At 63.4% G+C, this 57671-nt stretch carries 33 protein-coding genes, 2 tRNA genes and 1 pseudogene (2 of these 36 running past the window's edge); 20 read left to right on the top strand and 16 right to left on the bottom strand.

What is annotated here, in order from left to right; translation table 11 throughout:
* From LOY34_RS17600 to LOY34_RS17565, 8 genes are all read left to right on the top strand, one after another.
* On the top strand, positions 1-1058 hold the 3' portion of the coding sequence (locus LOY34_RS17600; RefSeq protein WP_195884612.1) for a non-ribosomal peptide synthetase. 8209 nt of this gene lie to the left of the window's left edge; 1058 of the gene's 9267 nt are visible here — the last part of the coding sequence; its start codon lies off the left edge, out of view; its stop codon occupies positions 1056-1058.
* A gap of 69 nt (positions 1059-1127) precedes the next feature.
* Entirely contained in the window at positions 1128-2186 is a 1059-nt protein-coding gene (locus LOY34_RS17595) for a TauD/TfdA family dioxygenase (RefSeq protein WP_045194609.1), read from the top strand.
* Positions 2187-2195: 9 nt separating this feature from the next.
* Entirely contained in the window at positions 2196-5300 is a 3105-nt protein-coding gene (locus LOY34_RS17590) for an amino acid adenylation domain-containing protein (RefSeq protein WP_195884611.1), read from the top strand.
* Between the two features lie 2 nt (positions 5301-5302).
* Positions 5303-17674: a non-ribosomal peptide synthase/polyketide synthase gene (locus LOY34_RS17585; RefSeq protein ID WP_195884610.1), complete on the top strand. Its 12372-nt coding sequence runs from the start codon at positions 5303-5305 to the stop codon at positions 17672-17674.
* Positions 17674-21087, top strand: a complete 3414-nt coding sequence (locus tag LOY34_RS17580) for a non-ribosomal peptide synthetase (protein ID WP_195884609.1) — start codon at positions 17674-17676, stop codon at positions 21085-21087. The genes LOY34_RS17585 and LOY34_RS17580 overlap by 1 nt, the downstream gene beginning before the upstream one ends.
* Before the next feature lie 13 nt (positions 21088-21100).
* On the top strand, positions 21101-24565 hold the full coding sequence (locus LOY34_RS17575) for an amino acid adenylation domain-containing protein (RefSeq protein ID WP_408980887.1): 3465 nt from the start codon (positions 21101-21103) through the stop codon (positions 24563-24565).
* The gene (locus LOY34_RS17570; RefSeq protein WP_258663763.1) at positions 24499-30267 is read left to right on the top strand and encodes a non-ribosomal peptide synthetase; all 5769 of its coding nucleotides are present in this window, start codon (positions 24499-24501) and stop codon (positions 30265-30267) included. The genes LOY34_RS17575 and LOY34_RS17570 overlap by 67 nt, the downstream gene beginning before the upstream one ends.
* A gap of 65 nt (positions 30268-30332) precedes the next feature.
* Entirely contained in the window at positions 30333-31292 is a 960-nt protein-coding gene (locus LOY34_RS17565; protein ID WP_195884608.1) for an alpha/beta hydrolase, read from the top strand.
* Between the two features lie 75 nt (positions 31293-31367).
* On the opposite strand, the gene LOY34_RS17560 is transcribed toward LOY34_RS17565, so the two are convergent.
* The 6 genes from LOY34_RS17560 to pvdM all read right to left on the bottom strand — a co-directional run bounded on the left by LOY34_RS17560 (position 31368) and on the right by pvdM (position 40558).
* Positions 31368-33827 carry a TonB-dependent siderophore receptor gene (locus LOY34_RS17560; protein WP_052676483.1) on the bottom strand — a complete coding sequence of 820 codons (2460 nt, stop codon included), beginning with the start codon at positions 33825-33827 and terminating at the stop codon, positions 31368-31370.
* A 93-nt stretch (positions 33828-33920) separates the two neighbouring features.
* Positions 33921-35570 (bottom strand): cyclic peptide export ABC transporter, encoded by a 1650-nt coding sequence (locus LOY34_RS17555; RefSeq protein ID WP_123565538.1) that lies wholly within the window; start codon positions 35568-35570, stop codon positions 33921-33923.
* A gap of 14 nt (positions 35571-35584) precedes the next feature.
* Positions 35585-36931, bottom strand: coding sequence for a lysine N(6)-hydroxylase/L-ornithine N(5)-oxygenase family protein (locus LOY34_RS17550; RefSeq protein ID WP_045194596.1), 1347 nt, complete (start codon positions 36929-36931; stop codon positions 35585-35587).
* Between the two features lie 112 nt (positions 36932-37043).
* Complete coding sequence (locus LOY34_RS17545; RefSeq protein WP_195884607.1) at positions 37044-37907, bottom strand: formylglycine-generating enzyme family protein; 864 nt, start codon at positions 37905-37907, stop codon at positions 37044-37046.
* 12 nt (positions 37908-37919) lie between these two features.
* The gene (locus LOY34_RS17540; protein ID WP_195884606.1) at positions 37920-39191 is read right to left on the bottom strand and encodes an aminotransferase class V-fold PLP-dependent enzyme; all 1272 of its coding nucleotides are present in this window, start codon (positions 39189-39191) and stop codon (positions 37920-37922) included.
* A 17-nt stretch (positions 39192-39208) separates the two neighbouring features.
* Positions 39209-40558, bottom strand: coding sequence for a pyoverdine-tailoring dipeptidase-like protein PvdM (pvdM, locus tag LOY34_RS17535; RefSeq protein ID WP_195884605.1), 1350 nt, complete (start codon positions 40556-40558; stop codon positions 39209-39211).
* 186 nt (positions 40559-40744) lie between these two features.
* On the opposite strand from pvdM, the gene LOY34_RS17530 reads away from it, so the two are divergent.
* On the top strand, positions 40745-41194 hold the full coding sequence (locus LOY34_RS17530) for a hypothetical protein (protein ID WP_195884604.1): 450 nt from the start codon (positions 40745-40747) through the stop codon (positions 41192-41194).
* 39 nt (positions 41195-41233) lie between these two features.
* Here the strand turns inward: LOY34_RS17530 and pbpG are convergent, their stop codons facing one another.
* Positions 41234-42157: a D-alanyl-D-alanine endopeptidase gene (gene pbpG / locus LOY34_RS17525; protein ID WP_082075415.1), complete on the bottom strand. Its 924-nt coding sequence runs from the start codon at positions 42155-42157 to the stop codon at positions 41234-41236.
* Between the two features lie 228 nt (positions 42158-42385).
* Entirely contained in the window at positions 42386-42568 is a 183-nt protein-coding gene (locus tag LOY34_RS17520) for a hypothetical protein (protein WP_093381111.1), read from the bottom strand.
* 256 nt (positions 42569-42824) lie between these two features.
* Here LOY34_RS17520 and LOY34_RS17515 point away from each other — a divergent pair, with 256 nt between their 5' ends.
* Positions 42825-43643 (top strand): shikimate 5-dehydrogenase, encoded by an 819-nt coding sequence (locus LOY34_RS17515; protein ID WP_045194586.1) that lies wholly within the window; start codon positions 42825-42827, stop codon positions 43641-43643.
* A gap of 85 nt (positions 43644-43728) precedes the next feature.
* Here the strand turns inward: LOY34_RS17515 and LOY34_RS17510 are convergent, their stop codons facing one another.
* From LOY34_RS17510 to nhaR, 3 genes are all read right to left on the bottom strand, one after another.
* Positions 43729-44373, bottom strand: coding sequence for a YceH family protein (locus LOY34_RS17510; RefSeq protein ID WP_045194583.1), 645 nt, complete (start codon positions 44371-44373; stop codon positions 43729-43731).
* A 96-nt stretch (positions 44374-44469) separates the two neighbouring features.
* The gene (sstT, locus tag LOY34_RS17505) at positions 44470-45681 is read right to left on the bottom strand and encodes a serine/threonine transporter SstT (protein ID WP_195884603.1); all 1212 of its coding nucleotides are present in this window, start codon (positions 45679-45681) and stop codon (positions 44470-44472) included.
* 197 nt (positions 45682-45878) lie between these two features.
* Positions 45879-46775, bottom strand: coding sequence for a transcriptional activator NhaR (gene nhaR, locus LOY34_RS17500; RefSeq protein ID WP_045194578.1), 897 nt, complete (start codon positions 46773-46775; stop codon positions 45879-45881).
* 137 nt (positions 46776-46912) lie between these two features.
* Between nhaR and LOY34_RS17495 the strand changes: the two genes are divergently transcribed.
* Both LOY34_RS17495 and LOY34_RS17490 read left to right on the top strand, forming a co-directional pair.
* Positions 46913-47155, top strand: coding sequence for a hypothetical protein (locus LOY34_RS17495; protein WP_045194576.1), 243 nt, complete (start codon positions 46913-46915; stop codon positions 47153-47155).
* Between the two features lie 32 nt (positions 47156-47187).
* On the top strand, positions 47188-47937 hold the full coding sequence (locus LOY34_RS17490) for a TerC family protein (RefSeq protein WP_045194575.1): 750 nt from the start codon (positions 47188-47190) through the stop codon (positions 47935-47937).
* Between the two features lie 77 nt (positions 47938-48014).
* On the opposite strand, the gene LOY34_RS17485 is transcribed toward LOY34_RS17490, so the two are convergent.
* Positions 48015-48191 (bottom strand): hypothetical protein, encoded by a 177-nt coding sequence (locus tag LOY34_RS17485; RefSeq protein ID WP_177329140.1) that lies wholly within the window; start codon positions 48189-48191, stop codon positions 48015-48017.
* Positions 48192-48352: 161 nt separating this feature from the next.
* Between LOY34_RS17485 and LOY34_RS17480 the strand changes: the two are divergent.
* Positions 48353-49091 (top strand): annotated as a pseudogene (locus LOY34_RS17480) (peptidase C39 family protein).
* 22 nt (positions 49092-49113) lie between these two features.
* Here the strand turns inward: LOY34_RS17480 and LOY34_RS17475 are convergent.
* Positions 49114-50397, bottom strand: a complete 1284-nt coding sequence (locus LOY34_RS17475) for an FAD-binding oxidoreductase (RefSeq protein WP_045194571.1) — start codon at positions 50395-50397, stop codon at positions 49114-49116.
* Between the two features lie 186 nt (positions 50398-50583).
* Here LOY34_RS17475 and LOY34_RS17470 point away from each other — a divergent pair.
* From LOY34_RS17470 to LOY34_RS17455, 4 genes are all read left to right on the top strand, one after another.
* A tRNA-Val gene (locus LOY34_RS17470) sits at positions 50584-50660 on the top strand.
* A gap of 159 nt (positions 50661-50819) precedes the next feature.
* Positions 50820-50896, top strand: a tRNA-Val gene (locus LOY34_RS17465).
* Positions 50897-51051: 155 nt separating this feature from the next.
* Positions 51052-51624: an SPOR domain-containing protein gene (locus tag LOY34_RS17460; RefSeq protein WP_195884602.1), complete on the top strand. Its 573-nt coding sequence runs from the start codon at positions 51052-51054 to the stop codon at positions 51622-51624.
* A gap of 135 nt (positions 51625-51759) precedes the next feature.
* Positions 51760-52185, top strand: a complete 426-nt coding sequence (locus LOY34_RS17455) for an HD domain-containing protein (RefSeq protein ID WP_093381127.1) — start codon at positions 51760-51762, stop codon at positions 52183-52185.
* Between the two features lie 3 nt (positions 52186-52188).
* Here the strand turns inward: LOY34_RS17455 and LOY34_RS17450 are convergent, their stop codons facing one another.
* The 3 genes from LOY34_RS17450 to LOY34_RS17440 all read right to left on the bottom strand — a co-directional run bounded on the left by LOY34_RS17450 (position 52189) and on the right by LOY34_RS17440 (position 54411).
* Positions 52189-52881 carry an endonuclease gene (locus tag LOY34_RS17450; RefSeq protein ID WP_045194565.1) on the bottom strand — a complete coding sequence of 231 codons (693 nt, stop codon included), beginning with the start codon at positions 52879-52881 and terminating at the stop codon, positions 52189-52191.
* A gap of 6 nt (positions 52882-52887) precedes the next feature.
* A complete protein-coding gene (locus tag LOY34_RS17445; RefSeq protein WP_045194563.1) occupies positions 52888-53157 on the bottom strand; it encodes a DUF1654 domain-containing protein in 270 nt (89 codons plus the stop codon).
* A 165-nt stretch (positions 53158-53322) separates the two neighbouring features.
* Positions 53323-54411 carry an asparaginase gene (locus tag LOY34_RS17440; protein ID WP_045194561.1) on the bottom strand — a complete coding sequence of 363 codons (1089 nt, stop codon included), beginning with the start codon at positions 54409-54411 and terminating at the stop codon, positions 53323-53325.
* Positions 54412-54747: 336 nt separating this feature from the next.
* Here LOY34_RS17440 and LOY34_RS17435 point away from each other — a divergent pair, with 336 nt between their 5' ends.
* The 3 genes in view from LOY34_RS17435 to LOY34_RS17425 are tightly spaced (at most 47 nt apart) and all read left to right on the top strand, a layout consistent with a single transcriptional unit that may run on beyond the window.
* Positions 54748-55707: a sugar ABC transporter substrate-binding protein gene (locus tag LOY34_RS17435; RefSeq protein ID WP_195884601.1), complete on the top strand. Its 960-nt coding sequence runs from the start codon at positions 54748-54750 to the stop codon at positions 55705-55707.
* Between the two features lie 47 nt (positions 55708-55754).
* Complete coding sequence (locus LOY34_RS17430) at positions 55755-57305, top strand: sugar ABC transporter ATP-binding protein (RefSeq protein ID WP_258663759.1); 1551 nt, start codon at positions 55755-55757, stop codon at positions 57303-57305.
* Positions 57302-57671, top strand: the start of a protein-coding gene (locus LOY34_RS17425; RefSeq protein WP_045194554.1) for an ABC transporter permease. Its footprint extends 623 nt past the window's final position; the window shows 370 of its 993 coding nt (coding positions 1-370); the start codon lies at positions 57302-57304; its stop codon lies beyond the right edge, outside the window. Before LOY34_RS17430 ends, LOY34_RS17425 begins: the two co-directional genes overlap by 4 nt.

The following is a 57671-nucleotide window of genomic DNA, read 5'->3' as shown; positions in this document are numbered from 1 at the left end:
ACGTGCTGCTGGTGACGCTGCATCACATCGTCGCCGACCACTGGTCGTTTGCCATTTTGATCCGCGAGTTCAGCGCGCTCTACCAGGCATTTGCCACCGGTGTGGCGCCTGGCTTGAGCGCGCCAGGCCTGCAGTACCTCGATTTTGCGGTGTGGCAGCGCCAATGGCTGGCGGCTGGGGAGCATGACCGGCAGTTGCAGTACTGGCAGCAGCAACTGGGCAGCGAGCATTTCTTCACCACCTTGCCGGCCAGTGGCAGCGGCGCATCCGCCGATCAGCAGCAAGACTGCGAGGTGTACGAGTTTGCCCTTGAGCAGGGCTTGAGCGAGCGCTTGCGTCAGTTTGCCAAGGCACAGGGCCTGACCCTGTACATGCTCCTGCTGGCCGGCTTTGCCCTGGTCGTCAGCCAGCGCTGTGGCGCTGCCCGGGTCCGCCTGGGGACGGATGTCGCCAACCGAAATCACGCCGGCGTTGAAGAAATGGTCGGCTTCTTCGTCAATCAATTGGTACTGCAACTCTCGGTGGATCAACAACAGACGATCGGCAGTTTCCTGGCGTCCTGCCGCACCACGGTCATCGGTGCTTCGGACCATCAGGACCTGCCGTTCGATCGCCTGGTGGAGGCACTGCGGTTGCCGCGTCGTTCAGGCAAGTCGCCGTTGTTCGCGATCAAATTCATCTACCAGGAACAAGGGGCGCAGCCGGTGGCTATCGATGGGCTGCAGATCAGGCCCTGGGCCGCGGGGCAGGCGGCGGCGGAGCTGGACCTGATCGCCGAGTTCGTCAACTCGTCGACGACCATCGGGGTTGGCTTCAAATGCATTGCCGGGCTGTACGAAAGCAATGACATGGCCTGTCTGTTTGCGCAGACGGCCTTGGTACTCGAACAGATGATTCAGGCGCCAGAGCAACCGCTCCAGGCTCTGCTCGACGCCTCGCGGGCCGTGCAGGAGCAGGCCGGCAAGGATCAGGCGCTAGCGCGCAGAACGCAATTGCTGCAGCAGCACCCGATTCGCCGGCGCTCGCCGCAGCGCGCAGGCAGTAACCAGGTGAATTGAAGCAGCGCCCGGACGGATCTATCGATTGGCTTTGCCGCCAATGTCGAATCAGCGAATGGAAGGTGTTAAATGTCGGATTTCCAGTCTCACGTCATACCGGCACTGGCCAAAGGCAGAAGAAAGAGCCTTGGTGCCAGCGCCCAGCAGTTGGTGGCGTTTTCGCCGCTGCTGGAAGGCGGCTCTATGCCCTTGCTGTGTCGCCCGACCGTACCCGGCGTGGGCCTGGTGCAATGGGCCAGCGAAAACCGCGAACTGATCGAGCAACAGCTGGACAAGCACGCGGCGATTCTTTTTCGTGGTTTCGATGTACAGGACATTGAAACCTTCAACCGCTGTGTCGATGTGATCTCCGGCGGCGCGCTCGAATATTTGTTCCGGGCTTCGCCACGTACCCAGATTACCCGCAAGTTGAATGTCTACAGCTCCACAGACTACCCGGCGGTGGAGAAGATCTTCCCGCACAACGAGCACTCCTATTCGCCGGTCTTTCCCTTGCACCTGTATTTCTACTGTGACCTGGCGTCACAGACCGGGGGCGAGACGCCCTTGGGTGATACACGGCTGATTCTCGATCGGATCGATCCTCAGGTGCGTGAAGCGTTTGCCCGCAAAGGCGTGCTGTATGTGCGCAACTATGGGGATGGCATGGGCTTGCCGTGGCAGACCGTGTTCCAGACCGAAGACCGCGAGGCGGTTGAAGCCTACTGCCGCAAGATCGGCGTCGAGCCGCAGTGGAAGCCCGGTAACCGGCTGCGCACGCGCCAGCGCGGTCCGGCCATGGTCCGTCATCCGCGTACGGGCGAGACGGTCTGGTTCAATCACGCGACCTTTTTCAATGCGCTGACGCTGCCAGACAGTATCCGCACCAGCCTGCTGGCCGAGTTCGCGCCGATGGACCTGCCGCAGAACACCTTCTTCGGTGACGGCTCGGCAATCCCCGAGCACTACATCACCCACCTGCAACAAATCTATCGAGAGGTCATGGTCGAGTTCCCCTGGCAGCAGGGCGACGTGGTGATTCTCGACAACATTCTTACGGTTCACGCGCGCAACGAATACACCGGGCCGCGAAAAATACTCACTGCAATGGCTATCGCGCTGAACAGCGTCGATGTGGCAATTGGTTAAGGATTCCCCATGAACGCTCCAGTCGACCCTTCCGAAGTTTTCCAGGTTTCCGCCCAGCAAGCGTCCATTCTCGATGCCCAGCAAGCCCGTGGTACGGTCCTCGGCGCCCAGCTGATCATGACGTTCGATGCCCCCATCGATCGCCAGCGGCTCGAGCAGGCGGCGATTGACCTGAGTGAACGGCACGAGATCCTGCGCACCGAGTACCGAAACATGCCGGGGATGAAACGTCCGGTTCAGGTGATTCATGCCCAGCCGCGCCTGTGTCTGCTGTCGGTGGCGCCGGGCACCTTCGAACAGGCGGGTCCAGCGTGCCTGGCGCAGTTGGCAAGCCACAGCCTGGTGCTGGGCCTGGGCAGTGGCGAGGATGCACACCGCTTACGAGTCGCTGCGCCCCTGGCGAGCCTGGATGAGGTTGCCCTGGGTTTGCTGGAGGCGCAATTGCGCGCACTCTACCAGGGGCAGTCGCTGGCCCCCTTCGACGGGTTGCAATACGCCGACTACGCCGATTGGCAGGCTGGCCTTGCGCAGGAGGACATCGGCCGCAAGGGGGGCGAGTTCTGGCGCAATCTGTACCGCGACATGCAGGTCGACTCGCGTCTGCCTTATGAACGGCTCACCCCGTTCATGGGGGCATTGCAGCAACACGAGCAGCATTTGCCAGCGGTTGTGCCGGGGCTGCGCACCCTGCGCCAGCAATGGCGACTGGACTCGGACGCAGCATCACTGCTGTTGCTCTGGGGGCTGTTCGTCGGTCGCCTGAGTGGCCGCGAGCATTGGCTGGTGGCCTGCGCAATAAGCGGGCGCAACGAGCAGTTGCACTCTACCCTGGGGCATCTGGCCTGGCGTTTGCCGGTTGCCTTCAGTCGCCAGGCTGATCTGTCCGTGGACGGCTACGCCGAGCACTTTGCCGTGCAGCTGCAGTTGAGCCAGTCCTGGCAGGACTGCTTCAACGAACTGGACATGCTCGGTGGCCAGGGCGCGGGGCTGGACTTCGGTTTTTCCTGGGCTGATCAGCCGCTTGAGGGGGCCCGGCTGGATCGCCCCAGCCTGGAAAAACTCCACCTGCAGGTAGCTCCCAGCGGTGATGATCTGCTGTTGCGCCTGCTGTCGCCGGCCGGCTCGTTCAGCGCCGAACTGGGCCGCGCCTGGCTGGCTCAGTTTGCTGAGTTCGTCACTCAAGCCGTGGCTGACCCCCGGCAAGCAGCACAAAAGGTTGCCCTGGTGGATGCCGCCCAGGCCCGACCGTTGCAGCAGGCACTGGACCGCAGCCAGTCGCTGGGCGAGAGCGCCAGCCGCCAGTTGCACCAGTTGTTCGAGCGCCACGCGCAGCAGCATCCCGAACGGACAGCGATCCAGATCGGCGAGCAGCAGGTCAGTTATGCCCAGCTTGAGCGCCGTGCCAACCAGCTGGCCCGCGTCCTGAACCAGCGCGCAATCGGCCGTGAGGCGATTGTTGGCGTCTACGGCGCACGTTCGGTGGAGATCGTCGTGGCGTTGCTGGCTATCCTCAAGGCGGGGGCGGCGTACCTGCCGCTGGACCCGCAGTATCCGGCGCAGCGCCTGTCCTTCATGCTCGAGGACGCTGGGGTAGAGTGCCTGATTGCCTTGCAGGCGCTTGATCCGGCTATCGCCATGCCGGCGACGACAACCCTGCTCAGCCTGGATGACGAGGCGCTCGATCAGGTCGATGACAGCCCGCTGGCCAGTTGCGGCGAGGCGGATGACCTGGCGTACGTGATCTACACCTCAGGCTCCACCGGCACACCCAAGGGGGTGATGGTCAGCCACGCCAATGCGCTGGCCTCGACCCAGGCGCGGGTGCAGTTCTATCAGCAGCCGGTGCAACGCTTCCTGATGCTCTCGTCGTTCTCGTTCGACAGCTCCGTGGCGGGGATTTTCTGGTCCCTGGGGCAGGGCGGCAGCCTGTGCCTGCCGCTTGAGCAGGCGCACAAGGACCCTCAAGCCATTGCCCAACTGATAGAGCGCCAGGCCATCTCGCACTTTCTCGCCCTGCCGTCGCTGCACGCCCAGGTGCTTGAGCATCTGCAGGCGGCGCCCGCGTTGCGTTGCGCCATTGTTGCCGGCGAGGTCTGTCCTCCCGAGCTGCTGCGCCGCCACCGCCTGGCACTGCCGGGGGTAACGCTGGTCAACGAATACGGGCCCTCGGAGAGCACTGTCTGGTGCTGCGCTTACCAGGTGGCGCCAGAGGATCGCGGTGATTCTGAACTGCGCGTCGCCATCGGCGAGCCCATTGCCGGCACTCGCCTGTATGTTCTTGATGATCAACAGCGCTGGGCGGGGGTTGCCCAGGAGGGTGAGTTGTACGTTGCCGGTGCCGGGCTTAGCCGGGGATATCTCAACAGGCCCGGGCTGACGGCCAGTCGCTTCGTTCCGGATCCGTTCGCCAGCGAGCCGGGCCAGCGCTGTTATCGCACCGGCGACCTTGCCTGTGTGCGCGCCGACGGCCTGGTCGATTACCTCGGTCGGCTGGATCATCAATTGAAAATTCGTGGCCACCGCATCGAGCTGGGTGAGATCGAAGCGCTGCTGGGTTCGCAGGAGGGCGTGCGCGAGGCCGTGGCCATCGCCCGCGACACCGCCGCCGGCAAGCAACTGGTGGCTTATGTGGTGTTGGCCGCCATGGCCGATGCGCAGCCGCGGACCGTGCAATTGCTGGGACTGTTGCGAGAGCAGTTGCCTGAGTACATGGTGCCCTCGACGTTGCAGGCGGTGCAAAGCCTGCCCCGTACCCCCAATGGCAAGCTTGACCGGACCGCCCTGGCTGCGCGGGCATTGGACGGTGTTGCCTACGTCGCGCCGGGCAATGAGCTCGAGCAATTGTTGGCCGAGGTCTGGCAGGAGGCTTTGCAACTGGAGCGGGTGGGTATCAACGACAACTTCTTTGCCCTGGGCGGGCATTCGTTGCTGGCCACGCGGATTCGTTCCCAGGTTCAGGCGCGGCTCAATGTCACCTTGCCGCTCAAGGTGTTCTTCGAGGGCGAAACCGTGGAGCTGCTGGCCCGGCAGATCGAGATGCACCGTGACGAGGCGGTCAGCGAAGACAAGGTCCAGGCGCTCGAAGCGCTGTTTGCCGAGGCTCAGGAGCAATGAGCATGCTTGAGCAACGAATGCTGGCGCTGGCTGAGCGCTTCACCCGTTTTTCCGCTGCTGAACGGCGCGCCTTGCAGGCGCGCATGCTTGAGCAAGGCCTGTCGCTGGAAAGCCTGCCGATTCCCCGGCGCGAAGACCCCAGCGAGGCGACGCCCGCCTCGCATGCCCAGCAACGGATGTGGTTTCTCTGGCAACTGGAGCCGGACTCCACCGCCTATAACCAACTGGCCGTGCTGCGCTTGCGCGGACAGTTGAATGTCGAAAGCCTGCGGCAAAGCTTCGAGGCGCTGGTGACCCGCCATGAAGTCCTGCGCACCCGTTTTGTGCTGCAGGACAGCCAGGTGTTGCAGCAGGTCGAGGCCGTTGCGCGCTTTGAACTGCAACTGCTCGACTTTAGCGGCGAGAACGGCCAGGCACTGGCGGATCAGGAGATTGAACGCCAGGCCCGGCAAGCCTTCGACCTGGAGCAGGGGCCGTTGCTGCGGGCCACGCTGCTCAGGCTGGATGCCGAGCAACATGTGCTGTTGTTCTGCACCCATCACATCGTTTGTGATGCCTGGTCCCTGCCGATTCTGGTCGAAGAAGTGACCCACGGCTATGCGCGCCTGGTCGCGGACGCCGAGCAGGCCGTACCCGCGCCGCTGGCCGTGCAATATGCCGACCATGCACGTTGGCAGCGCCTGTGGCTGGACGCCGGTGAAGCGCAACGGCAACTGGCGTACTGGAAAGCCAACCTTGGAGAGGAGGCGGTCAACCTCGAGCTGCCCCTCGATTACCCACGCCCGGCGTCGCGCAGTGCACGTGGCGCACGGGTGCCGATTGCCTTGTCCGAGAGCCTTGCGCAAGCGGTGCGCGCATTCGCCGCGAGCATGGGCGCGACGCCGTTCATGGTGCTGCTGGCATCGTTTCAGGCGGTGCTGCATCGCTACAGCGGCGCATCGGATATCCGCATTGGCACGCCGATCGCCAATAGGACACGGGCCGAGGTCGAGCCGCTGATCGGTTTTTTCGTCAATACCCAGGTACTGCGGGCACAGGTCGATGGGCAGATGTCGTTCGTCGAGCTGGTGCAGCAGGCCAAGCAGCGCGTGCTCGAGGCCCAGGCCCATCAGGACCTGCCGTTCGAGCACCTGGTCGATGCCTTGCAGCCGCAGCGCAGCCTGAACCAGAGCCCGCTGTTCCAGGTGATGTTCAACCACCAGGTGGCGCAACCGGCGGTTGACCAGTGGCGCCTGCCGGGATTGACCGTCGAGGCGCTCGATCGGGGCAGCGACACGGTGCGTTTCGATCTGACCCTCAACACCGAGGACCAGGGCGGGGTACTCAAGGCGTCGCTGGCCTATGCCTGTGACCTGTTCGAGCCAGCCACCATCGAGCGGCTCGGCGAACACTGGCGTTACCTGCTTGAGCGCTGCCTTGCCGAGCCGCACCAGCGCCTGGCGGAACAGTCGCTGTTCGACGATGCCCAGACTCGTCAGTTGCTCGACGCCTGCAATGACCCGCAAGCCAGCGTCCCGGCTTGCCTGCTGAGCCTGATCGCCGAGCAGGTCGCAACCCGGCCCCAGGCAACCGCGCTGGTGTTTGCCGAGGCGACCTTGAGTTATGCGCAGCTCGACGCCCAGGCCAACCGGCTGGCCCAGCGCCTGCGGGCGTCGGGGGTTGGGCCGGAGGTTCTGGTGGGCATCGCCGTCGAGCGTTCGATGGCGTTGGTCGTGGCCGTGCTTGCCGTGCTCAAGGCCGGTGGCGCCTATGTACCGCTGGACCCTGAGTATCCGCGCGAGCGCCTGGCCTACATGATCGAGGACAGCGGTATTGCCCTGCTGCTGAGCCAGGCGTCGGTGCTCTCGCGCCTGCCCGGCGACCTGCCGTTGCCTGTGCAGTTGCTTGACGATCCGTCCCTGGAGCAGTGCAGCGACCAGCCTTTGCCGATTGTGCAGCAGGCCGAGAACCTCGCCTACCTGATCTATACCTCCGGTTCCACCGGCCGGCCGAAAGCGGCGGGTAATCGCTATGGGGCCTTGAGCGGGCGCTTGCAATGGATGCGCGATACCTATGCCATGAGCCCCGCAGACGCGGTGCTGCAGAAAACCTCAAGCAGTTTTGATGTCTCGGTCTGGGAGCTGTTGCTGCCGTTGACCTGTGGTGCGCCGGTGGTGCTGGCGCAACCGGGCGACCAGCGAGACCCGGAGCGTCTGCTGGCGCTGATCCAGGCTCATCAGGTCAGTACCTTGCACTTTGTTCCCTCGATGCTCCAGGCGTTCATTGAAACCCCTGGGCTTGAAGGCTGTACGTCGTTGCGCAATCTGTTCAGTGGGGGCGAGGCGTTGTCCCGCGAGCTGCAGCACAAGGTGCTGCAACGCCTGCCCCACGTAGCCTTGTACAACCGTTACGGGCCCGTGGAGGCGACCATCAATGCCAGCCACAGCCAACGCGCAACCGCCGGCGATACACGGGTAGGCATTGGCCGGCCGCTGGTTGATACCGCCTTGTATGTGCTCGGTGGCGGTCTTGAGGTGCTGGCCCCGGCGGCCATCGGTGAGCTGTACATCGGCGGCGCGGCGCTGGCGCGTGGTTATCACCGCCGCCCTGGGCTGACGGCCGAGCGCTTTGTCCCCGATCCGTTCGGCCGCCGCCCGGGCGCACGCCTGTACCGCAGCGGTGACCTGGTGCGGCGGGGGGCTGACGGCGAATTGCAGTTTGTTACCCGTATCGATCACCAGGTGAAGATCCGCGGCATGCGTGTCGAACTGGGGGAAATCGAGTCGCAGTTGCTGGCCCTGGTACCGGTGCGCGAAGCGGTGGTGCTGGCCGTTGACGCCAGCCTTGGCAAACAGCTGGTTGCCTACGTGGTCGCCGACGCTGGCACCCCGCCAAGCCAGCTGCGCGAGCAATTGCAGGCAGTGCTGCCGGACTACATGGTGCCCGCGCACGTGGTGCTGCTTGACCAACTGCCCGTGACGGCCAATGGCAAGCTCGACCGCATGGCCTTGCCGCAGCCCGGCCTGGAGCGCGCGCAGGAAGATTATCAGGCACCGGCCAATGAGCTGGAACAGCGCATTGCAACGATCTGGGAGGCGGTGCTCAAGCGCCAGGCCATTGGTCGTCAGGACAACTTCTTCGAGCTCGGTGGCGACTCGATCATCTCCATTCAGGTGGTGAGCCGCGCACGCCAGGCCGGCATTCATTTCACCCCGCGCGATCTGTTCCAGCAGCAGACTGTCCAGGGCCTGGCCAGTGTCGCCCGGTTGGGTGGCGTGCAGCGCTTCGAACAAGCGCCGGTGGTCGGTGAGGTGCCATTGCTGCCGATTGCCCAGGCGTTTTTCGAGCAGTCACTGCATGCCCCTGGGCACTGGAACCAATCGGTCCTGCTGCAACCGCGAGCGCCCTTGCAAGCCGAGCTGCTGGAGCAGGTGCTGCAAGCGCTGGTGGTGCATCACGATGCGCTGCGCTTGAACTTCCAGCGCCAGGCCGACGGTAGCTGGCAGGCCACCTACGGTGCGTTGACGCGCCTGCCAGCGGCATTGCTGTGGCAGGCTGACGTGGCGGATGAGCAGGCCCTGACCGCGCGCTGCAACGAGGTTCAGCGCAGTCTGGACTTGCAGCACGGGCCGCTGCTGCGCGGGTTGCTGGCAACCTTGGCCGATGGCTCGCAGCGGCTGCTGCTGGTGGTTCACCACCTGGCGGTCGATGGTGTGTCGTGGCGCCTGTTGCTCGAGGATATCCAGCAGGCATACCAGCAGCTGATGGCTGGCCAAGCGCTGCGCTTGCAGGACAAGACCAGTTCGCTCAAGGCCTGGAGCGAGCGTTTGCAGGTGCGAGCCCGCGAGCGGCGCATGGACACCGAGCTGGCTTACTGGCGTGAGCAGTTGAGCTGCGCCAACGACTTGCCATGCCGTGACCCGCAGGCGAGCCTGTTGGCCAGTCACGCCCGCAGCGTCCAGACCCGGCTCGACAGCACCGCGACGCGCCAGTTGCTGCAACAGGCGCCTGCTGCCTACCGTACGCAGATCAACGACTTGCTGCTGACGGCCCTGGCCCGTGTCATCAGCCGTTGGACCGGCGACCGGCATACCTTGATCCGCCTCGAAGGCCACGGCCGTGAAGCGCTGTTTGACGATATCGATCTGAGCCGGACCCTGGGCTGGTTTACCAGCGTGTTTGCGCTGCGTCTGACGGCTTGCGACGACCTTGGGCAATCGATCAAGCAGATCAAGGAGCAACTGCGCCAGGTGCCTGACAAGGGCATCGGCTACGGTCTTCTGCGCTATCTGGCCGATGAGCCGACGCGCCTGCAGTTGCGTGGCCTGGCGCAACCGCGGATCACCTTCAACTACCTGGGGCAGTTCGATGCCAGTTTTGCCGATGGGCAAGGCCTGTTTGTCCCCAGTACCGAGGACAAGGGCGAGGAGCGCAGCCCGCAGGCACTGTTGAGCAACTGGCTGACCTTGAACGGCCAGGTCTACGCGGGCGAGCTCAGCCTGGAATGGACTTTCAGCGAGCAGATGTTCGACCGCGCGCAGATGCAGGCGCTGGCCGATGAGTATGCCGACGAGCTGCGCAGCCTGATCAGCCATTGCTGTGATCCACGCCACCGTGGGGTTACCCCGTCCGACTTCGCGCTGGCGCGCTTGAGCCAGGCGCAACTGGACCGGCTGGCGTGCAATGGCGCGGATATCGAGGACCTCTATCCACTGTCGCCGATGCAGCAGGGCATGTTTTTCCACTCCCTCTATGAGCAGGGGTCGGGTGACTATATCAATCAGTTGCGCGTGGATATCCGCGGGCTGGATCTGCAGCGCTTCCGCGATGCCTGGCAGGCGTGCCTGCAGGCCCATGAAGTGCTGCGCAGTGGTTTTATCTGGCCTGACGATGCCGACACGCCTGTGCAAGTGGTGCTCAAACAGGTCGAGCTGCCGTTTGAGGTCCTTGACTGGCGCGGGCGGCCGGGCAGTGCCCAGGACCTGCAGGAACTGGCGGACACTGAGCGCGCACGGGGTTTCGAGCTGAGCTGCGGGCCATTGCTGCGTTTGCTGCTGGTGCGTAGCGGCGAGCATGACTATCACCTGATCCACACCAGTCATCACATCCTGATGGACGGCTGGAGCAGCTCGTTGCTGATGGGCGAAGTGCTCCAGCGTTACCGAGGGCACGCCGTGCCAGCGCGGCCTGGGCGTTATGCCGATTACATCGGCTGGTTGCAGGCGCAGGATGATGCGCGCAGCCGCGTGTTCTGGGAGGCGCAGTTGTCTGACCTCGCCGCGCCGACCCTGCTGGCACCAGCCCTGGCTGGCGCGCACGGGCAGGCCGCTAGCGGTCAGGGCCAGTACCAGGCGAGCCTGACGCCGGCGCAAAGCGCTCGCTTGAGCGAGTTTGCCCGGCAACAGAAAGTCACCCTCAATACCCTGGTACAGGCAGCCTGGCTGGTATTGCTGCAGCGCTATACCGGCCAGACTTCCGTGGCATTGGGTGCCACGGTGGCGGGGCGGCCGGCGGAGCTTGCCGGCATCGAACAGCAGGTTGGCCTGTTCATCAACACCCTGCCGGTCATTGCCAGCCCGGCTGCAGAGCTGAGCGTCGGGCACTGGCTGCAACAGGTCCAGGCGCAGAACGTGGCGCTGCGTGAACATGAGCAGGTGCCGCTGGCCGATATTCAGCGGTGGGCTGGACGGGCGGGCGAGCCGCTGTTCGACAGCATCCTGGTGTTCGAGAACTATCCTATTGCCGATGCGCTGCAACAAGGTGCGCCTGAAGGGCTGCAGTTCGGCGAGGTGCAGATGCAGGAGCAGACGCACTTTGCGCTGACCCTTGCGGTGGGGCTCGGCGAGGTGCTGACCTTGCAGTTCAGCTACGACCGGGCGCTGTGCGATGACACTGCGGTGACGAACCTGTGCGGCCATCTGACCCAACTGCTGCAAGGCTTTGTCGAGCAGGTCGATCAGCCGCTTGGCCAGTTGCCGATGCTGGGTGAACGCGCGCAACGCCAGGTTATCGACGGCTGGAACCATACCGCGCAGCACTATGCCGACTCGCGCTGCGTGCACCAGGTGATTGCCGACCAGGCCCAGCGCACGCCCGCGGCCACTGCCCTGGTCTTCGCCGGTCAGGCCATGTCCTACGCGGCGCTGGAGCTGCAGGCCAACCAATGGGCCCAGCGCCTGGTTGGCGCAGGCGTGGGCCCGGAGGTGCTGGTCGGCATCGCTGCCGAACGCAGCCTGGAAATGGTCGTCGGCTTGCTGGCGGTGCTCAAGGCCGGCGGCGCTTATGTGCCGCTGGACCCCGATTACCCCGCCGAACGCCTGAGCTACATGATCGAGGACAGCGGTATCGGGCTGTTGCTGACCCAGTCGGCACTGCTCGAGCGCTTGAGCCTGCCGGGCAGTCTGCAGACCTTGCTGCTGGACCGGCCCGAGGCACTGACGCCCGCCCAGGGCATGGCGCCAGTGCCGTGCACGCCTGATGCGCAGAACCTGGCCTACGTGATCTATACCTCAGGCTCGACCGGCAAGCCCAAGGGCGCCGGTAACCGCCATGTGGCCCTGAGCAACCGCCTTAACTGGATGCAACAGGCTTACGGCCTGACACCTGACGATGTTGTGCTGCAGAAGACCCCGTTCAGTTTCGACGTCTCGGTCTGGGAGTTCTTCTGGCCGCTGATGTTCGGTGCCCGCCTGGTCATCGCCGAGCCCGGCGATCATCGGGATCCTGCAAGGCTGGTCGCTCTGATCCGCAACCAGGGCGTCAGCACCCTGCATTTTGTGCCGTCCATGTTGCAGGCGTTCATGCAGGACGAGGCGGTGGCCTGTTGTACCTCGCTCAAGCGGATAGTCTGCAGTGGCGAAGCACTGCCGGTGGATGCCCAGGCGCAAGTTTTTGCCCTGTTGCCCGGTGCGGCGCTTTACAACCTGTATGGGCCGACTGAAGCGGCCATCGACGTCACCCACTGGACCTGCCGGGAAGAGCCGGGGGACAGCGTGCCGATCGGTGAGCCGATCGCCAACCTGCAAACCTGGATTCTCGATGCGAGCCTGCAATTGCTGCCGGCGGGGGTGATAGGCGAGCTGTACCTTGGCGGCGAAGGCCTGGCCAGGGGATATCATTTGCGTCCAGGACTGACCGCCGAGCGTTTCGTCGCCAGCCCGTTCGACGCTGCTCAGCGCCTTTACCGCACCGGTGACCTGGCGCGCTACCGTGCCGATGGGGTGATCGAATATGCCGGTCGCATCGACCACCAGGTAAAAATTCGCGGGCTGCGTATCGAGCTGGGCGAAATCGAGGCACGCCTTGTCGAACACGCGTCGGTTCGCGAGGCCGCGGTGCTGGCGGTGGGCGACAACACCGCCCAGCGCCTGGTGGCCTATGTGGTACCGAGCGCGGACTTTGCCAGCGCCCAGGCCGAGCAAGGCGCCTGGCGCCAGGCGCTGGACCAGCACTTGAAGGCAAACCTGCCCGACTACATGGTGCCCGCTCGCATCCAGTTGATCGAGCGGATGCCACTCAGCCCCAACGGCAAACTGGAGCGCAAGGCCCTGCCTGCACCTGACCTGGAACCAAGCCAGCAATACGTGGCACCGGTGGCGGAGCTGGAGCGGCAGATTGCCCAGATCTGGCAAAGCGTGCTCAAGTGCGAGCGCGTCGGTTTGACCGACAACTTTTTCGAACTGGGCGGTGACTCGATCATTTCCATCCAGGTGGTCAGCCGCGCGCGTCAGGCGGGTATCCATTTCACCCCCAAACAGCTGTTCCAGCATCAGACCGTGCAAAGCCTGGCGGCGGTTGCGGCAACCGGCGCCGCGGCCCTTGAGATCGATCAGGGGCCAGCCAGCGGGCGGGTGCAGTTGCTGCCGATCCAGGCGCAGTTCTTCGAACAAGACATGCAGACACGCCAGCACTGGAACCAGTCGGTGCTGCTCAAGCCCGCCGAACGCCTGCAGGCGCCAGCACTGGAGCAGGCCCTGCAAGCGCTGGTGCAGCATCATGACGCGTTGCGCCTGAACTTCAGCGCGGCAGACGGGCAATGGCGGGCCGATTACCGCAGCCTGCAACAACAGGCGCAGCACTGGCGGCACGAAGGGCTGCTGTGGCAGGCAAGCGTGCACGACCAAAGCGAACTGGCCGCAGCCTGTGAACGGGCCCAGTGCAGCCTCGACCTTGCACAGGGGCCGCTGCTCAGAGCGTTGCTGCTCGAGCTGCCTGACCAGCAGCAGCGCTTGCTGCTGGTCATCCACCACCTGGTGGTGGACGGGGTTTCCTGGCGCATCCTCTTTGAGGACCTGCAGGCAGCCTACGCCAGTGCCCTGGCCGGCACTCCCGGCAACCTGCCGGCCAAGACCAGTTCGGTACAGGCCTGGGCGGCACGCTTGCAGCGCTATGCCCAAAGCGAGGCCGTGCGCGGGCAGGTCGACTACTGGCAGGCGCAATTGGCGGTGGCGGGCAGTGCGCTACCCTGCGACGATCCGCACGCCAGCCTGCATAGCCGTTACGCCCACAGCGTGGTCACTCGCCTGGATGCCGGGCTCACCCGGCAATTGCTGCAAGTGGCGCCGAATGCTTACCGCACGCAGGTCAACGATGTGCTCCTGGCGGCGCTGGCGCGGGTCCTCGCGCGCTGGAGCGGGCAGGCCGATACGCTGATCCAGCTGGAAGGGCATGGCCGCGAAGACCTCTTCGATGATATTGACCTGACCCGGTCGGTTGGCTGGTTCACCAGCCTGTTCCCGGTGCGCCTGAGTGCCCGTGATGACCTGGGTGCGACCCTGAAAACCGTCAAGGAGCAGTTGCGCGCGATCCCCGACAAGGGGCTGGGCTATGGCGTGCTCGGCCATTTTGCTGAACCAGGCGATCGCGCCCGGCTCACAGGGCTGGCGGTGCCGCGTATCACGTTCAACTACCTGGGCCAGTTCGACAGCAGTTTCACCGACGACGCGGCACTGTTCACTCCGACTGGTGAGGCGCGGGGGGCCGAGCAGGGCGCCGATGTTCCACTGGCCAACTGGTTGATGCTCAATGGCCGGGTGTTTGATGGCGAGCTGAGTATCGGCTGGACGTTCAGCACGCAAATGTTCGCTGCCTCGACGGTGCAGCGCCTGGCCGATGACTATGAGCAGGAACTGGCAGCGCTGGTCGCCCATTGCTGTGATCCACGCAGCCAGGGCGCCACGCCGTCGGACTTTGCCCTGGCGCAACTGACTCAGGCACAGCTCGATCAGTTGGACCTGAGCGCAGTCGAAGACCTCTATCCGCTGTCACCGATGCAGCAGGGCATGTTGTTCCATGCCCTCGATGGTCGCGAGCAGGGCAGTTACGTCAACCAGATGAGCGTCGAGGTTTTCGGCCTCGATGTAGAGGCTTTTGCCGCCGCCTGGCAGGCCACTGTGCAGGCCCACGACATCCTGCGAACCCGTTTCATCTGGCAGGGCGTTGGCGCACGCCCCTTGCAGGCAGTGCAAGCATCGGTGGAGGTGCCCTTTACCGTTCTTGACTGGCGTCAGCGTGCCGACCTGGACGAGGCGCTGGGCGCGCTGGCGGCCAGTGAGCGCAAGCGCGGTTTCGACCTGGGCTGCGCGCCGTTGCTGCGCCTGCATGTGGTGCACTGCGACGGGCAACGCTACCAGCTGATCTACACCAGCCACCATATCCTTATGGACGGTTGGAGCAATTCACAACTGATGGGGGAGGTGCTGCAACGCTATCGTGGCGAGCAACCGGCTGCGCTGCACGGCCGTTACCGTGACTATATCCAGTGGCTGCAGGCTCAGGACGAGCAGGCCAGTGAAGCGTTCTGGAAAGCGCAACTGCAGGACCTGGCCGGCCCCACCCGGCTGGCCGCAAGCACGGCACATGACGCTGGCAACCGCCATCAGCGCGAGTACCGGCACGTGCTGGAAGGCTCGCGCAGCCAACGCTTGCATGGGTTTGCCCGCGAGCAGAAGGTGACCTTCAACACCCTGGTTCAGGCCGCCTGGGCACTGTTGCTGCAGAGTTATAGCGGCCAGCAAACGGTCGTGTTCGGTGCCACGGTAGCCGGACGTCCGGTCGAACTGCCTGATGCCGAACGCCAGATGGGGTTGTTCATCAATACCCTGCCGGTTGCCACCACGCCGCGCCCGGAGCAAAGCGTCGGCAGCTTCCTGCAGGCGCTGCAGGCGAAAAACCTGAGCCTGCGCGAGCATGAACATACCCCGCTGTTCGACATTCAACGCTGGGCCGGGCACAGCGCTGAATCGCTGTTCGACAACATTCTGGTGTTCGAGAACTACCCGGTGTCGCAGGCCCTGGAGCAGGGCGCAACTCAGGACTTGCGTTTCGGCCGGCTCAACAGCCACGAGCAAACGCACTACCCGCTGACCTTGCTGGTTTCGACGGGCGAGGAACTGGTGCTGCAGTTCAACTATGCCTGTGCGTTGTTCAGCGATGCCCAGATCGAGCGTATCGCCACCCACCTGGACAACCTGCTCGAGCAACTCTGCCAGGCGCCGCAGCGGGCCCTCGGCGAGTTGGATATGCTAACCGGCAACGAGCGCGGGCTGCTGCTCGAAACCTGCAACAGCAATACCCTGGCCTTTGCTCACCAGCGCTGTATCCATCAGCATATCGAAGCGCAGGCCGCGCGCAGGGCTGACGCAACGGCATTGATCGACGGTCAGGCGCACATCAGTTATGCCCAGTTGAACCAGCGGGCCAATCTTCTGGCCTGTGCCTTGATCGAGCTTGGCGTGGGCCCCGAGGTGCGGGTCGGCGTGGCGATGCCGCGCTCGAGTGAAATGCTGGTGGCCTTGCTGGCGGTGCTCAAGGCAGGTGGTGCGTATGTGCCGCTGGACCCCGACTACCCGGCCGAGCGTGTGGCCTACATGCTTGAAGACAGTCGCGCCCGTGTCCTGCTGAGCCAGCAGCAGGTGCTGGAGCACCTCAGCGTGCCCGCCAGCGTTCAGGTCGTGCCGGTGGAGTGTGGCTATGGCGAGCAGGCGGCGACCACGCCTGGCAACCCGCAGACAGCGGTCTCGGCGCAGAACCTGGCGTATGTCATCTATACCTCCGGCTCCACCGGCAAACCCAAGGGCGTGGCGATTACCCATCGCAACGTCGGCGCACTGATTCAGTGGTCGCAGCAGGTTTACAGCCAGGAAGATATCCAGGGTGTGCTGGCGTCGACGTCGATCTGCTTCGACCTGTCGGTGTGGGAGCTGTTCGTCACCCTGGCCAATGGCGGTCAGGTGATCATGGCGCGCAATGCCCTGGAGCTGCCGACGCTGGCGGCCCGCGAGCGGGTACGTTTGCTCAACAGTGTGCCCTCGGCAGTCGCGGCCCTGCAGCGTGCCGGGCAGATTCCGCCGGGCGTGCGCATTGTCAACCTGGCCGGCGAGCCGCTCAGGCAGGCGCTGGTGGAGCAGCTGTATGCCAGCGGCACCATCGAGCACGTCTACGACCTGTACGGACCGTCGGAAGACACCACCTACTCGACCTGGACGCGCCGTCACCCTGGCGGCACACCGAGTATCGGCCGGCCGTTGGCCAACACCCGCGCCTACGTCGTCGATGGCCGCTTGCAGCCGACCGCCCTTGGGGTGGCCGGTGAGTTGCTGCTGGCCGGCGACGGGGTTACCCGTGGCTACCTGCTGCGCCCGGGTCTTACCGCCGAGAAATTCGTGCCGGATCCCTTCGGCGTGCCCGGCGCCCGCCTGTACCGCAGCGGTGACCTGGTGCGCTACCGCGACGACGGCGAGCTTGAGTACATCGGCCGCCTGGATCATCAGGTCAAGATCCGCGGGTTCCGCATCGAGCTGGGCGAAGTCGAAGCACGCCTGCAGGCCCTGGCCCAGGTGCGCGAGGCCGCGGTACTGGCGCTGCAGGGGGCGCGGGGCGCACACCTGGTGGCCTACCTGGTGGTGGATGGCGACCTCGCGCCAAGCGCCTACGCCCAGGCCGGCGAAGCCATCAGGCACGCGCTGCGAGCCGACCTGCCCGACTACATGATTCCAGCCCACGTGCTGTTCCTTGAACAGTTGCCGCTGACCCCCAACGGCAAACTTGACCGCAAGGCGCTGCCGGCAGTCGACAGCCAGGTTGGCAGCAGCGAATTCATTGCGCCAGGCACTGAGCTGGCCTGCCAGGTGGCGCAGATCTGGCAGCAGGTGCTGCAGGTCGAGCGGATTGGCATGAACGATAACTTCTTCGAGATGGGCGGTCACTCCTTGCTGGTGGTGAGCGTCGTGTCGCGAATTCAACTTGAGCTTGGTATGAAACTGACAGCGCAAACGGTTTTTCAATTCCCGGTCCTCGGCGCCTTGGTCGCCGAGCTGGAACAGAGCGGGTCTTCGCTGAACAGTGACAAACTCAGCAGGCTCGATGCGTTGCTCGACGAAATGGAGGCCATCTGATGGATCAGCAGGTCGCCTTGAAGATTGCTCAGCGTTTCATTCTTCTGCCGCTGGAAAAACGCCGGCTGTACCTGGAAAAAATGCAGGCAGAGGGCATCTCGCCCGCCAACCTGCCGATACCGCGGGTGAGCGACGAGTTCGAACAACTGCCACTGTCTTTTGCCCAGGAGCGCCAGTGGTTTCTCTGGCAACTGGACCCTGACAGCGCCGCCTACCACATCCCCACCGCGCTGCGTCTACGTGGCCCGCTGGACATCGCCAGCCTGCAGCAGGCCTTCGACCTGCTGGGCGCGCGGCATGCCACATTGCGCACGCGGTTTATCCAGAACGCCCAAGGTGGCACTTGCCAGGTCATTGATGCCCAGGCCAATTTGCGCATTGCGGTGCAGCCGTTGAATGTGCCGCCGGGGCAGTCGGCCGAGCAGGCGCTCAGGCAGTTCATCCGCGCCGAAACCGCGCAGCTGTTTGACTTGCGCCAGGGGCCCTTGTTGCGGATCAAGCTGCTGACCCTGGGCAACGACGATCACGTGCTGGTGTTGACCCAGCATCACATCGTCTCGGATGCGCGCTCCATGCAGGTCATGGTCGAGGAGCTGGTGGCCCTGTACAGCGCCCGCTTGCAAGGACAGCCTTGCAGCCTGCCGGCAGTGGCGCTGCAGTACAGTGACTATGCGATCTGGCAGCGCCACTGGATGCAAGCGGGTGAGCGCGAACGCCAACTGGCCTACTGGCTTGAACAACTGGGCGATCAGCAACCGGTGCTGGCGCTGCCCACCGACCGGCCGCGCCCGGCCAGCAGGAGCTTTCGCGGTGCACGTGTGGAGATACAGCTGGACAGCGACCTGAGCCAGGCACTGCAAGGGCTGGCGCGGCAACAGGGTGCAACGCTGTTCATGCTGTTACTGGCGTCGTTCCAGGCGCTGCTGGCGCGCTATAGCGGCGAGCGGGATATTCGCGTCGGAGTACCTGTGGCCAACCGCAACCGCCCGGAAACCGAGCGCTTGATCGGCTTTTTCGTCAATACCCAGGTGCTGCGTGCCGAGGTTGACGGGCACCTGCGTTTCAGTGAGCTACTCGCCCAGGTTCGCGAGCGGGCGCTGGGCGCCCAGGCGCACCAGGACCTGCCCTTCGAACAACTGGTTGAAGCCCTGCACCCGGAGCGCAGCCTGAGCCATAGCCCGTTGTTCCAGGTGATGTTCAATCACCGCAGCGACACCCCGGGCGCAGCGCCTCAGGCCGCGCTGGCCCTGCAGGTCGAGGCGGTTGGCCAGGACAGCCAGGATGCACAGTTCGACCTCACCCTGACCACCCATGAATCCGCGCAAGGCATTGGCGCCAGCCTCAACTACGCTACGGACCTGTTCGACGCGGCCACCATCGAGCGGATGCTCGGGCATTGGCAAGCGTTGCTGCGGGCGGTGGCCGCTGACCCGCAGGCACGTCTGGGCCAGCTGGCGTTGCTCGACCCGGCGCAACAGCAGTCAACGCTGCGCTGCTGGAACCCGGCGCCGCAACAGTTCCCTGTGCGCCACTGCATCCATGAACTGTTCGAAGCCCAGGTCGAACGCAACCCGGATGCGCTGGCGGTGTCGCGCGGTGAGCAGTGCTTGAGTTACGGCCAGCTCAACAACAGCGCCAACCAGCTAGCCCATCGGCTGATTGCCATGGGGGTGGGGGCCGATGTCCGGGTGGGCCTGGCGGCGACCCGCGACCTGCCGATGATCGTCGGCCTGCTGGCCATCCTCAAGGCCGGTGGCGCCTATGTTCCGCTCGACCCCAACTACCCGCAGGACCGCCTGGCCTACATGATGCAGGACAGCGGCATGTCGATGTTGCTGGCGCAGGAGCAATTGCTGGCGCAGCTGCCGGTGCCGGAAGACGTACCAACCCTGCTGCTGGAGGTGGCGGATGACGGTGATTGCAGCAACCCGCAGCTCACGCTCGACCCGGACAACCTGGCCTATGTGATCTACACCTCGGGCTCGACCGGGCTACCGAAGGGCACCTTGCTGGCGCATGCCAACGTCGTGCGTCTGTTCGCGGCCACCGAGCAGTGGTTCGCCTTCAACAGTGCCGATGTGTGGAGCCTGTTTCACTCATTCGCCTTCGATTTCTCGGTGTGGGAAATCTTTGGTGCCTTGCTGCACGGCGGCCGGCTGGCCATGGTCGACCAGGACACTGCCCGCTCGCCCGAGGCGTTCCTGGCGCTGCTGCAGCGCGAGCGGGTCACGGTGCTCAACCAGACCCCCTCGGCGTTCAAGGTGCTGGCCCAGGTTGCCTGCGCCGCGCCCGCCGGGACGCTGGACCTGGCCTTGCGCTATGTGGTGTTTGGCGGCGAGAACCTCGAGGTCAGCAGCCTGGCGCCGTGGTTCGAGCGCTTTGGTGACGAGGCACCGCGCCTGATCAACATGTATGGCATCACCGAGACCACGGTGCACGTGACCTATCGGCCGTTGTCCAGGGCTGATCTGGGCAGTGCCCAGGGCAGCCCCATTGGCGAACCGATTGGCGACTTGTCCTGGTACGTGCTCGATGGCGACCTCAACCCGGTACCTCACGGCTGTGTGGGTGAGTTGTATGTCGGGCGCGCGGGGCTGGCCCGTGGCTATTTGAATCGCGGTGGTTTGAGTGCCAGCCGCTTTGTTCCCGATCCGTTCGGCAACCCCGGCGGGCGTCTCTATCGCACTGGAGACCTGGCGCGCTTCACCGCCAGCGGCACGGTCGAGTATGCCGGGCGTGCCGACCACCAGGTGAAGATCCGTGGTTTTCGCATTGAGCTGGGGGAGGTCCAGGAGCGTTTGCAAACCCTGGCAGAGGTCGACCAGGCCCTGGTGCTGGCGCACCAGGGCGTGGCCGGGCAACAACTGGTGGCCTACCTGATCGCTTCGCGCGCGGACATCGCCCTGGCCAGCGCCGAGGATCAAGCTCAGGCTGTGGAGCGTTTGCGCGGCTTGTTGTTGCAGGCGCTGCCCGAGTACATGGTGCCGACCCACATGGTCTTCCTCGCGGCGTGGCCGTTGACCGCCAACGGCAAGCTTGATCGCAAGGCCCTGCCGACGCCGGGCCAATTGCAGGGATCACGCCGCTATCGCGCCCCGCAGAGCGCGCTCGAGTTGCAACTGGCAGCGGTCTGGCAAGAGGTACTGCAGGTGCCCCAGGTTGGCCTCGACGATGACTTCTTCAGCCTTGGCGGGCACTCGCTGCTGGCCACCCAGGTGATTGTCCGCATCCGTGAGCAGGTGAACCTCGAAGTGCCGTTGCGTGAATTGTTTCAGGCCCGCGACTTCAAGGCTTTCTGTGCGCTGGTGGCAACGCTTCAGGCGCAGAGCTCGCCGCTGGAAGACGAATTGGCTAAATCTCTGCAGGCCCTCAAACGTTTAACTGGAGATGAACTTGAAAAGCTAATTTCCTAATGAGGGTCTGGGTGTGCAAGAGCTGATCGGGGCAGTTGGAGCGCTTTCGTCGAAGGAACGCAAAGCCTTGGCGATACTGCTGAAGCAAAAAGGGATCAACCTCTTCAATGTCGCGCCGATTTTCAAGCGCAAAGCCGACGAGCCCTTGTTGTTGTCCTATGCGCAGGAGCGCCAGTGGTTTCTCTGGCAGATGGAGCCAGACAGCGCCAACTACCATATTCCACTCGCGTTGCGCCTGCGCGGCGAGCTCGACCTTGGCGCCTTGCAGCGCAGTGTCGAGGCGTTGCATCTGCGCCATGAAGCGTTGCGCACCACCTTTGTCGACGACGACCTGCAGGCCCTGCAGGTCGTCCACCCGTCCATGACTGCGGACTTCACCTGCCTGGACTGGTCGAACGAGCCAGCGTCGGCGCGTTCTGAGGCGCGGCTGAAGGCCTTCGTCGAGGAGCAGGTCGGCCAGCTGTTCGATTTACGCCAGGGGCCGCTGTTGCGCGTCTGCCTGTTGCGCCTTGAAGCCAATGAACACGTACTGCTGCTCATCCAGCACCATATTGTCTCTGACGGTTGGTCCATGGAGATCCTGCTGCGCGAGATCATCGAGTACTACAGCGCGTTCACCCAGGGCCGGGCCCCGGACCTTGCGCCGCTACCGATCCAGTACGCCGACTACGCCCTCTGGCAGCGCCAGTGGATGGAGGCAGGTGAACGTGAACGGCAACTGGCCTATTGGACTGCGCAGCTGGGTAGCGAGCATCCCTTGCTTGAACTGCCCACTGACCGACCGCGTCCGGCTGAGCAGAGTTATCGCGGTGCGCGGCTGGCGCTGAGCCTGCCCGATGGCCTGGCCGATGCGCTCAAGCGTTTCGCCGGGCAGGAGAATGTCACCCTGTTTACCCTGCTGCTGAGCAGCTTTGAGCTGTTGCTGCACCGCTACAGTGGCCAGGCCGAAATTCGTGTCGGGGTACCCTCGGCCAACCGCAACCGGGTGGAGACCGAAGGGCTGATCGGTTTTTTCGTCAACACCCAGGTGATCAAGGCCTGCTTTGACGATCAGTTGACCTTCCGCCAGTTGCTGCAGGCCGTGCACCAGACAGTGCTCGATGCCCAGACTCATCAGGATCTGCCGTTCGAACAACTGGTCGAGGCGTTGCGCCCGGAGCGCAGCCTCAGCCACAGCCCGCTGTTCCAGGTCATGTACAACCACCAGAGCGACGCGCGCAAGCGTCACCAGCTGGCGGGGCAGGGCGGGCCCCTGACGATCGAGGCGCTGGCGTGGGAAAAGCACACCGCTCAATTCGACCTGATGCTCGATACCCATGACAGCCCGAGCGGGCTTGCCGCCGGCCTGACCTACGCCAGCGACCTGTTTGAACGCGCGACCGTCGAGCGCATGGCTGCGCACTGGCTGGGCCTGTTGCAGGCGATCGTGCAACAGCCCGATCAGCGCGTCGCGGCCATGCCCCTGCTCGACAGCGATCAGTGGCAGCAACAGGTCGTGCGCTGGAACGACACGGCGATGGACTACCCCTTGGCGTGCTGCGTGCATCAGTTGATCGAACAACAGGCGCAGGCCACACCCGACCGCGTAGCCCTGGTTCTGGGTGCTGCGCAGCTCAGTTACCGCCAGCTCAATGAAGTCGCCAACCAGTGGGCACACCGCTTGCTGGGCGCAGGTGTCGGGCCCGATGTGCTGGTGGGTATTGCCGCCGAACGCAGCCTGGAAATGGTTATCGGCCTGCTGGCGGTGCTCAAGGCTGGCGGCGCTTATGTACCGCTGGACCCGGATTATCCCGCGGAGCGCCTGGCCTACATGATGCAGGACAGCGGCATGCGCCTGCTGCTGACCCAACAATCGGTACGTGAGCGCTTGCCGGTACCGGCCGATGTCGAATGCCTGCTGCTCGATCAACCTCAGGATGGCTGGCCTGTCAGCAACCCGGCGTGCTACCCGCACCCGCAGAACCTGGCCTATGTCATCTACACCTCCGGCTCCACGGGCAAGCCAAAAGGCGCGGCCAACCGCCACCTGGCCCTGACCAACCGGCTGTGCTGGATGCAACAGGCCTATGGCCTGGGCGAACAGGACCGGGTCTTGCAGAAGACGCCGTTCAGCTTCGACGTTTCGGTGTGGGAGTTTTTCTGGCCGCTGATGACGGGGGCACGCCTGGTGCTGGCGGCGCCGGGTGATCACAAGGATCCTGCGCGGCTGATCGAGGTCATCCGCCGTGAACAGATAACCACCTTGCACTTTGTGCCCTCGATGCTGCAGGTGTTCATGCTCGATGACCAGGCGGGTCTGTGCACCTCGCTGAGCCGAGTGATTTGCAGTGGCGAGGCGTTGCCGGCGGATGCCCAGCAACAGGTTCTGAGCCGCTTGCCGCAAGCCAGCTTGTACAACTTGTATGGACCGACCGAAGCGGCAATCGATGTTACCCACTGGACCTGTCGCGACGAAGGCCGCGACAGCGTGCCGATTGGCCAGCCGATTGCCAACCTTGGCACCTATGTGCTGGACGACGAGCTGACGCCGGTGCCCGTGGGGGTAACGGGTGAGCTGTACCTGGCCGGTATCGGGCTTGCGCGCGGCTATCATCGCCGTCCGGGCCTGAGCGCCGAACGGTTTGTCGTCAGCCCGTTCGCCAGCGGCGAGCGTATGTACCGCACCGGCGACCTGGCGCGTCAGCGCAGTGACGGGGTGATCGAGTACCGCGGGCGGATCGACCATCAGGTAAAAATCCGTGGACTGCGCATTGAGCTGGGCGAGATCGAGGCACGCTTGCTGGAACAGGATGAAATCCACGAGGCGGTTGTTCTGGCCGTTGCCACTGGCAATGGCCAGCAACTGGTGGCGTATCTGGTGCCGGCCCGGCGCGACTGGCCTGGCGACGACCGCCAGCGCCAGGCGCAGGCGCGCGAGCTGCTGCGGTCGCGCTTGCTGGCGGCCTTGCCCGACTACATGGTGCCCAGCCAACTGATGTTCCTCGACAGCCTGCCGTTGAGCCCTAACGGCAAGCTGGAACGCCGGGCACTGCCGGTGCCTGATGCAGAGCAGATGCAGCAGGCCTATGTGGCCCCGGGCAGTGCCGTGGAAGTGGCGCTGGCGGCGCTTTGGCAAGAGGTGCTCAAGGTTGAACGGGTGGGTCTGAACGACAACTTTTTCGAACTCGGCGGCGACTCCATCGTGTCCATTCAACTGGTCAGCCGCGCGCGGCGCCAGGGCATCGTGTTCACCCCCAAAGAGCTGTTCCAGCACCAGACGGTGCAGAGCCTGGCGGCTGTCGCCCGGTCTCGCGAGGTCGGCGAAGGCGATGCAGTGGACCAGGGCCTGGTCAGTGGCGCGGCGTTGCTGCTGCCGATCCACCAGGCGTTTTTTGCCAGTGACATCCCCAGCGTCACCAGTGGAACCAGTCGGTGCTGCTCAAGCCATCGCAGCCGCTGCAGGCCGACCTGCTGGAGCGTGCGCTGCAAGCGTTGGTGATGCACCACGATGTCTTGCGTTCGTGCTTCAGCGCCGAACAGGTGTGCTATCTGCAGCCCGAGCGCCTGCTTGCGCACTGGGCGCAGGCCCCGCTGCTGTGGCAAACCGCGCCAGTCGACCTGGCCGCGCTTTCAGTCGACTGCGACGAGGCCCAGCGCAGCCTGCAGCCGGCACAAGGGCAGTTGCTGCGGGCGCTGTTGGCGACCCTGGCCGACGGTCAGCAACGGCTGTTGCTGGTGGTCCACCACCTGGCCGTGGATGGTGTGTCCTGGCGCATCCTGTTCGAAGACCTGCAACAGGCCTACACACAGTTGGCGGCAGGCCAGCCTGTGGCCTTGCCGGCCAAGACCACTTCGGTCAAAGCCTGGGCCGAACGTCTGCAAACCTATGCGCGGGGCGACAACCTGCAGGCGCAGCTCGGCTACTGGCAGCAGCAGTTGCAGGGCGCATGCGCCGAGCTGCCCCAGGATCACGCCGACGGTACGCTGCGCAGTCGCGATGCGCTGACGCTGTACAGCCAGTTGAGCCCGCAGCTGACGCGCAAGCTGTTGCAGCAGGCTCCCGCGGCTTACCGCACGCAGATCAACGACCTGCTGCTGGCAGCCCTGGCCAGGGTGTTGCAGCGCTGGACCGGCGCCGACCATTGCCTGATCCAGCTTGAAGGCCATGGCCGTGAAGAGCTGTTCGATGAGGTCGACCTGACCCGCACCCTGGGTTGGTTCACCAGCATGTTTGCGCTCAAGTTGCAGGCCTTCGAGCAGTGGAGCGACACCCTCAAGGGGATCAAGGAGCAACTGCGGGCGGTGCCGGACAAAGGCATCGGCTACGGGGTGCTGCGTTACCTGGGTGATCAGCAGGCGCGTGAAAGCCTGGCGCAATTGCCGGTGCCGCGGGTGACCTTCAACTACCTTGGGCAGTTCGACGCCAGTTTCAGCAGCGATCAGGCACTGTTCGTTCCCGCCGCTGAAAACCGAGGGCTTGAGCGCAGCCTGGACGCGCCGCTGGGCAACTGGTTGAGCCTCAATGGCCAGGTGTATGACTCGGCCTTGAGCATAGGCTGGACCTTCAGCCGCAGCATGTTCGATGAGGCGACGATCGCGCACCTGGCCGCGCAGTACAGCGAGGAGCTCGAGCGTCTGATCGAGCATTGCTGCGATCAGGGCGTTGGCGCGGTGACCCCCTCGGACTTCCCGCTGGCGCAGGTTTCGCAGGCCTGGCTTGACCAACTGCCGATTGCCGCCAGCGAAATCGAAGACATCTACCCGCTCTCGCCGATGCAGCAGGGCATGCTCCTGCACACCCTGGAAGACAACGAGTCGGCGCTTTACATCAACCAGGTGCAGTTGCCGGTGCAGGGCCTGGATGTCGAGCGATTCTGCCAGGCCTGGCAGGCGGCAATCGACCGCCACGAGGCCCTGCGTACCAGCTTTCATTGGCCCGATCGGCAGACGCCGGCGCTGCAAGTCGTGCAGCGCCGGGTCAAGCTGCACGTACAGACCCTCGACTGGCAGGATCAACCCTGGGATGAACAGCGCGTCGCGCAATGTGCCAGCGCCGAACGGGCCCGCGGATTTGATATCGGCGCCGCGCCGTTGCTGCGCCTGTTGCTGATTGGTACCGGCCCCGGGCAATACCGGATGATCTGGACCAGCCATCACATCCTGATGGATGGCTGGAGCAATTCACGTCTGCTCGCAGAAGTGCTGCAGCACTACTGTGGCGCGCAGGTTGCGGCGCCAGGCGGGCGCTTTCGCGACTTCATCGGCTGGCTGCAGGGGCAGGACGCCAAGGGCCTCGAACAGTTCTGGAAGCAGCGCCTGCAGGCCTTGGTCGAGCCGACTTCGCTGAGCCAGGCGGTGCATCCGCGGCACAGCAGCAGCGAGCCCGGTCACCGGGCGCTGTACACCCGCTGGGATGCAGCGCGCACTGCACGGTTGCAACAGGTGTGCCGTGACTTGCGTATCACCCCCAACACCCTGATTCAGGGCGCCTGGCTGCTCTTGCTGCAACGCTACACGCGCCAGGACACCGTGGTGTTCGGCGCTACGGTTGCCGGGCGACCGGAGGGCCTGGCCAATGCCGACACCCTGCTGGGCCTGTTTATCAATACCTTGCCAGTCATTCACCGCATCAGGCCGGAACAAGCGCTGGATGCCTGGTTGCGCGACCTGCAAGCCTACAACCTGGACGTGCGCGATCATTCCCATGTGCCGCTGGCGGATATCCAGCGTTGGGCAGGCATGGGCGGACAGGCGTTGTTCGACAGCATCATCGTGTTCGAGAACTACCCGATCGATGAGCGGCTTGGCGAGGCCCGGGACAGCGGCCTGCACTTTGGCGAGTCACGCAATCACGATGTCACCAACTTCCCGATGGACCTGGCCGTCCACCTCAACGACAGCCTGTCGATCGAATACCTGCATTTGCGCAGTGCCTTCAGTGAGCAGGCCGTCGAGGGCATCCGTCACGCCATGGAGGGGCTACTGACGGCCATGCTCGAGACACCGCTGCAGCGGGTGGGTAACCTGCAACGCCTGGATACCGCGCAGTGGCAGCAACTGCAGGCCTGGGGGGCACAGCCGGCGCGGCAGTACCGTCCGCTGTCGGTGGTCGAGCTGATTGACGAACAGGCCCGGCGTCAGCCCGGGGCGATTGCGCTGGAATGTGCGGGGCAGCGCCTGGACTATGCCGCCCTGCAGCGCCAGAGCAATGCTCTGGCCGCGACCTTGATGGCGCAGGGCGCGGGCCCTGAAGTTCTGCTCGGGGTGGCCCTGGAGCGTTCGCCGCAGATGATCGTGGCACTGCTGGCCGTGCTCAAGTGCGGCGCGGCGTATGTGCCGCTGGACATCGATTACCCGAGCGAGCGCCTGGCCTACATGATCGAGGACTCGGGCATGGCCCTGGTCATTACCCACAGCGATCTGCTCGGGCGCCTGCCGCTGCCGGCGCTGTTGCCACGGGTAGAGATGGATCGACTGCCGCTCGATGAACAGCGCGTCGGGCCAGCGCTTGCCTGCGGCGATGATCGCAACCTGGCGTACCTGATCTACACCTCCGGTTCCACCGGTCAGCCCAAGGGCGTGGCGGTTACCCGCGGGCCCTTGAGCATGCACTGCCAGGCAATTATCGAACGCTACGAAATGAACGCCAGCACCCGCGAACTGCACTTTATGTCGTTTGCCTTCGACGGTGCCCATGAGCGTTGGTTGAGCGTCCTCGGCAGCGGCGGGGCGCTGGTCATTCGCGACGCCGAACTGTGGACACCGGAGCAGACGTTCAAGGCCCTTGGGCAGCAGGCAATCACCATCGCCTGCTTCCCGCCGGCCTACCTCAAGCAGGTTGCCGAGTATGCCCGCCAGTGTGGCGAGCCTGCGCCTGCGGTGAACATCTACTGCTTTGGCGGCGACGCCGTACCCGAACAGACCTTCGAACTGGTCAAGGCAGCATTGCGCCCGCAGTACTTCACCAATGGCTACGGACCGACCGAGACCGTGGTCACCCCGCTGCTATGGAAAGTGCCGGCCGATTCGACCTGTGAAGCTGCGTATGCACCGATCGGCCGGGCCATCGGCTTGCGCGCCTTGCAGGTTCTGGACGATGACCTCAACCCGTTGCCTGCAGGCTTCGCCGGCGAGCTGTACATTGCTGGCGAGGGGGTCGCCCGAGGCTACCATCGTCGCCCGGGCCTGACCGCCGAGCGCTTCGTGCCGGACCCTTTCGGCCAGCCAGGAACCCGGGCCTACCGCAGTGGTGACCTGGTGCGCCTGCGTGAGGACGGCATCATCGACTACGTCGGTCGTATCGATCACCAGGTAAAGATTCGCGGCTTTCGCATCGAGCTGGGCGAAGTCGAGGCCTGCCTGCGCCAGCAACCCGGGGTCAGCGATGCGCTGGTCATTGCCCGTGACTTTGCCGCCGGCAAGCGCTTGATTGCCTACGCGGTCACCCCGCACGGCATCGATCAGGGGCCTGCGCTGCTCAGCGGTCTGCGCGCGGTGCTGCCCGACTACATGGTCCCGGCACAGGTTATCTGCCTCGCGGCACTGCCGATCTCGCTCAACGGCAAACTCGACCGCAAGGCCTTGCCAGAGCCGGATTTCAGCGCCGATAGCTACCTTGCCCCGCGCAGCGAGCAGGAGCACCTGCTGGCGCAGGTCTGGGCCGAGGTGCTGCAAGTCGACAGGGTTGGTATCAGTGACAACTTCTTCGAGCTGGGCGGCGACTCGATTCTCAGCTTGCAGGTCATTTCCCGCGTGCGTAATCACCCGCAGCTGGACATCAACCTCAAGCTGCGCGACCTGATGCGCTACCAGACCATCGCCGGCCTGTTCGATCAGCAGGTCTTTGCCGGTGCTGCGCAGCAGGAGGACCTGAGCCACTTGGTCAGCGATGGCCGGTTCAGCCTGTTGCCGATCCAGGAATGGTTCTTCGCCCAGAACATGCCAGAGGCACACCACTTCAACCAGGCATTGATGCTGCGCTCGCGCCAGGCACTCGAGCCGCAGGCGCTGGAGCAGGCTTTGCAGGCTGTGGTGCAGCAGCATGATGGCTTGCGCTTGTGCTTTGCCAAGGAGGGCGAACGTTGGTATCAGGCGTATCGGCCACAGCAGGCCCAGGCCGACAAGCCGCTGCTGGAGCAGGTGAGCGTGGCCGATGAGGCGGCGCTGGAAGACTTGACGGCCCGGGTGCAACGTAGCCTGGACCTGCAGCAAGGGCCATTGATGCGCGCCCTGCATATCACCTTTGCCGGCGAGCAGCGCTTGCTGCTGGTCATTCACCACCTGGCGATTGATACGGTGTCCTGGCGCATCTTGCTGCAGGATTTGCAACAGGCCTACGAGGCTTGCAGCCAGGGCAACAGCCCAGCGTTGCCGATTCGCACCAGCAGCTACCAGGCCTGGGCGACCCGTCTTGAACAACAAGCGCCGCTGCTGGTGGAGCGCGAGCTGGGGTACTGGCTCGAACAACTGCAAGACTCGGGGCAGCCTTTCCCTTGCGATAACCCCCGCGGCAAGAACCTGGTCGGCTTCCATGCGGTAGAGCGCATGGAACTCGACGCCCAGCGCACCAGCGAACTGTTGACCCAGGTGCCGGCGGTCTACCAGACGCAGATCAATGACCTGTTGCTGGGCGCCTTGAGTCGCGTGCTGTGCCGCTGGACCGGGCAGGATTCGGCGTTGATCCAGCTTGAAGGTCACGGTCGTGAAGACCTGTTCGACGAGCTGGATTTGAGCCGTAGCCTGGGCTGGTTCACCAGCATGTACCCGGTACGCCTGGTGCCCGGTGCCGAGGATGACATCCGCGCCAGCCTGCTCGGGGTTCAGCGCCAGTTGGCGGCAGTCCCCGACAAGGGGCTGGGTTACGGCGTGTTGCGCTACCTGGCGGGCAACAGCCTCAGGCAGCAGTTTGCCGGGCTGGCCCAGGCCAGGGTGACGTTCAACTACCTGGGCCAGTTCGACCAGAGCTTTGACGAGCGCGCCTTGTTGGTGCCGGCCGAGCAAAGCGTGGGGGCGTGCTACAGCCTGCAAGCGCCGCTGGGCAACTGGCTGGAGATTGTCGGCCAGGTGTTCGACGGCCGCCTGGCCTTGCGTTGTGTGTTCAGTACCCGGCGCTATCGTCGTGAAACCATTCGCCAGTTGATGGACGACTATCAGCGCGAGCTGCAGGCGATCATCAGCCATTGCCTGGCCCAGGCCGCCTGAGCCGTCAACCTGTGTGCCGGCAAACCTTTGCCGGCACGATTCGATACACCGTTTAGGAAGCTCAAATGTCTTTGCACCCTGATCTTGCTGATTTCCTCGACCTGGCCGAGGAAAGCCGCGGCCCGCTCGATCTGCCTTTTCATCAACAAACCCCGGAGCAGGCCCGGGCCGCGTTCGAGCAGACTACCCAGCAACTGCGCTGGCCCGTCGAGCAGCGGCTCGACTGTCAGGAACTGACGGTCACCAGCCGCGATGGCGGCGCGGTGCCGGTGCGCCTGTATCGTGCCCGGCAATGCGAGGGGGCCTTGCCGTTGCTGGTGTACTTCCACGGCGGTGGCTACGTGGTGGGCAGCCTGGATTCGCACGATGGCGTTTGTCGCGAGTTTGCCGCAGGCGGCCAATGTGCGGTGCTGTCGGTGGGCTACCGGTTGGCGCCCGAACACCGTTTTCCGCAGCCGCTGCTCGATGGCAAGGATGTCCTGGCCTGGTTGCCCGGCCAGGCCCGGGCCCTGCAGCTGGACCTTGCCCGGGTCGCGTTTGCCGGCGACAGTGTCGGCGCGACCATTGCCACCGTGTTGGCGACCCAGGCTGCCCAGGCAGGGCCGGACGCGGCGCTGCAGCCGCGCTTGCAACTCCTGTGCTATCCGGTGACGGATGCCTCCCGGCGCAGCGCCTCCATGGAGCTGTTCGCCGAAGGCTACTTGCTCGAGAGCCAGACGCTGGAGTGGTTCTACCAGCACTACCAGAGTGCTGCGCAAGACCGCTGTGACTGGCGCTTTTCGCCGTTGCTGACAGATAAGCTGAGCAACGTTGCCCCCGCCTGCATTGCCCTGGCCGGGCTTGATCCGCTGCTTGATGAGGGCCGGGCCTATGCACACCGGCTGCAGGAGCAGGGCGTACCTGTAACGCTCAGGGAATACCCCGGCCTGACCCACGACTTTTTGCGCCTGGGCTCGGTGGTTGGCCAGGTCACGGACATCTACACGCAGTTATGCGCAGACCTGCGCCAGGCGTTCGAGCGTTGAGGCAAAGGTTTCACCCTGGCCATGAAAAAGGGGCACTGAACCGACGTTCAGTGCCCCTTTTTCCTGTGCCCTGGATCAGAACGAATACTTGAGGCTGGCCATCACATTGCGCGGCTCGCCGTAGAAGGTCGAACCGTAGGAGCCCATGCCGCTGAAGTACTTGCGGTCGGTCAGGTTGTTGAGGTTGATGTTGCCGCGCAGGTTGTCACTGAAATCGTAACCGGCCAGCAGGCCGACCAGGGTGTAGCCCTTCTGGTCGAAACGGGCGGGGATTGCGCCGGGGCCAAAGCCCAGGGTGGTGTCGTAGTAGATATTGCTCTGCCACGAGACGTTGCCGCCCACTGTCATGCGGTTGAGCAGGCCGGGCAGGCGATAGGTGGTTGCGAACCGGGCGATCTGTTCAGGCTGGGTGGTGCTGACCTTGTTGCCGTCCTTGTCTTCGGAGGTGCGGTAGGTGTAGCCACCATGAACATTCCAGTCGGGAAGCAGTTCACCCGAGACTTCGATTTCAAAGCCTTTGGTGGTAGCGCCTGACACCGCCTTGTAAGCCGTGGCGTTGGGAATGTCCACACGCAGGCCGTCGGCTTCGGCGACGTTGTCCTGCTTGGAGGTGAACAGCGCGAGGCTGGCGTTCAGGCGGCCCTCGTAGTATTCGCCCTTGATCCCCACTTCGTAGCTTTCACCGGTCAGTGGCTCCAGCGGCGTGCCGTTGCGATCGGGGTTGAACGGTTGCGGTTTGAAGATATCGGCGTAGCTTGCGTAAACGGTGTGGTAGTCGTCCAGGTCATAGGTGATGCCCGCGTAGGGGGTGACCACGCCACTTTCGCGGGAGTTGTAATGGGTGTTGGGGTTGGGCAGCAACGGGTTGAAACCATCCTGGTTCCAGTAGTGGTCGGTCACCCGTGAACCGAGAATCACGTTCAGCCGGTCCGTCGGTTTGAGGATGGTCGCAAAGTACCCGGCACGCTCACGGGCAACGGTGTCGTAAGGCACGGTGAACAGCAGTTTGCTGGGCTTGACCGGATTGTTGTCCCAGTTGAAAAAGTCATCGATCTTGTAACTGCCGAACGAATGGGTGCCGGATTCGTTTTCGTTGCGTGCCCAGTTCAGGCCCATGACCATCTCATGGGTGCGCCCGAACAGCTGGAAAGGGCCGGTGGCGTAAGCCGCTACGTCGACCTCCTTGGAGGTCGAGTAGTACTTGCTGGTAAAGGCGTTGGCCGAGTGGGTGACCGCGTCGATCTGGCCGTTGGCGGTGGCGGTGAGGTTGTCGACGTCATAGCGGCGGAAATTGGTCTCGACCTTGAGCAGCCAGTCATTTTCAAAATGGTGTTCGATGTTGGCGAAGTAGCGTTGGGTTTCGGTGTTGCTGTACGACCATTTTGCCCCGGAGTTGGTCGAACGCGACGGCTTGACCGTCGCGCCGTTGGTGTAGAACGCCGGCAGGTTGGAGTTGGTCGAGCCGTCGGCATTGCCTTTCTGATAGTCCATGCCGAAAGCGAAGGTGGTGCTGTCGGATAGGTCGGCCTCGATGATGCCGTAGAACACGTGGTCTTCACGACGCAGGTAGTCGATGTAGCTTTTTTCATCCTGAGTGGCAGCCACCATCCGGCCACGAATATGCTTGCTGTCGGTCAACGGGCCGGACAGGTCGACTTCGGTGCGGTACTGGTCCCAGCTGCCCGCGCCGGCGGTCACATGCCCCTGGAACTGCGCGGTCGGTTTTTTGCGCACGAAGTTGACCACGCCCGACGGGTAGCCGGTGCCATTGAGCAAGCCGGCCGAGCCGCGCAGGATCTCGATACGGTCGTAAATGGCGGTGCCGATCAAACCGTAGTTGTCGCGCAACGGGGCATTGGTGCTGAGGCTGGGCAGGCCGTCGAACTGAAAGTTGGAAATCTCAAAGCCCCGGGAATAAAAGGTATTGACCTCGGTATTGTCCTGGCTGACCGTCACCCCGGGCGTCTGGTTGAGCACATCGGCGATGCTCAACAGCCCTTGGTCTTCGATCTGCTGACGGGTGATTACGCTGACAGACTGCGGGGTCTTGCGCAGCGACAGGTTCATCTTGGTCGCCGTACTGGTTTCACCGGTGGTGTAGGACCCGGTGCCCTCAGTGGTAAGGCCCAGGGATGAGCTGTTGACCGTGGTGGCATCCAGGGTCAGGTCGGCGCCGCCCTTGTTGCCATGGATGGTCAGCACATCGCCTTGCAGGTTGTAGCGCACGCTGGTCCCGCCGAGCAGTTCGGCAATCGCCTGGGCAGGCTCCTTGGTGCCGTTCAGTGCGCGGCTTCTAAGCCCGGCGACGTCGTCGGGGCTGTAGAGAATCTGGATGTTGGCCTGGGTGCCGAACGCCTGCAGGGCGCTGGCCAGCGATTGCGCTGGAATTGCAAACGCGACCATCTGCGCATGGGCCTGGGCAGTGACAGCCAGGGCGCTGAGGCCGACCAGGCTGCTCAGTGCCAGTGGCCTGGTTAAAGTCCGACGAATCAGCAAAGCCCTGGTGAAGGGTGGCAAGCGGTATGCAGTGGTCAACGGAGGCTCCAGCGCGAAGGCAAACAAGTGAGAATGATTAGTATTTTTTGTAAGACGCTCTAGCAGGCCAAATCCGGAAAACTTTTTTCTTTTTCAAGCCATGGCACGTTCGGCCACGACTTGTCCGTTCTTCATCCGAATCAGTTGATCGGCGATATCGAAGTAACGGTCGTCGTGGGAAATGACAATGATGGTCTTGCCCAGGCGCTTGAGGTCGGGCAACAGTTCGGTGTAGAAAATGCGCCGGAACGTCGGGTCCTGGTCGGCGGCCCATTCATCGAACACCAGCACCGGGCGCTCTTCGATCCAGGCATTGACCAGTGCCAGGCGCTTGCGTTGCCCGGTCGACAGGTCGGTGGTGCTGAAGGCGCCGTCACGGATACTGACTTTGTGAGCGATCTCCAGGCGTTCCAGGTATTGCGAGGCCTGGGCAGGTACCTGCAGGCCGTCGTTGACCAGGTCGTCGAACAGGTAATAGTCAGCAAAAATGGTGGTGAAGAGCTGCCGGTAGTCATCGCGGGCGCGATCGTCGATGACCTCGCCGTTGAGGCGGATCTGGCCTTGCTGTGGCGGGTAGAGCCCCAGTAACAGCTTGATCAGCGTGGTCTTGCCGCAGCCGTTTTCGCCGACGATGAAGACAATGTCGCCCTGGCGGATATCCAGGTTGACCGGCCCCAGGTGAAAGGGCGCGCAGCCGTCCCGGGTCGGGTAGCTGTGACAGACATCAAGCAGTTGCAGGCGCTCGACGCTCACTGTCGGCGCGCCCTGGTCGCTGAGCAGCAGGTGCGGCTCGGGCGATGAAAACTGCTCGGACAACTCGGCGATCCGGCGAAAGGCGATCTGCGCCCGGCTGACTATGGGCAGGGTGCTGACCAGATGCTCCAGCGGCCCCTTCATGTACAGCAACACCAGCACGAAGCCACTCATTACCGCTTTGTCGGCGCTCGGCCAGAACGACTGCAGGGCCAGGGCCAGGCCGATGACCACGAAGAACAGCATCGAGCCGAGGCTTTTGGCAATCACGAAAGTATTGATCGAGCGAATCTGGGTATTGCAGATATGCTCGGCAACCTTTTGTATCCCCGCGACGAACATGCGCTGGCGCCGGGGGCGGTGAATGCGCAGCTCCTTGGCGCCCTCGGCAATCGCACTGTAGTGTTTCTGCAGTTCATCCTCGGCTTCGCGAGCGGCCATGAAGCCCTTGATGCCACGAGCCCTGGCCACGTACTGGATCACCGTGCCGATGCCGATTGCCAGCAGCATCATGACAAACATTGGCCAGGACAGCATTGCCAGGTAACCCAGGCAGCCCAGGGTCACGGTCAGGGAAATGGCCAGGGGCGCAAAGGCGAAGGCGAACGAGCTGATGGTATCGATGTCGTGGGTCAGCACCGGAATCAAGCGATGGCTGCGGTAGCGTTCGATCTGCCCGATCGGGGCGCTGAGGACCTTTTCCCCCAGCTCCTTGCGCAGGTTGGCGATGATCTTCTGACCGATGCGGTTGCTGCCGATATCGGACAGAATCGAGCTCAGTAACGCCACCACACACAGCCCGGCGAAACTGGCAATCAGCGACGGGCCAAGGCCTTGCGGGCTGTGCAGGCCATCGTTGATGGTCGCCAGCAAGGCGGTGACACTCAAGCCACCGATCATGCCCAGGACAATCGACACGACCACCTGCGGCCAGAAAGGGCGCAACAGCGCCAACAGCTCGCGCATTGCGCCACGGTATTGCTTGCTCATGAAGGGTTCCTGGCTCAGGCGCTGGTCAGCGCAGTCGGCGCATGGGAAGTGGCAAAAGCAGGTACTGCCTGCTTGCCCAGGGTGTCGTACAGCGACTGGCCAATTTCGGCCGCGCGAATCGGCAGCACCGAGAGCAAGGTGTCGCTCAGGCCATGGGTGGCTTCACAGAAACCCTGCAAGTACACCGCGGCCTGCAGGTCGCTACTGGCCAGGGCGCGGTAGTCGCGGCCGACGCTGTAGTCCTCCAGGTAGTCTTGTAGCGGTGCCAGCAGTTCCCGGTGCGAGCGTCGCTCGTAGCCGGTGGCGAGGATCACGGCATCGTAACGATGGGTCTGCTGTTGCCCGGTCGAGAGGTCTTCCAGGGTCAGCTCGATGCCATCGGCGGTGGCGGTGGCCGCCTGCACCTGGCGGCGGCAGAGCACGGCGTGACGGAACTGATGGGCGACCTTCTGGCGATAGAGGATGCCGTAGATGCGCTCAAGCAGGTCGATATCAACGACCGAGTAGTTGGTGTTGTGATATTCGTCAATCAGCTTCTTGCGCTCCGGGCTGCTCTGGTTGAACACCAGGTCGGTGTACACAGGGGCGAAGACTTCGTTGACGAAGGGGCTATCGTCGGCCGGCTTGAGCGCCGAGGCGCGCACGATCATGTCGACCTTGACCGACGCAAAGCTGTCGTTGAGATCGATGAAGGCTTCCGCGGCGCTTTGCCCCGAGCCGATGATCGCAATGCGCATGGGTTTGCCTTCGGTGCAGGGCAAGCCGGCCAGGCTGCTGAGGTAGCGAGAATGGTGGAAGACTCGCGGGTCGTCCTTGAAGGCCGCAAAGATGCCGGGGACTTTCGGTGTGCCGCCACTGCCGACGACCACCGAGCGGGTCAGGCGGCCATGCTCCTGGCCCTGTGCGTCACGCGAAATGACCTTCAGGTGGCGGATCCGGCCGCTGTCGAGCACCGGCTCAATGCGCAGTACTTCTTCGCCGTAGCTGGCCTGCGTGGCGAAGTGCTCGGCGGCCCAGCGCAGGTAGTCGTTGTACTCCAGGCGGCAGGGATAGAAGGTGCCGAGGTTGATGAAGTCGACCAGGCGCTGCTTCTGGTGCAGGTAATTGACGAAGCTGTAGGGGCTGGTGGGGTTGCGCAGCGACACCAGGTCCTTGAGAAAGGAGATTTGCAGTTCGCTCTGGGTCGCCAGGGTGTTGCCGTGCCAGCGGTAGTCCAGCTGCTTGTCGATGAACAGCGCATCCAGCGCGTGACCATTGGTTTGCGCGAGCTCTTCCAGGGCAATGGCCAGGGCCAGATTGGAAGGGCCGAAGCCCACGCCGACGAGGTCGTGGACCTTCTGGGGGAAATGGATCTGGCTCATGCTATCGGTTCCTTCAGTGTCGGGGCCGATAGCCTCGAAGGCGGCCCCCGGGGCTTGGGGATTACAACGATAGGACGAGTGGCTTGCGGGACAATTTAGCGCCGTTGGCCCGTCACGGTTCGCGGACCAGGCGTACGCCAATCCAGTCTCCGCGGTTGCCTGGCAGGTTGGCGTTGCGGTTGCCGGAGCGCGAGAAAATCGGCGCCTCGCCCCAGTCGTTGCCACGAATCACCACCACCTTGCAGTCGGCCTGCTGCCAGGCACTGCCGTCGTTCGGGGCGCCTTCGTAGCTGTCGTGATAACAGTCGGCGACCCATTCGTAGACGTTGCCGTGCATGTCGTACACACCAAAGGCGTTGGCCGGGTAGCTGCCCACCGGCGAGCTGAAACTGAAGCCGTCCCTGGGCCCGTAGACGTTGGCGTTGCGGCTGATCTGGTAGTCGCCGTCCGGGTCCATGTCGAACGGGAACGGCCCGTTGCTGCCGGCGCGTGCGGCGTATTCGCGCTGTGCTTCGCTGATCAACTGGTAGCGCTTGCCGGTCTTTTTCGTCAGCCAGTCGGCATAGGCCTGGGCATCGTGATAGCTCATGCACACCGCCGGTTGTCGCGGGCCTTGCTGGTAGCGCGGCTTGCTGGCCTTGCACTCGCGGCCCGGGCGGGTGTCGCCGTCGGCAATCTTGGCCCCGGACTCGCGCAGGTAGGCGTCCCATTCACCGGCAGTTACCTGGTAGCGGCTGACCGCGAACGGCTTGGCGAAAGTCACGGTGTGTTGCGGACCTTCGTCGGGCTGGCGGCCGACTTCGTCGTCCGGGGTGCCCATGGCGTAACTGCCGGCCGGCAGCATGACCATTTCCGGGCAGCTGCTTTTACAGTCACGAAAGACCTTGCCCGGTTGTACCGCGTCGGCGGCCTGGGCGCTGGCGATGCTGGTCAGCAGCGCGAGTACGGATAGCGGGTAGAGCAGTGGTGAAGACATGCGAAGGCCTTTTCAGAGTTTTTTGATCAGCAGGGCCATGGCCCGATCGATTTCCTGCTCGTTGTTGAGCAGGCCCGGAGCGAAGCGAATCACCGGGCCGACGTCGCGCGACACGGCGTCGACCATTACCCGGTTGTCGACCAGGTAAGCGGCGATGGCATCGGCGTTGCGTTCCTTGACCCTGAAGAAGGTGAAGCCCGCCGAGTGTTCGCTGCTGAGCGGGGTGACCAGTTCGATGGCCTTGTGCTCTTTGAGCCGCTGCTTGAGCAGGTCGTTGAGCTGGTGGATGCGCGCCTGGACATCGGCCTTGCCCAGTTGCAGGTGCAGCTCGAAGGCCTTGCCCAGTGCCCAGCGGTGCTCGAAGGCGTGGTAGCCGCCGGGGGTCATGATGGTGGCGAAATCTTCGTCCTCGGAGAAGGTGGCGAAGGTCGGGGTCAGGTGCTGCATCTTCTCCGAGGCGGCGCAGATGATCCCGGTACCACGCGGGCCGAACATCCATTTATGGGTGCCGGCGATGAAGTAGTCGCAGTTGAAGTCGGCGAAGGTGCTGTTCTCGACACCGAAGCCATGCACGCCGTCGACCACGTAAATGATCCGCTGGTTTTCATCGCGCTCGCGGTTGTGCCGGCGCACCAGCTCGCCGATCTGCCCGACCGGCAGCTTTACGCCGCTGCCCGAGTGCACCCAGGTCATGCCCAGCACCCGGGTGTTGGGGGTGATGGCCTGGTCGATCGTGCTCAGCACCTGGTCGGTGGAAATTTCCCAAGGCTGGCTGAACAGGCGCAGCTTGCGCACCTGGGTGCCTTCGTGGCGCTGACGGAAGGCCAGGGTGCGGTTTGTGGAATAGTGCTCGTGTTCGGTGGTGAGGATTTCCTGCTGCGGGCTGACCTGCAAGCGCCCGTAAATCATCCCCAGGCCTTCGGTGGTGCTGCCGGTCAGGGCGATCTGCCGGGGCCTGACTTGCAGGTAGCGCGCCGCCCACTGGCGGACCTCGCCTTCACGCTGCCATTCGTACTGGCTCTCCCAGTCCATGCGGCTGGCCGGGTTGCGGTCGACTTCAGCGCGGTAGTAATCGATGGCTTCCTGCACCGGACGCGGGTGGGCAGTGACCAGGAAATTGGCAAAGTGGGCGTAGTCCGGATCCAGGGGGAACAGCTGGCGCAGGTTGCGCCATTTGTCGCTGCCGCTCAGCGGCGCCGCAGTGGCCGCCAGCGCCTCGGGTAGCAATGGCAGGCTGGCGGCGAGCAGGCCGGCCTGCTTGAGAAAGGTACGGCGATCTGTCATGGCGGGCGGTTTCCGGCTCAAGGGGTGGCGGTGGCGGCAACGGGCTGGGCAGTTTTTTGCACCTGCGCCCACACCCGCAGGAAGTTGCCGGCCCACAGCTTGCCGATGTCGGCCTCGGAGTAACCGCGGGTGAGCAGTTCGGCGGTGACATTGCGGATCTCGCTGACATCCTTGAAACCCTCCAGGCCGCCGCCGTCGTTGAAGTCGGAGCTGATGCCGACGTGGTCGATGCCGACCTTCTTCACCGTGTAGTCGATGGCATCGACAAAGTCCTTGAGGGTGGCTTTGGGTTCTTGATCGAGGATGCCGTAGAGGCTGCTGGCGTACTCGCCAAAGCGTGCCTCGGGCCAGATGGCGATTACCGCGTCGCCGGGCATCAGGGCGTTGGCCAGGCCTTGCAGCGGTTGCAGGTCGAAGCGCAGGCGCAGGGCTTCGAGCTTGTCCAGGGTCGGCTTGCTCAGCGGTTTGAGGTATTGGCCGAAACCGACCACCTGGATGACGCCGCCGCTGTCCTTGATCAGCTGCATTTCCTTGTCGCTGAGGTTGCGCGGAATATCCACCAGCGCCCGCGGCGCCGAATGCGAGGCCACGAACGGCGCCTGGCTCAGGCGCGCGACGTCCTCCAGGGCCAGGGTCGACATCTGCGACACATCGATGATCACCCCCAGCGCGTTGAGGCGCTTGACCGCCTGCTCGCCCAGTGGCGACAGGCCGCCGAGGGCGTCGGCGGTGTCGTTGAAGAACGGCAGCGGGCGCGAGGAGTCGGCCCAATCGTTATTGCCGGTGTAGCTGAAGCCGAACATGCGCATGCCGCGCTTGGCCCACAGGTCCAGCTGTGACAGGTCGTGGCCCAGCGGGTAGGCGTTGAGCATGCTGATGAACACGGCGAACTTGCCTTCGCCATTGAGGCGCCGGAAATCATCCGGGGTATAGGCAATGCCGACCTGGTTGGGGAAGTCGCGGACCATGTTGCTGATGATCTTGTAGCGCACCTCCTGCTGGTGCCGGGCTTCGTCGACAAAGCCCGGGGTCGGGCGGTGCGGGGCATTGGCGCCGTTCCACAGCTCCGGCCAGCCGAAAATGGTCAACGCCGCACCCGACAAACGCCCTTGCCCGGCCTTGACCAGGTCGAACTGGCCGTGGCCGTCCTTGTCGATCTCGTTGCCGGCGCTACCGAAGTTCAGCGGCACAGTGACATGGCTGTCGAACGACAGCATGTGCTCGTGCAGGGCATTGGCCTGTTCGACGATCGGGCGCGGGTAGCCGTGCTGGGATTTGAAGTACAGGTAGCCGGCGCTGGCAGCGGCCACTGCCAGGGCCAGGGGCAGGCCGATGTAGAGGGCTTTGCGGGAACGGGATGTGGTCATTGCCATCTCGACGTTAGGCTGATCGGAGCGGTTTGCCCGGTGCACAGGCGTGCCGTGGGCAAAGCTTGGGTATCAGGAGGGACGAGTGGCGTGCGGGCAAATTTATCCGGGCGAGCGCCGGGTTCAAGTTTCAGCGTCTGCGGCCGATAGCCGGGTTAACCCCAATACCATCAGGACGATAGAAACATGGCAGGTTTTAGCGCCGTATCAATCAACGGGACCCCATTGAACAGCGGCATCAACACCGGCATCACCGTCACCGGCCAGGAAAGGCAGGCCGGGATGGAAGCGGCGGGCGCGGTCAGCGTCGACCTGTCCAAGGTGCGTGATAGCGGCAAGGCCGAAGAGGCCAAGGAAAAGGAAGAGGCCAGTGCCGGCGAAGAACCGGCGCACATCAAGCAATTGCGCGAGATGATCAAGAAAATGCAAAAGCAATTGGCCGAGCAGCAGAAACGCTTGCAGGAAGTCCTGGCCAGCGACATGGAGCCGATCCTCAAGGCTTCCGCTGTTGCTGCCGCGCAATCGGCGGTGGGCGCGACCACGGCGTCGATCGCCAGCGCCACGGCAACGCTGCTCAAGGCGCTGACCGAAGCCGGTGGCAGCAGCTCAGGCTCGTTGCTCAGCACCAACGCCTGAAACGAAAAAGGGCCTGTGCATGCACAGGCCCTTTTGTTTTCAGTCAGCCAGTTGACGGTTCTGCGTGCGCTCTGACTTGTAGCGCATGGCTACTGCCGGGGCCGGCTTGGTGCTGCCGGTCTCAAGCCACTGGCGCATGCGGCTGGCGTCGGCAAAGTGGGTGTACTTGCCAAAGGCATCGAGGATCACCATGGCCACCGGGCGGTTGTCCATCTTGGTCAACAGCACCAGACAATGGCCGGCATCGTTGGTGAAGCCGGTCTTGGTCAGCTTGATGTCCCAGTTGCTCTTGTTGACCAGGTGGTCGGTGTTGCGAAAGCCCAGGGTGTAGTTGGGTTTTTTGAACGCCACGGTCTGCTCGCGGGTGGTGCTCAAGCTGCTCAGCAGTGGGTAGTTGCGCGCCGCCATCAGCAGCTTGCTGAGGTCGCGGGCAGTGGAAACGTTGCTGGTCGAAAGCCCCGTCGGCTCAACATAACGGGTGTGGCTCATGCCTAATGCACGGGCCTTGGCGTTCATCGCCTTGATGAAGGCGTTGTAACCACCCGGGTAGTTGTGCGCCAGGGTTGAGGCCGCGCGGTTTTCCGACGACATCAGGGTGATCAGCAGCATGTCCTTGCGGTTGAGCTGGCTGCCCAGCTTGACCCGCGAATACACCCCTTTCATTTCCTTGTTCTGGGCGATGGTGACCGTGAGCATCTCGTCCATGTTCTGCTTGGCGTCGAGCACCACCATGCCGGTCATCAGCTTGGTCACCGAAGCGATCGGCACCACCCGGTCAGGGTTGTTGGCGTAGAGCACCTTGTTGGTTTGCAGATCGATCAGCAGGGCGCTGCCGGAGGCCAGGTGCAATTTCGCTGGATCGCGTTGTTGCTGGGCCGGGGGTTGAGCAGCAGCGGTCGACGTGACAGTCGCAGTACCTGTGAGCAACAGCAGCAGGCTTAGAATCGAAAGGGAAGTTTTCACGTTGAGGCTCACTAGAAGTTGTTATGTCGTTGGCTGTGCAAGGGTTTTCCCCCAAAAACCGCTGCATTTTAGGAGTATGGCCTAGTTGCTGTCGATTGCCCGGACAGCGCTATCGTGCAGATGAAAAAAACTTAATCCAAGTGCCTTTCAGCGGCCCATAAAAAGCCCCGCCAAAGGGCGGGGCAAGGGGCTGTGCGGAGCAACGCACGATAAAACGGTGGGCAGGCCTCAGGCTTGCAGGCCGGGGCCCTCGAGACGCTCGGCGAGGGCCTGGGCGGCCGGCAAGGAGGTCAATGGCCCGGAGATCGCTTCGCCATTGCGCACCAGGTACCAGCAGGCCAGCAAGCCCAACTCCCTGAGCGAGGTGGGGACGGCGCTGCCGATGACGGACATGATGTTGATAGGGGCCATTGGGGTTCCTCCCGTGAGTCATGGGCCTACCTTAGCGTCGAGTGCCGGGTGGTTGAAATCAACGCGCTTGATAGTGATCATCAGCCGCGCCGGTTGATAGCCACTCCTCACAGCACAACGCCGACGTCGGGGATATTTATAAGACTGCGGGAACCGAAAAAATCACACAGGTTCAGAGTAAAGGTTATGTAAGGGCCGATCAGCGGTCTGCGGCGGGCGAGGGCGCAGTGCCAGTCCGTTTCCTGAGGAGATTTCAATGGCAACATTTCCAGGCAAAGACACCCAGCTGTGCATCTCGTTGGCCGGGCGTCCGGGCACCTTTGGCGTGCGCTTTCACAACCATCTGTATCAGCAGCTGGATCTGGATTTCTACTACAAGGCCATGACTACCGATGACCTGCCGGCAGCCGTCGCCGGTATCCGTGCCTTGGGCATCCGCGGCTGTGGCGTGTCGATGCCTTACAAGGAAGCCTGCCTGGCCCTGGTCGACGGCATTGACCCGTCGGCGGCGGTCATCGAGTCGATCAACACCATCGTCAATACCAATGGCCACCTGGAAGGCTATAACACTGACTACCTGGCCGTGCGCCATTTGCTCCTGCGTCACCAGGTGGACCCGTCGACGGCGTTTGCCCTGCGCGGCAGCGGCGGCATGGCCAAGGCGGTGGCCAGTGCCCTGCGCGATGCCGGCTTTAGCCAGGGCATCATCGTTGCCCGCAATGAACAAGCTGGGCGGCAGCTAGCCGACAGTTGCGGCTATCGTTGGCAGGCAGAGCTGGGCGACCTGTGCCCGCCGATGTTGGTCAATGTCACGCCGATCGGCATGGCCGGTGGGGTTGAAGCCGAACAGTTGGCCTTCGCCCCCGAGGCGATAGCGGCGGCGCAGCGGGTATTCGATGTGGTGGCGATGCCGGCGCTGACGCCGTTGATCGTCGAAGCCCAGCGTCTGGGCATACCGGTGATTACCGGGCTGGAGGTGATTGCCTTGCAGGCGCTGGAGCAGTTCGTGCTGTACACCGGGGTACGGCCAACGGCGGAGCAGGTGGCGCGGGCAGTGGCGTTTGCCCGCGGCTGAAGGGTAAAACCTATCGCGGGGCAAGTCGGGTCGCCGCACCGCCGCTCCCACAGTGGGTCTGATGGTACACAACCCCGCGATGCTGTTACTCGAACTGCGCCAGGCGCTCTTCCAGCGCCGCAATCCGTGCTTCCAGCGCTTCGATCCGCTCCAGCGACACCGCGCCACCGGCCGAACGCTCCGGCCCTTGCTGGCGCGCCGCCAGAATCGCCTCGATCTCGGCCGGATCGCCCAGCGCATGGGTGTAGCGATCTTCACGCTGCCCGGCCTGGCGCGGCAGGTGCAGGGCAAAACCGCGGGCGATCAGGCGCTCAAGCTGGTGCACCACCTGTTCGGCATCTTCGAACTCATGCATGCGGCTGCTGCGGGTCAGCAGTTCGTTAACCGTTTGCGGCCCGCGCAGGAACATCAGCCCCAGCAGGGTTACCTGCGCCGGCACCAGCTCCAGGGCCTTGTCCACGCGCTGCTCCCAGCGGTCGGCGCGGCTGCCCATCTGCAGGCGGGTCAGGCCCTGGCCTTCGAGCGCGCGCAGGGCCTGGCCAACCTGGCCCTGGCTGAGGTTGGTGACCGGTTCACGGCTGGTCTTCTGGTTGCAGGCCAGCACCAGGGCGTTGAGGGTCAGCGGGTAGGTTTCCGGGCTGGTGGCCTGTTTTTCGATCAGCGAGCCGAGCACTCGGATCTCGGTGCTGGTGAAGCGGGCGTCGGAAGCGGTTTCGTGTTCGGCGGACATGGCCCTGTCTCTATGCGAAGAAAGGTCTCTAGCCTAGGTGCGCAACAGGGTAAAACACAAGCAGCCGGTGCAGGACGCACCGGCTGCAGGTCAAGCTCAGGCGGCCTGGCGCTCTTTGGCCAGGCAGGCCGCGGCGGTGAACAGTACGTCGGTGGAGGAGTTCAGCGCGGTTTCCGCCGAGTCCTGCAGCACACCGATGATGAAACCGACGGCCACCACCTGCATGGCGATTTCGCTGGGGATGCCGAACAGGCTGCAGGCCAGCGGGATCAGCAGCAGCGAGCCGCCGGCCACGCCCGAGGCGCCGCAGGCGCAGACAGCGGCGACAACGCTGAGCAGGATCGCGGTCGGGATGTCGACGGCGATGCCCAAGGTGTGCACGGCAGCCAGGGTCAGCACGGTGATGGTGGTCGCTGCGCCGGCCATGTTGATGGTCGCGCCCAGCGGGATCGACACCGAGTAGGTGTCTTCGTGCAGGCCGAGCTTCTCGCTCAAGGCCATGTTGACCGGGATGTTGGCCGCCGAGCTGCGGGTGAAGAAGGCGGTGATGCCACTTTCACGCAGGCACAGCAGCACCAGCGGGAAGGGGTTGCGGCGAATCTTCCAGAACACGATGATCGGGTTGACCACCAGCGCCACGAACAGCATGCAGCCGATCAGCACGGCCAGCAGGTGCAGGTAACCGAGCAGGGCGTCCAGGCCGGACTGCGCCAAGGTCGAGGCGACCAGGCCGAAAATCCCCAGCGGCGCGAAGCGAATCACCACGCGTACGATCAAAGTCACGCCGTTGGACAGGTCGGCAACCACCGTGCGCGTGGTCTCCCCGGCGTGACGAATGGCCACACCCAGGCCAATGGCCCAGGCCAGGATGCCGATGAAGTTGGCGTTCATCAGCGCGCTCACCGGGTTGTCGACCACGCTCAGCAGCAGGCTTTGCAGTACTTCAGTGATGCCACCGGGAGCACTCAAGGCAACGTCCGAGGTGCTAAGCGCCAGGTTGGACGGGAAGGCCATGCTGGCAATCACCGCGACGACGGCGGCGGCGAAGGTGCCGAACAGGTACAGCACCAGGATCGGGCGGATATGGGTTTCGGTGCCGTGACGGTGGTTGGCGATCGAAGCCATGACCAGGATGAACACCAGGATCGGCGCCACCGCCTTGAGCGCGGAGACGAAGACCTTGCCGACGAAGCCGAGGCTTGCGGCGGTCGTGGGGGCGAACACGGCCAGGGCAATGCCGGCGGCGAGGCCGATCATGATCTGGACCACCAGGCTGGTGCGGTTCAACAGGTTTAGAACAGGGGTCATGGCAGGTATTTCTCTGTCTTGTTCAGGGCGCGGTGGGCGAACCACGGCGCTGGAGCATGGGGCACCTGGCGGGGCAGGGCCGAGAAAAAGGGCGCGACTTTAGCACAGCAGGGCACATTTGGTGTTTGCGCTGCGTCAGACGGTAGGACGCAAGTGTAGTCTGCGCGCCCTTTGCAAACGGCGATGAACCACGCCAGCTACCAGTTGAACAGCTCGCGGCGTGCGCCTTCGGTGATGGCGACGATACCCGGGTGCTTGACCTTGCGCTCCACTGAAATGGCATAGAACGACTCGTTGACCGCGTCGGTCTGGCCGATCAGCTCGACGCCGTACTGCTTGCAGACCTCGTCGGCGATCACGCTGGGGGCAATGAAAATGCCGCTGCCCGATTGGCCGAAGGCCTGCATCAAGGCGCTGTCGTCGAACTCACCGACAATCCGCGGCTGCAATTGCTGTTCGGCGAACCAGCGCAGCAGGCGGCTGCGCACCACGGTTTCCTGGCCGGGAATCAACAGCGGCGCGTGTTGCAGGCAGGCGGGAAAGTTGCGCCCGTACTGTTCAGCCAACGCCTGTGTGGCAAAAAAGCTGATGCCGCATTCACCCAGCTTCTGGCTGTAGCCCTTGATGTCCAGGTGGCTGGGCATGGGGCTGTCGGAAATCACCAGGTCCAGGCGCTGGATCGCCAGGTCTGCCAGCAGCCGTTCGAGCTTGTCTTCGCGGCAACTCAGGCGCAGGGCGTCTTCCATGTCCATGGTCGGCGCCAGCAGGCGGTAGACGATGGACTTGGGCACCACATCGGCCACCCCGACCCGGAACAGTATCTGCTGCTCATCCGGCCGGGCACGTAGCATCGCCTCGAGTTCGCCGCCAATCTGGAACATCTGCTCGGCGTAGGTCAGGGTCTGCCGGCCGCTCTCGGTCAGCTCCAGCTGGCGCCCGACCCGGCGAAACAGCTCGATGCCGTAGGTTTGCTCAAGCAGGGTGATCTGCCCGCTGATGGTCTGCGGGGTCAGGTTCAGTTGCTCGCAGGCACGCACGATGCTGCCGGTCTTGGCCACTACCCAGAAGTAATGCAACTGGCGGTAATTGAGCATGGCGATTTCCCGATTCGTAAAAACCGAAGTATAACCGCTGAAAATACGAATTTTCCTGATGTATCTGGCTCTTTAGAATCCCTTGCCATCACGGTGCCCCTGAATGCGCACCGATTTAATTGCATGGAGACCCACAGATGCTTCACTTCAAATCCATCGGTACACCTCTGGTGTTGCTGTTGGCCCTGCTGGCCATGAGCGGTTGCGAGCAGGCGGAAAAGTCCGCCCAGCAAATGCTCAACCAGGCGGCGGAGTCGGCCAAGGAGGCCATCGACAAAACCAACGAAGCCGCCCAGCAAGCCCTGAGCGAAGCCACCGGCTCCGAAGGCAGCGACAAGGCAGGCAAACCCGAGCGCGACGCCAGCGCCCAGGACATCTGACCCACCCCTTACCCCGATGCAGGATTTGATTCATGGAATACTTGTTGGAACTCGCTGCAAGCCCGACCGCCTGGGTCGCCCTGGCCACCCTGGTGGCCATGGAGATCGTCCTCGGTATCGACAACCTGATCTTCATCTCGATCCTGACCAACAAGTTGCCTGAAGAGTACCGCTCCAAGGCGCGGCGCATTGGTATCAGCATGGCCCTGATCATGCGCCTGGGCCTGCTCAGCACCGTGGCCTGGATCGTCCAGCTGACCGAGCCGGTGGTCGATGTATTCGGTCATACCTTCTCCTGGAAGGACATGATCCTCATCGCCGGTGGCCTGTTCCTGCTGTGGAAAGCGACCAAGGAAATCCACGAGAGTGTCGACCCGCGCGCCCAGGCTGAAGCCAAGGCGTCCTCGACCATCACCCTGGGCTTTGCTGCGGCGATTGGTCAGATCCTGGTGCTCGACATCGTCTTCTCGATCGACAGCATCATCACCGCCGTGGGCATGACCGAGCACCTGCCGATCATGATCATTGCCGTGATCAGTGCCGTGATCGTGATGCTGGTGGCCGCCGACCCGCTGGCCCGCTTCATCAACGACAACCCGACCGTGGTGATGCTGGCCCTGGGCTTCTTGATCATGATCGGCATGACCCTGATCGCCGAAGGTTTCGGTGCTCATGTACCCAAGGGTTATGTGTATGCGGCGATGGCCTTCTCGACGGCGATCGAGATCCTCAACATCATGTCGCGCCGGGCACGCTTGAAGCGCGAGGCGGTTGAGGGCTGATAAAGCCATTGCGGGGCAAGCCCGCTCCTGCAGTCACTGTGGGAGCGGGCTTGCCCCGCGATGCTTTTCAAAGATTTCTAATGCGCCCCGGCATGCCGGCGGCTGCGCCGTAGCGGTACAGCGTCTTTGCCTTCAGGCTGGATGCGATGGTGCGGGTGATGACGCCGGGCGATGCGCAGCACCCCCCAGAGCATGGCAGCAGCGACGCTCAACCAGGCGCCGAGCAGCAGCAAAATTGCCATTGTCAGGCTCATGTGTGCCTCCTCAAATCCGCGCCAAGGCAACGAGGCTCGCCACGCGGACACGTCTTCAGTCTAGCCCGTTGCAGGTTGCAGGCTATTGACCGATGGTCTAGAGGCTTGGGCCGCTTTGTTCTAAGCCTGCAACGGGCTATACCCACGGCGCGCACCAGCCTATGATCAGCGCTCAGGGCCGGGCAGTGGCTGCCGGCCGTCATCGAGCGAGTGTTCATGCCTGCACCGACTTCCCTAACCGCCTTCACCCCGCGCCGCCTGCTGCTGGCCTGTGCGCTCGGCCTGGCCCTGGCCGGCTGTGCCAGCCAGCCGCCATCCCAGCTGAAAAACCTGCCGCAACGGGTCGAGATCGGCTCGGTGCCTTTCTACCGTGGCGAAGCCAACCAGAGCGCCTCGATGGCCCTGGCGGCCTTGCTCTCGCAACAGGGGGTGCGCATCACTCCGGGGCTGCTCGACAAATCGCTGGGCCTGCCGCAGCACATCGACCAGCTTGAGCAGGCGATCCCGCGGGTGGGCCGCGAGTACGGCATGGTCGTGTATCCGCTCGAACCACGCCTGGACGCCTTGCTGGCGCAGGTAGCGGCGGGCAACCCGGTGTTGCTGCGTTTTCAGCAAGGTTCAGCGTTCTGGAGCGAGCCGCGCTATGCCTTGCTGGTCGGCTATGACCGTTACAAGCAGCGGGTATTGTTGCGGGCAGGGATGAACCGGCGCCTGCTGATGGAGTTCGATGACTTCGAATCAGCCTGGCAAAAGCAGGGGAGTTGGGCGGTGCTGGTGCAGCAGCCGGGCCAGTTGCCAGCCCAGGTTGACCGTCAGCGCTGGCTGAAAGCGGCCAATGACCTGGCCCAGGCGGGCCAGGAACAAGCCGCCCGGCAGGCCGTCAGCGCCCTGGGGCAGTGACGGCGCGAGCCGGGCAGGGGGCTTAGAAGCCCAGACGATCGCGCAGGCTGTAGTACCAGGCGCCCAGGGCGCTGAACGGTACGCGCAGCAGTTGGCCACCCGGGAACGGGTAGTGCGGCAGCTCGGCGAAGGCATCGAAACGCTCGGCTTGGCCACGCAGAGCCTCGGCCAGCACCTTGCCCGCCAGGTGGGTGTAGGTGACGCCGTGGCCACTGCAACCCTGGGAGTAATAGATGTTGTCGCCCAGGCGGCCCACTTGCGGCAGGCGCGACAGGGTCAGCAGGAAGTTGCCGGTCCAGGCGTAGTCGATCTTCACGTCCTTGAGCTGCGGGAAGGCCTTGAGCATTTTCGGGCGGATGATCGCTTCGATGTTGGCCGGGTCGCGCGCACCGTACACCACGCCACCGCCGAAGATCAGGCGCTTGTCGCCGGTCAGGCGGTAGTAGTCGAGCAGGTAGTTGCAGTCTTCGACGCAGTAGTCTTGCGGCAGCAGGCTGCGCGCCAGCTCTTCGCCCAGCGGCTCGGTGGTGATCACCTGGGTGCCGCATGGCATCGACTTGGCGGCAAGTTCCGGCACCAGGCCGCCGAGGTAGGCGTTACCGGCAACGATGATGAACTTGGCGCGTACTTTACCTTGTGGGGTGTGCACCACCGGGTTGGCACCGCGCTCGATGCGGATGGCCGGCGATTGCTCGTAGATCTTGCCGCCCAGCGACTCGACCGCGGCAGCTTCGCCCAGGGCCAGGTTCAGCGGGTGGATGTGGCCGCCGCTCATGTCGAGCATGCCGCCGATGTACTGGTCGCAATCGACCACTTCACGGATGCGCTTCTGGTCCATCAGCTCCAGCTGAGTGTGGCCGAAGCGTTCCCACAGGCGCTTTTGCGATTCCAGGTGGCCCATCTGCTTGGGCGTCAGGGCGGCGAACACGCCACCGTCTTTAAGGTCGCACTGGATGTTGTATTTGGCCACGCGCTCACGGATGATGCGCCCGCCTTCAAAGGCCATGTGGCCCAGCAGTTGTGCCTGCTTGGGGCCGACGGTGCGTTCAATGACGTCGATGTCGCGGCTATAGCTGTTGACGATCTGGCCGCCATTGCGGCCCGAGGCGCCAAAGCCGACCTTGGCAGCTTCCAGCACGGTGACCTTGAAGCCGCTCTCCAGCAGGAACAGGGCGCTGGACAGGCCGGTATAGCCGGCGCCGATCACGCAGACATCGGTCTGTACCTCTTCCTGCAGCGCCGGGCGCGGCGGAACCGGATTGGCCGATGCGGCGTAGTAGGACTGAGGGTAGGGGGTATTGGCCATGCTGCGAAACCTCTGTTTTATATTTTTTACGACTGTACCGATGCTATCAATAATAATAAACACCCGCTAGTCGTGTGTTGAAAATCCTTTACCCCGGCTTTTGGCAAATACTTTTGATATTCAGTGGCTTAGCGTTAAAAAAAGAGTTGACACCTTTCGGCGATTGGGTAGAATGCGCCCCACAGCAGGCACATAGCTCAGTTGGTTAGAGCACCACCTTGACATGGTGGGGGTCGTTGGTTCGAATCCAATTGTGCCTACCAAATCAAATCCGCCCCTGCTGGCGGTACACAAAAAGGCGATCCGCGAGGGTCGCCTTTTTTGTTTGCGGGCATTTTTTGCCGGCAAAGCAAAGCTGCTGATTTTTTTATGAAATTTCGCTTTACGAAGGTTAAAGACCTGCGTATTATGCGCCCCACAGCAGGCACATAGCTCAGTTGGTTAGAGCACCACCTTGACATGGTGGGGGTCGTTGGTTCGAATCCAATTGTGCCTACCAAACAAATCCACACTGCTGTGTGGTAACAAAAAGGGCGATCCGCAAGGGTCGCCCTTTTTGCATTTCAGCTGTAGGAGCGGGCTTGCCCCGCGATAGGGCCCTAAAGGCCAGCCAAGAATGCTAAAATCCGCCGCTTGCATTCAGGAGATAGACGCGTGCGCAAAGTGGCGGTGGTAATGGCGGTGCTGGCTCTGGCCGGTTGCGAAAACGAAGTCGAAGGCGTGCACAAGCAGGTGGCCGAACACCTGCAGAACCCCAAGACAGCCAAGTTCGCCAACGTGCGATTCGACCAGCAAGGCATTATCTGCGGCCAGGTGCGCGGCAAGGACGACGCCGGCGTGTTCGTGCCGTATCGCAGCTACGTGGCGATCAAGCAGGCCGCGGGCGACTATCAGCTCATTATTGCCGACCAGGGCAGCAACCTGGCCATTCGCGAAAAATGCGGTGGCGCCGACCTGCAGCGCGCCGCCGACGCTGCGGCAGACAAACCTGCGCCCCAAGGCTGGGATGTCGAGATCGTCCGGGGTGCGAACATGGGCGCCCTCAGCGACATGACCGCACGCCTGATCGAAAAGCAGATCCCGTCCTCAGTGGTCTATCGCAACGGCAAGCCGGTGGTGCTGCTCGGCCCTTATCCCGACAAGGCGCAAGCCGAGGCGCAGCAAGCCGATGTCATGGCGCGCCTGGGCACCGACTCGATCGTCATCCAGCACGACGCCCCGCGCTAGTTTATTAAGGTTGAGAGTTATGAGGGCGAGGTATTCATTCTCAACTGATTGACTATGCTATGCGTGACGGTGAGTTGATCGATGTCTACAGCATGGCGCGTCTACGACGCCAGCCGCGCTGAGCAGGAGGGCCATATGTCTACGCTGGAGCGGGCCATTGCGGTTGCGGCGAGGGCACATGAAGGGCAGCGCGACAAAGGCGGAACGGCCTATATCCTCCACCCGTTGCGGGTGATGCTGAGGGTGTCGACGGCCGAGCAGCGCATTGTCGCGGTGCTGCACGACGTGCTCGAGGATTCACCGATGACCCTCTCTGACCTTGCCCGCGAAGGCTTCGCCCTGAAGATCCTGGCCGCCGTGCAGGCGCTGAGCCGGCGCGATGACGAAAGCTACGAAGCCTTCGTGGTGCGGGTCGGCGATGATCCGCTGGCGCGGGTGGTCAAGCTGGCTGATCTGGCCGACAACAGCGACCTGTCGCGCATCCCCATGCCCGGCCCCGATGACATCGCCCGCCTGGCCCGTTACCAGCAGGCCAGCGCCTACCTGCAGGCGCTGGCCTGAGCCTCAACCGCAGGCGCTGAGGTTGACCGGGCCGACGAACTCGTTGCCATGGCCCATCACGCAAGCCACCCGCTGGTTGCGCTGGCGCTCCCAGGGCTGCGGCGGGTAGGTCTTGTTCCAGGCTTCGTACAGCTGGCGGTCCTGCTTGGACAGCTTGAGGCTGTACTGCTTGCTCATATAAAAGTAGGTGCGCGCAATCATGCCGCGAATGGACGGCCGCGGCATGACCTTCTTGGCTTTGAAGTCCACCTGGGTCAGGCACGAGCCGTATTGCCCACGCTGCTCGGGCAGCCAGCCAAAACTGAAGTTGCTGCGATCGCCATTGACCTCGCCAATGCTCGGCACCAGGTTGTGCAGGTCGGCCTCGGCGCGCTGGTAGACCTTGTCATTGCGCGAGCAGTTCTTGCGCCCGCCGCTTTGCCAGCACTGGCGCTGGTGGCCGATCTGCCAGGCCGGGACGATATGCTCCCACTCGATGCGCGAGGCGCGGTTGGCATTCTTGCGCGGCACATACCCGCAGGCCTGCAAATCGACCTTGTTGCCATTGTATTTGCAGCCGCAATAAAACTCGGTGGACTGCGGCGCATACAAACGCCAGGCGACCTTCTTGGCTTCGCTGAAGGTGCGCGGTGCATCGGCGTGGGCGGTGGTGACACTGAACAACAAACAAGCTACTGCAAAAACCGGAAATCTCATGCGCTTTCAATCTTCCTTCGGCACAACCCAGAAAATCTGCACGCCACCGTCATCGCGGTAGGCGAGGGTGACGTTGTCGTTCTCGGCTATTTCGTCGAGCAGGGTGGCCCAGTCTTCAGGCGTTTCGTGCTCCAGGCGGAAGATCAGCGCGGCCCGGGCTTTTTGTGCGGTGGGGGAATTGATGATTTTCTGGATGCGGGTGCCCAGTTGCTCGTAGCTGCTGGCAGGGGCGGAAGTGGTGGCCACAAAGCGTTCCTTTTTTAGCTGTATGCGCATACAGTATTTTACTGTAAGCAATTTCGCAACAGCTCGTCGGTGAAAGAGCGCATGTGACCGCAAACCGCGCGGTTTGCTGCGGTCTGTTTAAAGTATTTTTTGCCAGGGTAGGGGAAGCAGGCTTGCCCGTCCTACAGGGCGGGCAAGTGCTTGGGGGTTACTCGATCAGTATTCCCAGAAGATCCGCTGCAGCTCTTTGCTGTCCTGGGTCTTGGTCATTGCAACCATGGCCAGGATCCGGGCTTTTTGCGGGTTCAGGTCGTGGGCGACGACGAAGTCGTTCTTGTCGTCAGGCTGCTCGGCGTTGCGCAGCACGAAGCCGCCGGCATTGACGTGGGACGAGCGAATGATCTGCACGCCTTGCTTGCGCAGGTCGATCAGGGTCGGGGCTACTTTAGAAGACACCGAGCCATTGCCGGTACCGGCGTGGATGATCGCCTTGGCGCCATTTTGTGCCAGGGCCTTGTAGGCGGTGTCGGTGACGTTGCCGTAACCGTAGGCGATGTCGACCGCAGGCAGGCTGCTGATTTTCTTGATGTCGAATTCCGAGTCTACGGTGTGACGCTTGGCCGGCAGGCGGAACCAGTAGGACTTGCCTTCGACGACCATGCCCAGCGGGCCCCATTGGCTCTTGAAGGCTTCGGTCTTGATGTTCACCGATTTGCTGACGTCGCGACCCGACTGGATCTCGTCGTTCATGGTGACCAGCACGCCCTTGCCGCGCGAGTCTTTGTTGCTGGCAACAGCCACGGCGTTGTACAGGTTGAGCATGCCGTCAGCCGACATGGCGGTGCCTGGGCGCATGGAGCCGACTACGACGATTGGCTTGTCGGTTTTTTCTACCAGGTTGAGGAAGTAGGCGGTCTCTTCCAGGGTGTCGGTACCGTGGGTGATGACGATGCCGTCGACATCCTTGCTGTCGGCAAGCTCGGCAACGCGCTTGCCCAGTTGCAGCAGGTTTTCGTTGCTGATGCTTTCGGAAGCGATCTGCAGCACTTGTTCGCCGCGCACATTGGCCAGGGTGGCCAGTTCCGGAACGCCGGCGATCAGCTTGTCGACACCGACCTTGGCGGCCTGGTAGGTGGCGCTGTTGGCGGTGCTGGCGCCGGCGCCGGCGATGGTGCCACCGGTGGCGAGGATCACCACGTTGGCCAGTTTCTGTTGGTTTTCGACTTCCTTGGCGTTGACGCCTGCGGGCAGTAACAGCAGCAGGGCCAAAGCGCCCGGAACGAAGGAATTAAGCGCAGCTTTCATCGTTGATCTCTCTTGTGTCTGGAGTTCGCTGTGTAACGCGCTAACAGAGGCAGATTCCGTACCAGAACAGCCGTTCGTCGGTTTTCATCTTCAATCTATTGATTTTCCTTGGGTTACAGCGGTTCGCGAAAGATGGTCGAAGCGTTTTATTTATTCGGAATTCCGAATATTGTGTGCAAGAGGTGTTCGGTTTTCCGGTTGTTTTGAGGATAATTCCTACATTCACTTTCCAAATGGCCTGCGGCAGCGGATTTGACAAAATTTGGTTACGTTTTCATAGTGAGTTAACGCAAACGTTTGCGGCCCGATAAAAATCATAAGATCCGGAGTAAACCCATGAAGCTGCCCTTTGCTGGACGCCTGCTGGCGCTCGCCGTACTTTCCTCACTGTCCCTCGCCGCCCCCGTTTCCCAAGCCCTGGCCGACGACGCCAAGCCGAAAGTCGCGCTGGTGATGAAATCGCTGGCCAACGAGTTCTTCCTGACCATGGAAGACGGTGCCAAGGCCTACCAGAAAGACCACGCCAATGAATTCGAGCTGGTGTCCAACGGCATCAAGGACGAGACCGACTCCAGTAACCAGATCCGTATCGTCGAGCAGATGATCGTCTCCGGGGTCAACGCCCTGGTCATCGCTCCGGCCGACTCCAAGGCCCTGGTGCCGGTGGTGAAAAAGGCCATGGATGCCGGCATCACCGTGATCAACATCGACAACCGCCTCGACCCCGAGGTGCTCAAGAACAAACACCTCAGCGTGCCGTTCGTAGGTCCCGACAACCGCAAGGGCGCGCGGCTGGTCGGTGAATACCTGGCCAAGCAGAAGCTCAAGGCAGGCGATCAGGTGGCCATTATCGAAGGCGTCTCGACCACCACCAACGCCCAGCAGCGCACCGCTGGCTTCAAGGATGCAATGGAAGCGGCGCAGATCAAGGTGGTCTCGGTGCAATCGGGCGACTGGGAAATTGCCAAGGGCAATGCCGTCGCCGCCTCCCTGCTCAACGCCAACCCCGACCTCAAGGCTCTGCTGGCCGGCAACGACAGCATGGCCCTGGGCGCTGTATCGGCGGTGCGCGCTGCAGGCAAGGCCGGCCAGGTGCAGGTGGTTGGCTACGACAACATCAACGCCATCAAGCCGATGCTCAAGGACGGTCGCGTGCTTGCCACCGCCGACCAGTACGCCGCCAAGCAGGCGGTGTTCGGCATCGAGGCGGCGCTGAAGATGCTCAAGGGTGAGAAAACCGATGTCGACGCCGACAACGTCATCCAGACCCCGGTCGAGCTGGTTACCCAACCCTAGTCGCAGCGTGCGCACCTGCCACGGGGTGGGCGCCAGGAGAACAGGCAATGTCAGCGACTGCGGATGTCGTACTTTCAGTCAGCGCCATCGGCAAGACCTACGCGCAGCCGGTGCTCGGCGATATCGAGCTGAGCCTGCGGCGGGGCGAAGTGCTGGCCCTGACCGGTGAAAACGGCGCGGGCAAGAGCACCCTGTCGAAAATCATCGGCGGCCTCGAACGGCCCACCACCGGCCATATGCTTTACCAGGACCAGCCGTACCAGCCCGGTAGCCGCGCCGCGGCCGAGCGCTTGGGCGTGCGCATGGTCATGCAGGAGCTCAACCTGCTGCCGACCCTGACCGTGGCCGAGAACCTGTTTCTCGACAACTTGCCCGGGCGCGCCGGCTGGATCAACCGCAAACGCCTGCGCCAACTGGCGGTGGCGGCCATGGCCCAGGTCGGCCTGGACGCCATCGACCCGGACACCCCGGTGGGCGAGCTGGGCATCGGTCATCAGCAGATGGTCGAGATTGCCCGCAACCTGATTGGCGACTGCCATGTGCTGATTTTCGATGAGCCGACGGCGATGCTCACCGCCCGCGAGGTGGAGCTGCTGTTCACCCAGATCGAGCGCCTGCAGCAGCGCGGCGTGGCCATCGTCTACATCTCCCATCGCCTCGAAGAACTCAAGCGCATCGCCCAGCGCATTGCCGTGCTGCGCGATGGCAAGCTGGTGTGCGTCGAGCCGATGCAGCGCTACAACAGCGAGCAACTGGTCAACCTGATGGTCGGCCGCGAGCTGGGCGAGCATATCGATTTGGGCGTGCGCAACATCGGCGCGCCGATCCTCAAGGTCAACGGCCTGGGCCGTAGCGACAAGGTCAAGGACGTCTCGTTCGAGGTGCGCAGCGGCGAGATCTTCGGCATCTCCGGCCTGATCGGCGCCGGGCGCACCGAGCTGCTGCGGCTGATTTTCGGCGCCGACAGCGCCGACAGCGGCACTATCGAGCTGGGCAATCCCTTGCGTGAAGTGCGCGTCGATTCGCCGGTGGCGGCGGTGCGTCAGGGCATTGCCCTGATCACTGAAGACCGCAAGGGCGAAGGGCTGCTGCTGAGCCAGTCGATCAGCGCCAATATCGCCCTGGGCAACCTGCCGGCGATTTCCCGCGCCGGCATCGTTAACAGCGGCGCCGAGCGCGAACTGGCCGAACGGCAGATCGCCGCCATGCGCATCCGCAGTTCCAGCCCCGAGCAGGTGGTCGGCGAGTTGTCGGGCGGCAACCAGCAAAAGGTGGTGATCGGCCGCTGGCTGGAGCGCGACTGTTCGGTAATGCTGTTCGATGAGCCGACCCGCGGCATCGACGTCGGCGCCAAGTTCGACATCTATGGCCTGCTGGCCGAGCTTGCGCGCCAGGGCAAGGCGCTGGTGGTGGTGTCCAGTGATCTGCGCGAGCTGATGCTGATTTGCGACCGCATCGGTGTGCTCAGTGCCGGGCGCCTGATCGACACCTTCGAGCGCGACAGCTGGACCCAGGACCAACTTTTGGCCGCAGCCTTTGCCGGCTATCAGAAACGTGATGCGTTGCTGCACGAAGCGGCGCCCAGGACGACCCCATGAAAACCACCCAACTGGACACCGCTGCCCCCAGCGCCAAGCGCAGCGGCAGCTACTACGGCCTCGGCACCTACCTGGGCCTGGCCGGCGCCTTGCTGGCGATGATCGTGCTGTTCTCGTTGTTGAGCAGCCACTTTTGGTCTTACGCCACCTTCAGCACCCTGGCCAACCAGATCCCCGACCTGATGGTGCTGGCGGTGGGCATGACCTTTGTGCTGATCATCGGCGGCATCGACCTGTCGGTGGGTTCGGTGCTGGCCCTGGCCGGTTCCGCGGTCAGTGTGGCGATGCTCGGCTGGGGCTGGAGCGTGATGCCGGCAGCCTTGCTCGGCATGGCCGTGGCGGCGCTGGCCGGCAGCATCACCGGTT

The organism is Pseudomonas sp. B21-009 (assembly GCF_024749345.1).
GTDB lineage: Bacteria > Pseudomonadota > Gammaproteobacteria > Pseudomonadales > Pseudomonadaceae > Aquipseudomonas.
This window is presented reverse-complemented; position numbering and strand designations above follow the sequence as displayed.

What these genes read in the sequence shown, in the direction of transcription:
- LOY34_RS17515 (WP_045194586.1), top strand. Translation starts at nt 42,825, where the DNA reads ATGGCAACATTTCCAGGCAAAGACACCCAGCTGTGCATCTCGTTGGCC.
- LOY34_RS17520 (WP_093381111.1), bottom strand. Translation starts at nt 42,568, where the DNA reads ATGGCCCCTATCAACATCATGTCCGTCATCGGCAGCGCCGTCCCCACC.
- LOY34_RS17435 (WP_195884601.1), top strand. Translation starts at nt 54,748, where the DNA reads ATGAAGCTGCCCTTTGCTGGACGCCTGCTGGCGCTCGCCGTACTTTCC.
- LOY34_RS17430 (WP_258663759.1), top strand. Translation starts at nt 55,755, where the DNA reads ATGTCAGCGACTGCGGATGTCGTACTTTCAGTCAGCGCCATCGGCAAG.
- LOY34_RS17595 (WP_045194609.1), top strand. Translation starts at nt 1,128, where the DNA reads ATGTCGGATTTCCAGTCTCACGTCATACCGGCACTGGCCAAAGGCAGA.
- LOY34_RS17545 (WP_195884607.1), bottom strand. Translation starts at nt 37,907, where the DNA reads ATGTCTTCACCACTGCTCTACCCGCTATCCGTACTCGCGCTGCTGACC.
- LOY34_RS17555 (WP_123565538.1), bottom strand. Translation starts at nt 35,570, where the DNA reads ATGAGCAAGCAATACCGTGGCGCAATGCGCGAGCTGTTGGCGCTGTTG.
- LOY34_RS17475 (WP_045194571.1), bottom strand. Translation starts at nt 50,397, where the DNA reads ATGGCCAATACCCCCTACCCTCAGTCCTACTACGCCGCATCGGCCAAT.
- LOY34_RS17490 (WP_045194575.1), top strand. Translation starts at nt 47,188, where the DNA reads ATGGAATACTTGTTGGAACTCGCTGCAAGCCCGACCGCCTGGGTCGCC.
- LOY34_RS17540 (WP_195884606.1), bottom strand. Translation starts at nt 39,191, where the DNA reads ATGACAGATCGCCGTACCTTTCTCAAGCAGGCCGGCCTGCTCGCCGCC.
- LOY34_RS17565 (WP_195884608.1), top strand. Translation starts at nt 30,333, where the DNA reads ATGTCTTTGCACCCTGATCTTGCTGATTTCCTCGACCTGGCCGAGGAA.
- pvdM (WP_195884605.1), bottom strand. Translation starts at nt 40,558, where the DNA reads ATGACCACATCCCGTTCCCGCAAAGCCCTCTACATCGGCCTGCCCCTG.
- LOY34_RS17585 (WP_195884610.1), top strand. Translation starts at nt 5,303, where the DNA reads ATGCTTGAGCAACGAATGCTGGCGCTGGCTGAGCGCTTCACCCGTTTT.
- LOY34_RS17450 (WP_045194565.1), bottom strand. Translation starts at nt 52,881, where the DNA reads ATGAGATTTCCGGTTTTTGCAGTAGCTTGTTTGTTGTTCAGTGTCACC.
- LOY34_RS17455 (WP_093381127.1), top strand. Translation starts at nt 51,760, where the DNA reads ATGTCTACGCTGGAGCGGGCCATTGCGGTTGCGGCGAGGGCACATGAA.
- LOY34_RS17485 (WP_177329140.1), bottom strand. Translation starts at nt 48,191, where the DNA reads ATGAGCCTGACAATGGCAATTTTGCTGCTGCTCGGCGCCTGGTTGAGC.
- LOY34_RS17440 (WP_045194561.1), bottom strand. Translation starts at nt 54,411, where the DNA reads ATGAAAGCTGCGCTTAATTCCTTCGTTCCGGGCGCTTTGGCCCTGCTG.
- LOY34_RS17530 (WP_195884604.1), top strand. Translation starts at nt 40,745, where the DNA reads ATGGCAGGTTTTAGCGCCGTATCAATCAACGGGACCCCATTGAACAGC.
- LOY34_RS17495 (WP_045194576.1), top strand. Translation starts at nt 46,913, where the DNA reads ATGCTTCACTTCAAATCCATCGGTACACCTCTGGTGTTGCTGTTGGCC.
- nhaR (WP_045194578.1), bottom strand. Translation starts at nt 46,775, where the DNA reads ATGCTCAATTACCGCCAGTTGCATTACTTCTGGGTAGTGGCCAAGACC.
- LOY34_RS17510 (WP_045194583.1), bottom strand. Translation starts at nt 44,373, where the DNA reads ATGTCCGCCGAACACGAAACCGCTTCCGACGCCCGCTTCACCAGCACC.
- LOY34_RS17445 (WP_045194563.1), bottom strand. Translation starts at nt 53,157, where the DNA reads ATGCGCATACAGCTAAAAAAGGAACGCTTTGTGGCCACCACTTCCGCC.
- LOY34_RS17580 (WP_195884609.1), top strand. Translation starts at nt 17,674, where the DNA reads ATGGATCAGCAGGTCGCCTTGAAGATTGCTCAGCGTTTCATTCTTCTG.
- sstT (WP_195884603.1), bottom strand. Translation starts at nt 45,681, where the DNA reads ATGACCCCTGTTCTAAACCTGTTGAACCGCACCAGCCTGGTGGTCCAG.
- LOY34_RS17550 (WP_045194596.1), bottom strand. Translation starts at nt 36,931, where the DNA reads ATGAGCCAGATCCATTTCCCCCAGAAGGTCCACGACCTCGTCGGCGTG.
- LOY34_RS17590 (WP_195884611.1), top strand. Translation starts at nt 2,196, where the DNA reads ATGAACGCTCCAGTCGACCCTTCCGAAGTTTTCCAGGTTTCCGCCCAG.